Annotated in this window: 42 protein-coding genes (2 of these 42 only partly in view); 27 read left to right on the top strand and 15 right to left on the bottom strand. The window is 69.2% G+C overall.

Going from position 1 to position 57,671, the window contains the following annotated elements; all coding sequences use genetic code 11:
• On the bottom strand, positions 1 to 9,752 hold the 5' portion of the coding sequence (locus tag JOD27_RS23830) for a DNRLRE domain-containing protein (RefSeq protein ID WP_204764458.1). It extends 2,521 nt beyond the left edge of the window; only the first 9,752 of its 12,273 coding nucleotides appear in the window; its start codon is at positions 9,750 to 9,752; its stop codon lies off the left edge, out of view.
• Between the two features lie 231 nt (positions 9,753 to 9,983).
• Here JOD27_RS23830 and JOD27_RS46755 point away from each other — a divergent pair, with 231 nt between their 5' ends.
• On the top strand, positions 9,984 to 11,714 hold the full coding sequence (locus JOD27_RS46755) for a glycoside hydrolase family 99-like domain-containing protein (protein WP_204764459.1): 1,731 nt from the start codon (positions 9,984 to 9,986) through the stop codon (positions 11,712 to 11,714).
• A gap of 4 nt (positions 11,715 to 11,718) precedes the next feature.
• On the opposite strand, the gene JOD27_RS23840 is transcribed toward JOD27_RS46755, so the two are convergent.
• Positions 11,719 to 12,294, bottom strand: a complete 576-nt coding sequence (locus JOD27_RS23840; RefSeq protein ID WP_204764460.1) for a TetR/AcrR family transcriptional regulator — start codon at positions 12,292 to 12,294, stop codon at positions 11,719 to 11,721.
• A 95-nt stretch (positions 12,295 to 12,389) separates the two neighbouring features.
• Between JOD27_RS23840 and JOD27_RS23845 the strand changes: the two genes are divergently transcribed.
• The gene (locus JOD27_RS23845) at positions 12,390 to 13,136 is read left to right on the top strand and encodes an SDR family NAD(P)-dependent oxidoreductase (protein ID WP_204764461.1); all 747 of its coding nucleotides are present in this window, start codon (positions 12,390 to 12,392) and stop codon (positions 13,134 to 13,136) included.
• Between the two features lie 37 nt (positions 13,137 to 13,173).
• On the opposite strand, the gene JOD27_RS23850 is transcribed toward JOD27_RS23845, so the two are convergent.
• Complete coding sequence (locus tag JOD27_RS23850; protein ID WP_204764462.1) at positions 13,174 to 14,016, bottom strand: L,D-transpeptidase family protein; 843 nt, start codon at positions 14,014 to 14,016, stop codon at positions 13,174 to 13,176.
• Between the two features lie 52 nt (positions 14,017 to 14,068).
• Positions 14,069 to 14,530: a hypothetical protein gene (locus tag JOD27_RS23855; RefSeq protein WP_204764463.1), complete on the bottom strand. Its 462-nt coding sequence runs from the start codon at positions 14,528 to 14,530 to the stop codon at positions 14,069 to 14,071.
• A 1,295-nt stretch (positions 14,531 to 15,825) separates the two neighbouring features.
• Between JOD27_RS23855 and JOD27_RS23860 the strand changes: the two genes are divergently transcribed.
• The 4 genes from JOD27_RS23860 to JOD27_RS23875 all read left to right on the top strand — a co-directional run bounded on the left by JOD27_RS23860 (position 15,826) and on the right by JOD27_RS23875 (position 21,775).
• A complete protein-coding gene (locus JOD27_RS23860) occupies positions 15,826 to 16,659 on the top strand; it encodes a sporulation protein (protein ID WP_204764464.1) in 834 nt (277 codons plus the stop codon).
• A complete protein-coding gene (locus tag JOD27_RS23865; protein ID WP_204764465.1) occupies positions 16,656 to 17,954 on the top strand; it encodes an alpha/beta hydrolase in 1,299 nt (432 codons plus the stop codon). The genes JOD27_RS23860 and JOD27_RS23865 overlap by 4 nt, the downstream gene beginning before the upstream one ends.
• Positions 17,955 to 17,973: 19 nt before the next feature.
• The gene (locus JOD27_RS23870) at positions 17,974 to 20,409 is read left to right on the top strand and encodes a rhomboid family intramembrane serine protease (RefSeq protein WP_204764466.1); all 2,436 of its coding nucleotides are present in this window, start codon (positions 17,974 to 17,976) and stop codon (positions 20,407 to 20,409) included.
• Positions 20,410 to 20,512: 103 nt separating this feature from the next.
• Positions 20,513 to 21,775 (top strand): DUF418 domain-containing protein, encoded by a 1,263-nt coding sequence (locus JOD27_RS23875; RefSeq protein ID WP_204764467.1) that lies wholly within the window; start codon positions 20,513 to 20,515, stop codon positions 21,773 to 21,775.
• Positions 21,776 to 21,779: 4 nt separating this feature from the next.
• Here JOD27_RS23875 and JOD27_RS23880 read toward each other — a convergent pair whose 3' ends face one another.
• Positions 21,780 to 23,009, bottom strand: coding sequence for an MFS transporter (locus tag JOD27_RS23880; RefSeq protein ID WP_204764468.1), 1,230 nt, complete (start codon positions 23,007 to 23,009; stop codon positions 21,780 to 21,782).
• Positions 23,010 to 23,106: 97 nt separating this feature from the next.
• On the opposite strand from JOD27_RS23880, the gene JOD27_RS23885 reads away from it, so the two are divergent.
• Positions 23,107 to 24,192 carry a helix-turn-helix domain-containing protein gene (locus JOD27_RS23885; protein ID WP_239568303.1) on the top strand — a complete coding sequence of 362 codons (1,086 nt, stop codon included), beginning with the start codon at positions 23,107 to 23,109 and terminating at the stop codon, positions 24,190 to 24,192.
• 232 nt (positions 24,193 to 24,424) lie between these two features.
• Here JOD27_RS23885 and JOD27_RS23890 read toward each other — a convergent pair whose 3' ends face one another.
• Positions 24,425 to 24,877, bottom strand: a complete 453-nt coding sequence (locus JOD27_RS23890; protein WP_204764469.1) for a hypothetical protein — start codon at positions 24,875 to 24,877, stop codon at positions 24,425 to 24,427.
• 158 nt (positions 24,878 to 25,035) lie between these two features.
• Positions 25,036 to 27,522 carry an ATP-binding protein gene (locus JOD27_RS23895; RefSeq protein ID WP_204764470.1) on the bottom strand — a complete coding sequence of 829 codons (2,487 nt, stop codon included), beginning with the start codon at positions 27,520 to 27,522 and terminating at the stop codon, positions 25,036 to 25,038.
• A gap of 670 nt (positions 27,523 to 28,192) precedes the next feature.
• On the opposite strand from JOD27_RS23895, the gene JOD27_RS23900 reads away from it, so the two are divergent.
• The 4 genes from JOD27_RS23900 to JOD27_RS23915 are packed head-to-tail and all read left to right on the top strand — an operon-like array spanning position 28,193 to position 33,414.
• On the top strand, positions 28,193 to 30,259 hold the full coding sequence (locus JOD27_RS23900) for a molybdopterin oxidoreductase family protein (RefSeq protein WP_204764471.1): 2,067 nt from the start codon (positions 28,193 to 28,195) through the stop codon (positions 30,257 to 30,259).
• 14 nt (positions 30,260 to 30,273) lie between these two features.
• On the top strand, positions 30,274 to 30,621 hold the full coding sequence (locus JOD27_RS23905) for a molybdopterin oxidoreductase (RefSeq protein WP_204764472.1): 348 nt from the start codon (positions 30,274 to 30,276) through the stop codon (positions 30,619 to 30,621).
• A gap of 10 nt (positions 30,622 to 30,631) precedes the next feature.
• A complete protein-coding gene (gene nirB, locus JOD27_RS23910; RefSeq protein WP_204764473.1) occupies positions 30,632 to 33,100 on the top strand; it encodes a nitrite reductase large subunit NirB in 2,469 nt (822 codons plus the stop codon).
• Complete coding sequence (locus tag JOD27_RS23915; protein ID WP_204764474.1) at positions 33,097 to 33,414, top strand: Rieske (2Fe-2S) protein; 318 nt, start codon at positions 33,097 to 33,099, stop codon at positions 33,412 to 33,414. The genes nirB and JOD27_RS23915 overlap by 4 nt, the downstream gene beginning before the upstream one ends.
• Positions 33,415 to 33,525: 111 nt before the next feature.
• Here JOD27_RS23915 and JOD27_RS23920 read toward each other — a convergent pair whose 3' ends face one another.
• Positions 33,526 to 34,167, bottom strand: a complete 642-nt coding sequence (locus tag JOD27_RS23920; RefSeq protein WP_204764475.1) for a hypothetical protein — start codon at positions 34,165 to 34,167, stop codon at positions 33,526 to 33,528.
• A gap of 265 nt (positions 34,168 to 34,432) precedes the next feature.
• On the opposite strand from JOD27_RS23920, the gene JOD27_RS23925 reads away from it, so the two are divergent.
• Together JOD27_RS23925 and JOD27_RS23930 are read left to right on the top strand one after the other, a co-directional pair.
• Positions 34,433 to 35,116, top strand: coding sequence for a response regulator transcription factor (locus tag JOD27_RS23925; protein ID WP_307830298.1), 684 nt, complete (start codon positions 34,433 to 34,435; stop codon positions 35,114 to 35,116).
• Positions 35,116 to 36,387 (top strand): sensor histidine kinase, encoded by a 1,272-nt coding sequence (locus JOD27_RS23930; RefSeq protein WP_204764476.1) that lies wholly within the window; start codon positions 35,116 to 35,118, stop codon positions 36,385 to 36,387. Before JOD27_RS23925 ends, JOD27_RS23930 begins: the two co-directional genes overlap by 1 nt.
• Here JOD27_RS23930 and JOD27_RS23935 read toward each other — a convergent pair.
• Genes JOD27_RS23935 through JOD27_RS23945 form a run of 3 tightly spaced genes read right to left on the bottom strand, consistent with a single transcriptional unit; the run spans position 36,369 to position 39,464 of the window.
• Entirely contained in the window at positions 36,369 to 37,322 is a 954-nt protein-coding gene (locus tag JOD27_RS23935; protein WP_204764477.1) for a LysR family transcriptional regulator, read from the bottom strand. The two genes, JOD27_RS23930 and JOD27_RS23935, sit on opposite strands and share 19 nt — an antisense overlap.
• 7 nt (positions 37,323 to 37,329) lie before the next feature.
• Complete coding sequence (locus JOD27_RS23940; RefSeq protein ID WP_204764478.1) at positions 37,330 to 38,862, bottom strand: MFS transporter; 1,533 nt, start codon at positions 38,860 to 38,862, stop codon at positions 37,330 to 37,332.
• The gene (locus JOD27_RS23945) at positions 38,859 to 39,464 is read right to left on the bottom strand and encodes a flavodoxin family protein (RefSeq protein ID WP_239568306.1); all 606 of its coding nucleotides are present in this window, start codon (positions 39,462 to 39,464) and stop codon (positions 38,859 to 38,861) included. The genes JOD27_RS23940 and JOD27_RS23945 overlap by 4 nt, the downstream gene beginning before the upstream one ends.
• A gap of 287 nt (positions 39,465 to 39,751) precedes the next feature.
• Here JOD27_RS23945 and JOD27_RS23950 point away from each other — a divergent pair, with 287 nt between their 5' ends.
• The 13 genes from JOD27_RS23950 (at position 39,752) to JOD27_RS24010 (ending at position 53,329) form a co-directional block, all read left to right on the top strand.
• A complete protein-coding gene (locus JOD27_RS23950; RefSeq protein WP_204764479.1) occupies positions 39,752 to 40,561 on the top strand; it encodes a 2-amino-3,7-dideoxy-D-threo-hept-6-ulosonate synthase in 810 nt (269 codons plus the stop codon).
• Positions 40,562 to 40,643: 82 nt separating this feature from the next.
• Complete coding sequence (locus tag JOD27_RS23955; protein ID WP_204764480.1) at positions 40,644 to 41,735, top strand: 3-dehydroquinate synthase II family protein; 1,092 nt, start codon at positions 40,644 to 40,646, stop codon at positions 41,733 to 41,735.
• 1 nt (position 41,736) lies between these two features.
• The gene (locus JOD27_RS23960; RefSeq protein WP_204764481.1) at positions 41,737 to 43,143 is read left to right on the top strand and encodes a class I adenylate-forming enzyme family protein; all 1,407 of its coding nucleotides are present in this window, start codon (positions 41,737 to 41,739) and stop codon (positions 43,141 to 43,143) included.
• Positions 43,144 to 43,168: 25 nt separating this feature from the next.
• Positions 43,169 to 43,438, top strand: a complete 270-nt coding sequence (locus tag JOD27_RS23965) for an acyl carrier protein (RefSeq protein WP_204764482.1) — start codon at positions 43,169 to 43,171, stop codon at positions 43,436 to 43,438.
• Positions 43,435 to 43,701, top strand: a complete 267-nt coding sequence (locus tag JOD27_RS23970; RefSeq protein WP_204764483.1) for a hypothetical protein — start codon at positions 43,435 to 43,437, stop codon at positions 43,699 to 43,701. Before JOD27_RS23965 ends, JOD27_RS23970 begins: the two co-directional genes overlap by 4 nt.
• On the top strand, positions 43,694 to 44,839 hold the full coding sequence (locus JOD27_RS23975; RefSeq protein ID WP_204764484.1) for a beta-ketoacyl-[acyl-carrier-protein] synthase family protein: 1,146 nt from the start codon (positions 43,694 to 43,696) through the stop codon (positions 44,837 to 44,839). The genes JOD27_RS23970 and JOD27_RS23975 overlap by 8 nt, the downstream gene beginning before the upstream one ends.
• Positions 44,836 to 45,381, top strand: a complete 546-nt coding sequence (locus tag JOD27_RS23980; RefSeq protein WP_204764485.1) for a beta-ketoacyl synthase N-terminal-like domain-containing protein — start codon at positions 44,836 to 44,838, stop codon at positions 45,379 to 45,381. Before JOD27_RS23975 ends, JOD27_RS23980 begins: the two co-directional genes overlap by 4 nt.
• Positions 45,378 to 47,036 carry a 3-aminoavenalumate diazotase gene (gene avaA6 / locus JOD27_RS23985; RefSeq protein WP_204764486.1) on the top strand — a complete coding sequence of 553 codons (1,659 nt, stop codon included), beginning with the start codon at positions 45,378 to 45,380 and terminating at the stop codon, positions 47,034 to 47,036. The genes JOD27_RS23980 and avaA6 overlap by 4 nt, the downstream gene beginning before the upstream one ends.
• On the top strand, positions 47,033 to 47,560 hold the full coding sequence (locus JOD27_RS23990) for a hypothetical protein (RefSeq protein WP_239568311.1): 528 nt from the start codon (positions 47,033 to 47,035) through the stop codon (positions 47,558 to 47,560). The genes avaA6 and JOD27_RS23990 overlap by 4 nt, the downstream gene beginning before the upstream one ends.
• Positions 47,557 to 48,468, top strand: a complete 912-nt coding sequence (avaA7, locus tag JOD27_RS23995) for a 3-diazoavenalumate denitrifying reductase (protein ID WP_204764487.1) — start codon at positions 47,557 to 47,559, stop codon at positions 48,466 to 48,468. Before JOD27_RS23990 ends, avaA7 begins: the two co-directional genes overlap by 4 nt.
• On the top strand, positions 48,465 to 50,297 hold the full coding sequence (locus tag JOD27_RS24000) for an FAD/NAD(P)-binding protein (RefSeq protein WP_204764488.1): 1,833 nt from the start codon (positions 48,465 to 48,467) through the stop codon (positions 50,295 to 50,297). The genes avaA7 and JOD27_RS24000 overlap by 4 nt, the downstream gene beginning before the upstream one ends.
• Positions 50,294 to 51,667, top strand: coding sequence for a nitrosuccinate lyase (locus tag JOD27_RS24005; RefSeq protein WP_239568316.1), 1,374 nt, complete (start codon positions 50,294 to 50,296; stop codon positions 51,665 to 51,667). The genes JOD27_RS24000 and JOD27_RS24005 overlap by 4 nt, the downstream gene beginning before the upstream one ends.
• 27 nt (positions 51,668 to 51,694) lie before the next feature.
• Complete coding sequence (locus JOD27_RS24010) at positions 51,695 to 53,329, top strand: AMP-binding protein (RefSeq protein ID WP_204764489.1); 1,635 nt, start codon at positions 51,695 to 51,697, stop codon at positions 53,327 to 53,329.
• Positions 53,330 to 53,402: 73 nt separating this feature from the next.
• Here JOD27_RS24010 and JOD27_RS24015 read toward each other — a convergent pair whose 3' ends face one another.
• The 3 genes from JOD27_RS24015 to JOD27_RS45185 all read right to left on the bottom strand — a co-directional run bounded on the left by JOD27_RS24015 (position 53,403) and on the right by JOD27_RS45185 (position 56,590).
• Entirely contained in the window at positions 53,403 to 54,113 is a 711-nt protein-coding gene (locus JOD27_RS24015; RefSeq protein ID WP_204764490.1) for a methyltransferase domain-containing protein, read from the bottom strand.
• A gap of 684 nt (positions 54,114 to 54,797) precedes the next feature.
• A complete protein-coding gene (locus JOD27_RS24020) occupies positions 54,798 to 55,454 on the bottom strand; it encodes a response regulator (RefSeq protein WP_204764491.1) in 657 nt (218 codons plus the stop codon).
• Positions 55,451 to 56,590, bottom strand: coding sequence for a sensor histidine kinase (locus JOD27_RS45185; protein ID WP_204764492.1), 1,140 nt, complete (start codon positions 56,588 to 56,590; stop codon positions 55,451 to 55,453). The genes JOD27_RS24020 and JOD27_RS45185 overlap by 4 nt, the downstream gene beginning before the upstream one ends.
• Positions 56,591 to 56,751: 161 nt before the next feature.
• Between JOD27_RS45185 and JOD27_RS24030 the strand changes: the two genes are divergently transcribed.
• A complete protein-coding gene (locus JOD27_RS24030; protein ID WP_204764493.1) occupies positions 56,752 to 57,234 on the top strand; it encodes a DUF6326 family protein in 483 nt (160 codons plus the stop codon).
• A 389-nt stretch (positions 57,235 to 57,623) separates the two neighbouring features.
• On the opposite strand, the gene JOD27_RS47395 is transcribed toward JOD27_RS24030, so the two are convergent.
• Positions 57,624 to 57,671, bottom strand: the end of a protein-coding gene (locus JOD27_RS47395) for an RHS repeat-associated core domain-containing protein (protein WP_204764494.1). The gene runs 207 nt beyond the window's last position; only the last 48 of its 255 coding nucleotides appear in the window; its start codon lies beyond the right edge, outside the window; it ends in the stop codon at positions 57,624 to 57,626.

A 57,671-nucleotide genomic window follows, 5' to 3' on the forward strand; every position in this document is an offset into this window, starting at 1 on the left:
CCCCGCGGGTCGAGCTCGTAGACCGTGTCCTTGAGGTAGGTGTCGGTGTACTTGGTCAGCTCGGCGTGCGGCCCGTTGCGCTCCCACTTCTCGGTCCGCGCCTCGGCCGTACCCGCCAGCAGGGTCTTCTCCTTGACCTGGCCGTTGGCGTCGTAGACGTAGGTCGTCTTGCGCTGCAAGGCATCGGTGGTCGCCTTGAGGCGCACGCCGTCGGCCTCGTACTCGTTCGTGGTCGTCTGCGCCAGCGACGTGCCGAACGCCTTGGTGTCGGTCAGCACCGAGCCGCGGTCGTTGAAGGTGAACCGGCGCACGTGGTCCCTGGCGTCGGTGACCTTGGTCTCGACGATGGCGTCGCCGGACTCGACGTACTCGAACTTGGTGAGGCCTCCGTCGGCCGCGGTCTGCTGCTTGACCCTGCCCTTCGCGTCGTACTCGTTGAGCAGGAAGCGGATTTCCCTGGCGTCGGTGATGGTCTTGAGCAGACCGTTCTCCCACGTGTAGCGGGTGGTTCCGCCGCGGATGTCGGTGACGGTCTCCAGGTGGCCTGTCGCGTCGTAGGTGTACGAGACGCGCCTGCCGATGTTGTCCTCAATGGACCGGACGCGCGGCGGGTTCGCCGTGTCGTAGGTGAACTTCACCCAACGGCCGCTGGGCGAGGTGATCTGCGTGACCGGGCCGTTGGCGCGGACCTTGCCGTCGGTGCCCGGTGGTGCCGTGGCTCGGGTGAGCGTGGTCGTGTTGCCGTACTTGTCGCGGATCTGTTGCAGCGGCGCCTCTTCGCCGATCGTCATCACGGAGCCGTCGCGCAGGAGCACGTCCCAGCCGCTGTCGATCCAGCGGACCACCGAGCCGTCGAACTTCGTCGGCGTCGGGTCGGCCTTGAAGACCGCGCCCGCGTAGTCCTTGCCCGGCGAGGTTCTCCGGTAGTGGATCTTGCTGCCGTCCGCCTGGACCAGGTCGAACTCCTGGAAGTCGAACTGACCGATGACGCCGGGCGACCACGGGTAGAGCCCGTAGTTGAAGCTGGTGCCGACGCCGAAGGTGCGGATGTCGGGGTCGCCCTGCTGGTAGGTGCGCTTGATCTCGATCGGCGCGATGTCGTCGACGACCATGTCGACGGTCTCGTCGACCAGCAGGCCGGTCGACGGGTCGACCGGGTCGCCGACCCTGGCACCGTTCGCGCGCGGGGCGATGCGCGGCGGGTTCATGCCGGGGACCGCGGTCATCGCGCCGGTCAGCCGGTAGAACTTGACGCTCGCGTCCGGCACGATCTGCTTGCCGTCCGGCGAAACCGTGCCGTAGCCGTAGATGTGCCAGCCCTTGCCGTCCGGATCGTAGTTCCAGAACTGGGTGCGGGTGCCCGGCGCTTCCTTGGTGTAGTTGGGGTAGATGATCGTGGCGCCCTCGGGGAAGAGGTAGCCACCACCCGGCTGGACCGTGAAGTACACCGGGACCTTGGTGGGCGGCAACGGGAACGGCGGCCGGTCGATCGGGATCGGCGTCAGCGACAGCTCGGTCGCCACGTTGCCGTCCGCGTCACGCACGACGGTGCCCGCGGGCAGGCGCACCTCCAGGCCGGGGATCGACTTGGTGGTGAGCACGGTCTCGCCCTTGGTCGGGCTCGGGACGTGCACGATCGCGGCGGTGTCGATCTCCGGCAGGAACACCGTGTACGGCAGGACGAGCACCTGTCCGCCCTTGACGTCCACGCCGATGTCGAACGAGCCGAACCTGCGGCCGGGCATGTTCGTCGCGGTACCGCCGTCGACCCGCAGGACGACGTGGCCGTCCGGCAGTCCGGTCAGCGCGAACTTGCCCTTGGCGTCGGTGACGACCGGCCGGTGGCCCGCCACGCTGACGGTGACGCCGGCCAGGTCCTGGCCCGCCGTCGACTGGATCTTGCCGACCACGCCGGTGAACCCCATGGCGAACTGCAGCGGCCGGTCCCTCGTCGGCTGCGGGTCGTAACGGGTGTTCCAGTCGGTGCCGTTGAGGTTGGCGCTGTCCGGCTGCCAGCCCGACGCACCACCCGCCGGTGCGCACGAGTCCGCTTTGGACGCGGGCGGGAGCTGCGGTTCCTCAGGCTGGCGCGACCCCTCCGGCGCCGGCGAACCCTTGAAGGGTTCCGGGGCAGGTTCCACGGGAACGCACTTCGGGCTCGCGGGCGGCTTCGGCGGATCGAGCCGCTCCCCCTGCATTTCCTGTGCCGCAACGGTCGCCGGCTTGCTGACCTTGACGGTCATCGTGCCGGTCCCGTACGTGGCGGGATCGAAGACCAGCGTGTACGTGCCGGTCAACCGCAGCGCGGTGAGCTTGAACTGGTCCCTCGACATGAACGAGTGCCGCGGCGAGATCGTGCCGTCCGGCGCGATCAGGCTGTAGTAGGCACCCGAGTTGTGCGGGAACGTGCGCGTGATGTCGAGCTGCAGCACGTCGTTGGCCGTGCCGTCGAACGTCACCTTGCCGTTCTGCCCGATGCGGGTGAACGTGAGCGTCTTGGCCGCACCGCCGATGTCGGCCTTGCCGCCGTCGACCTCACCGGACAACGCGATCTCGAGGTCGCCGACCGCGGGACCGCCGCTGTCCTCCAGCGGTTCGAGCTCGATCTTGTACTCGCCCGCCGCCGGCAAGGCCTGCAGGTCGAACCCGAACGGCACGCTCAGGGCGGTGTACCCGTCGAGCACCGCACCGTCCGGCTTGCGGACCGTCGGCTTGACGAACGGGATGTTCGGCGAGCTGTAGCCGAGGCTCAGCCGCTGCCCCGCCTGGCCGGAGAACCTGGCCACGACCGTCTGCCCCGGAATGGTGATCCTGGGCTTCAGCAACGGCCCGTCGACCGGGATCACGCCGGCGTCGAACGGCTCGGACAGTGCGAGCGTGAGCTCACCCGTGGTGGCGAAGGTCGGGTCGAGCTGGAGCCGGTACTTCCCGGTCTCCGGCAGCGCAGGAACATCGATCTTGTTGTCGACCGGTATCCCGATCAGCTTGTTGTCGGTCGGCTGGTAGAGCCGGGCGTTCATCAGGCCCGGCAGGCTCTTGTCGCGGATCAGGATCTTGAGCGGCTTGTCCTTGACCCCGTCGATGTCGACCCAGACCTCGCGGCCCGGCCGGTCGAAGGTGATCTTGGTCTGCGCGTTGACCGGTGCCTTGCCCGCTTCGGCCTTGGTCGACAGCCAGCCCTTCGCGGTGCCGACCGCCTGCCAGCCGCTCATGAACAGGTTGTGCTCACCGTTCTTCTTGATGGGCACGTTCTTGAGGTCGGCGGTTCCGGTGCGGATCTCGACCTGGTTGTCGTCCGGCTCGACCAGGATTCCTGCCGCCTGGCCCGCCCTTCCGTTCTCCCGCAACGTGTTGTCGGTGATGGCGAACCGCAGCGGCTGGTCCTTCACGCCGGTGAACGGCATGCGCACCGACTGTCCGGGCCGGTTGATCTTCATCAGCGTGCTCGGCCCGTCGACCACGAGCCGGTTCGCGTCGATCACGCCGGACAGCCAGATCTTCCCGGCGCCGAGCTCGTTCGGGCCGAACGTCACACCGAGCTTGAAGGTGCCGGTCCTGCGCGCCTTGAACACCATCGTCGGCCGGTAGTTGTCGAGATCGGCCTTCCAGGTGTTGGTGTAGCCGTCGGGGTGGGTGACGGTGACGTTGAAGATGTTGTTGGGCATGCTGATGTCGGTGACGCCGACGCTCAGCCACTCGCCTTCCGTTGCGGTGAAAGGCATCTCGGACCGCTGCTCGGCCACCGAGACGGTGAACGGCACACCGGTGCCGTCCCTGGTCAGCTTGTCCCCGGTCAGGTCGTGCGAACCGGTGATCCGCACCTTGCCGGCCGCGTTGTCGTCAGGTGCGACGACGATCGTGTAGGTGCCGTTGGCGCCGAACATCGGGATGTCCTGGCGCAGCGTGCTTCCCGCCCACAGGTCGAGCGGGTCGCCCATGGTGCGGCGCGCGAAGTCGCCGCCGTGCGGTGTGAACATCCACATCGCCGAGCGGACCGGGACCGTGTTGTTCTCCAGGTCGAGGTGCACCCGCTCGCCGACCGTGCCGTCGATCAGCACGACCGCGTACTTGCCGGCGGGGATGTCGAGCTCGAGCGGCGTGCCGAGCTGGACCCGGCCGCCGTAGACGAGCTTGTCGACGACGAACCCGCGCGGCGCGATCAGGAAGTCGGACGTGCTGGTGGCCGTGCCACCCGGCGTGCGTACCGAGATCTTCCCGGACGAGGCCGCGGCGGGCACCTCGACGACCAGGCCGGCCGGGCTCGCCTGCTTCACCCGTGCCGTGGTCTGGTGGAACAGCACCACGTTGCGCGCGGGATCCGGGTCGAATCCGGTGCCGGTGATGGTGACGGTGTCGCCGGAGTTGGCGCGGTTCGCCGAGACGGTCGTGATGGCGGGAGCGGGAATGCCCCTGGTGACCACGAACGGGTTGCGGCTGTCCGCGGTCTTGCCACCGGCGACGACCTTCACCGCGCCCGCGCCGGTGCCCGCGGGGACGACGACCGTGAGCCGGTTCGCCGAGGCCGCGGTGACCTGCGCGGTGATGCCGTCGAAGGTCACCCTGTTGTCGGCGGGCTGGACGGCGAAGCCCGTTCCGCTGATCTCGACGGTGCTGCCGATCGGGCCGCGTTGCGGAACCACGGCGAAGATCGACGCCACGTCGGTGCGGTAGCGGTCGGTCGCCTCCAGGTTCCCGGCCGCGTCGTAGCGGTAGGCGGCTGCCTCACCGGAGTTGTTGGTGACGCCCGCCAACTGCCCTGCGGCGTCGTAGAAGTAGTCACGCGGGCCGGCGGGCGCGCCGACCGCGAAGACGTACTTCGCCGGCGCCGACAGCACTCCGCTCGACGTGACCTTCGCCCAGACCGTCAGCGTGCGCTGACCGGAGCGGACCGGGGTGATGTTGATCGTCGCGGTGCCGGTGCCCGCGGGCACCTCGGACGGCGCGGCGTCGGTGTCGAGCTGGTAGCGGAACGCGTCGGCGGTGACGGAACCCTGCGACCGCAACGTGAACGCGCCCTGCTGGCCGAGGCTGCCGTGCAGTTGACCGTCCGCGGGGTAGTCGGTGGACGACACCAGCGGCGTGGACGGCGTCGGTGCCGCACCGGCGACGACGAACGTGTAGGTCGTAGGCGTGGAAGCACTGCCGGAGCTGCCGAGCGCCCACACGACGAGGGTGTGCGTGCCACCGGTCGGCGGAGTGATCTTCACCGAGACTTCACCGGTGCCCGGCACGTCGGTGGTCGCGCCGTCGTCCAGCTTCCAGCGGTAGCCGGTGACGGCGATCGTCCCGGTCGGCCGGAAGGTGAACGTGCCCTCCCGGCCGGCGTCACCGTGCGGCTGCCCGTCGGCCGGATAGTCCACAGAGGACACCAACGGCGCGCCGGGCGCCGGGAGCTGCGCCACCTCGAACACGTAGTTCGTCGGTGCCGAGACCGCGCCCGTGCTGGTGAACGTCCGCACGGTGAGCGTCTGCGTGCCCGCCGTGACCGGGGTGATCTTGACCGCCACCTTGCCGGTGCCGGCGACGTCGGACGTCGGGCCGCCGCCCAGCTGCCAGCGGTAGCCCGCGATCGCCATCGATCCGGTCGGGCGGAAGGTGAACGTCCCCTCCTGGCCGGGCGCGCCGTGCGGGGCGCCACCGCTCGGGTAGTCGAACGAGATCACCTGGGGCGCACCGGGTCCGGCCGGTGGGTCGGCCACGATGAACGTGTGCGTGGTCGCGGGCGACACGGTGTTCTCCGCACCGAGCGCGCGCACGGTCAGCGTGTGCTGGCCCGGCGTCGCGGGCGTCGCCCTGATCTGGACCTCGCCCGTGCCGGAGACGTCGGTGGAGCCGCCGTCGTCCAGCTGCCACCGGTACCCGGTGACCGGGACCGAGTTGCCGGGCTTCAGGGTGAACACGCCTTCCCTGCCGGGCGCGCCGTGCGGCTGTCCGTCGGCCGGGTAGTCGGTGGACGACACCGTGGGCGCGACCGGCGCCTGGACCGGCTGGGCCACCACGAAGGTGTAGGTGGCCGGGGCGGAGGCGAGACCGCCCGCGGTGAACGAACGCACCGTCAGCGTCCGCGTTCCTGCCGAACCCGGAGTCAGGTTGACCGAGATCTCACCGGTCGCGGGCTTCTCGGTCGGTTGTGTGTCGGTGTCGAGCTGGTAGACGAACTTCGCGATGGGCACGGCATCGCCGGGCTTCAGCACGAACGCGCCTGGCCTGCCGGCACCACCGTGCGGCTGACCGTCAGCCGGATAGTCAGGAGAGGACACCAGCGGTACCGCGGGCGGCACCGGTGCCGGTGTGCCGGGACCGGCGGCGAACAGGCTGGGCCTCGGAACCTCGGCTCCGGCGGCGAAGTGGTCGTGCCACTTCGCACTGGCGCCGAAGCGAGCGCCGTCGGAAGCGGCGACGAAGGCGTCCGCCGCGGTGCCACGGGTGAAGCCGACGATGTCGAACTTGCCGTCACCGGTGAAGTCACCGACGCCGGGAAGCTCGTCACCGGGCGCGAAACCCGCGTGCCACTGGCGGGACGCGCCGAACGCTGTTCCGGTCGAGTTCGCGACCGTCACCTGGCCGTTCGAGAACGACAGGACGTCGTCCTTGCCGTCACCGTCGACGTCGCCGACAGCTCCCTTGGCCGCGTCGGGCGCGAAGTTGTCGTGCCACTTCGCAGCAGACCCGAACTGCGTGCCGTCGGACAGCGACACGAACACGTCAGCCGCCTCGCCGCCGGTGAAGTAGACGATGTCGTCCTTGTCATCGCCGTTCACGTCGCCGACAGCGGGCATCTCCGTGCCATGCGCGAAGGAGCTGTGCCACTTGACCGGGGTCGGCGCGAACTTCGTGCCGTCCGAGAGCGCGACCCACACGGCGCCGTCGGTGCCACGGGTGAAGGCGGCGATGTCGTCCCTGCCGTCACCGTTGAAGTCGCCGACCAGCGGGATCTCGGCGTCGGACACGAAGTGGTCCTGCCACTTCGCGGCAGTGCCGAACTTCGTGCCGTCGGACAACGCGACCCAGACACGGGCGTCCGTACCACGGGTGAACGTGGCGACGTCGGCCTTGCCGTCGCCATCGAAGTCACCGGTCAGCGGGATCTCGTTCTGCACCGCGAAATGGTCGTGCCACTTCCAGCCGTCCTGGACGAACTTGGTGCCATCGGACAGCGACACGTACACGGCGGCACCGTCGCCGCGGGTGAACGTGACGACGTCGTCCTTGCCGTCACCGTTGAAGTCGGTCTTGACCTTCTTGTGCCGTGGCGCCTCGGCGACGACGAAGCTGTACGTCGTGGTCGCGGACGCGATTCCACTCGCGTTCAGCGCGCGGACCGTCAGCGTCCTGGTGCCGGAGGCCGCGGGTGTCAGGTTCACCGAGATCTGGCCGGTGGCGGCCACCTCGGTCGGCTGCGCGTCGGAGTCGAGCTGGTAGACGAACTTGGCGATCGGCACCGAGTTGCCGGGCGTCAGCACGAACGCGCCGGGCTTTCCGGCACCGCCGTGCGGCTGACCGTCGGCCGGATAGTCGGGAGAGGACACCAGCGGCGCGGCGGGCGGCGCGGGCGGCGAACCGAGGTAGGACACGGCGAGGGTGGGACGCAGCATCGGTTCCGCGGCCTCGTCGGACAGGAACAGCACGCGCTGCTGCGCACCGGCCTCGTCGCGGAGCTTGACCTCGAAACCGTTGTTGGAGGACGGGGTGTCGACCCAGCCCTGGACCATGGCGGCGTTTTCCCAGATGTGCCAGGTCGGCCTGTCGGTCACGCCGGAGATGAAGTCGGCTCTCGCCGCGATGTCACCACCCGGCGTGGTCCACGCCGTCGTGGTGGACGCCCTGTTCCAGGTGGCCTGGTTCTCCACGAACGGCCTGGTGAGCGGGTGCCCGTCGAAGGTCGCACCCGTTCCGTTGGAGTAGAGCGCCCACAGCGACAGGTCGGCGTCGGTGATCGTGGTGCCCGGCGGGATCGCGTTGAGGCCGTCGAACTTCACCAACGCGCGCGTTTTCCCATAGGTGGCGCCGTTGTTGCCGACCTGCAGCCACGGCGAGCCGGCGAGCACGTCGAGGTTCGCGTTCGGCTGGAGGGCCGAGAGCGTGGTGTCGGCGCCACCGCGGAAGATCTGCCGCACCTGGCCGGCCTTGGGCGTGCGGGTCTGCTGCGTGGCACTCGGGATGAGCTGGCCGTCGCGGGTCTTCGCGACGATCATGTAGTAGTAGAGGTTCCAGTCGAGGTCACCGGCGGAGTCCGGGGTCGGTGTCGCCGTGGTGTCCACGAACCGGGTCGCCTGCGGGGCCACCGAAGTGACCAAAGTGGACGCTGACGGCGTGTACACCTGCGAGATCGACCGGTGCACCTGGTACTCGACGAGGTCGGTGCCCGCGTAGGGAGTCCACGCCAGCTCGGCGCCGTTGGCGTAGGTCTTGGTGATCGGCTGCAGCACGGCACCGGCGCTGCCGTAGGTAAGGATCAGCTTCGGGAAAGTCGCGGTGTCACCGTTGAAGGCGAACTCCGCGGCGTGGTGGATCGCGCCACCGCGGTTGAGCGTCTCGTCGGTCGCCTTGACCATGAAGCCGTGGTTCTGCGCGGAACCGGAGACCCAGGACTGGGCGATGTTGCGGACGTCCCACTCGTTCCAGACCTGGGTGACGTTGGCGCGCTTGACCGCGGTCGACAGACCGGCTTCTGCGAAGGCCGTGTTCGAGCTGTTCCAGGTGACCGTGCTCTCGGCCCACGCGGCGGTGACGCGGCGCGCCTCCATGGTGACGTCGTTGGTGCCGACGTGCAGCTCGTTGTCGTAGTACATCCGCAGCTTCGCGGAGGTCAGGTTCGTTCCGGCAGGCACCACGGACATGTCGAACTTGACCAGGCTGCGCGCGATGCCGGTGTTGTCGGTGCCGACGGACAGCCGGTAGTCGGCGCCGTCGTTGCGGGTGGGGGTGTCCGACCAGATCTGCGCGTCCTGGCCGGAGTTCGACGTCGGCTCGACCGAGATCGTGGGATCGATGACCACCGGGTACTTCCGCTCCGGCGCGGCGAGCCACTCCTGGTCCGCGCGGACGGTCACGGTGATCTTCGGCCCGTGCTGCTCGAACGTCTGCGAAACCTTGTCGCTGTAGGACTTCGCGCTGGAGTCGAACATGAACGGCTTCGGCATCACGTACAGCGGCGGAGCGTCCGCGTTCGCACGGAAGAACGCGATCGACCCGTCGGGCTGCGCCTGCGCGACGACACCGGCGAGGTCCAGCGAGAACCGGTAGGTGGCGTCCTTCGGCGGTGCCGCGAGGGTGATCTTCTCCTTGAGGGAGCCGCGGGTGACCTGGTAGCTGAAGTCCGCTCCGTCCCAGGCACCCCGGTAGGTGACCGAGTCGCGCTCCACCTTCGGGTCGAGTTTCCTGGACTCGCCGTCGAGTCCCAGCCCGACCTGCGTGCCGCTGAACGAGAACTTGGCAACCCGGTCGGTCCTGTCGCCGAACGCGCTGACGAACGCGTTGGTGTCGTTGCCGAACAGGTAGCCGTCACGGGCCTGCTCGCGCACGGTCGTGTCGACCGGCTGCCACTCCCCGCCGGAGTCCTGGAAGTGTTGCGGCGCAGCGGAGATCTCCGCTTCGAGCTGCCCGTTGGACAGCTCGAACACCCGCATCGACGGTGTGCGCCGCTCGGGCAGCTCCCGCACGCGCTTGGGCGGTCCGGACGCCTGCACGTCGCCCTTGCCGTTCAGGGAAGGCAACGAGGAAGGCAGCCCCACGGCCACCAGCACGAACACCAAGGCCAGTGCGAAGAATCTGATGAGCGCGGCAGAACGACGTGGCAGGTGCACTGATCCCCCCAGATCATGCGAGCGCGTGTCAGAACCCCCAGTTGTCGCTGACACTGCGCAGCCCGTGCAGAACAGCACGCTAGCCACGGTCCACCGGGCGACAACAGGGCCGAACAGCCGATCCTCCGCCGCCGCAGTTGACCACCGTCCGGCTCCGGTTGCGGCAAAATCCGGGCCGTGCGGGTACATGTCTCCTTGTTGGCGGCCGTCGCCGTGGCCGCCTCGCTCATCACGATGAGCTCGAGCGGTCAGCCGACCGCCACGGCCGCCACGAGCGCGGAGAGCAAGGTCACCGACCCGGTGCCGCTGCTCGAACTCTCGACCGCGGGCGAGGGGGGCACGTTCTGGACGTTGTCCCAGGCGGAGATGCAGTCGGCGGTCGGCCAGCACGGCATGCGGCTGCGCACCGACGCACGGGTGGGTTACCTGCGCCGCCAGCCCTTCGCCGGTTCCCAGCCGGTCTTCCGGCTGCGCAAACAGGGTCAGAGCGTCTATCTGCTCACCGCGTCGACGGCCGAACGCGACCAGCTCACCACCGGGACGAATCCGCCGTTCCTCGACGAAGGCGTGGTGGGGCATGCCTTCGCGTCCCCGCAGCCGGGCACGGAGATCCTCTACCGCGTGCGCAAGGAGGGTCTCGCCAACTCGTGGCGCCCGGTGCTCGCCTCACGGCTGGAGCAGATGCGCGCGCTCGGCTGGGACAAGATCGACGGCCCGCTCGGCCACGTGTACCCGCGGTGGATCCGAGCCGGGGCAATCTACTTCGGCACGTTCGACGCTGACGGCAACCGGGCCATGATGGACCGCATCGAGCAGTACTACGGCCCGGAAGCCAAGGACGACTGGTGGGGTGGTGTCCGGCACGCCCACGACGGCCACCCCAAGGCGGTCGGCCACTGGCCCGGTGAGGACTTCTCCCACCTGAAGCCCTCGATCGGCTACTACGACGACTCGAAGCCGGAGACGCTGGAACGCCAGATCACCCAGGCGTCCGGCGCCGGCCTCGACCACTTCGCCTTCTACTGGTACTGGAACCCCGGCACCGCCACCGAGCAGTACGCCGCGGGCCTCCGCGCGTTCCTCGCCGCACGCAACCGCGCCAACCTGAAGTTCACGGTGCTGCCGTGCATCCACCCGTGGAACGGCGGCGCGGGTGGCACGCTGCGCATGCCCTCGGGGCAGATCGGCCAGGCAGCCGACCTCCTCGTGAACGACTACCTCAGCCAGCCGAACATCCTGCGCGCCAACGACGGCCGCCCGCTGCTGGAGCTGTGCGACGTGCGCGGCATCGGCAAACCCGACGGCGGTCCCGCGGACAACACGATCAACGCCGAGGCGGTCCGCCAGTTCTCCGACGCGATCAGGGACCGGGCCCGCACGAGGCTCGGCGAGGAAGTCATGATCGTGCTGACCACCGACAACGGAATCCCCAAGCCGGAACTGGGCCTCAACGGGAGCTACTGCCCCGGCCGGTGGGACTACGCCACCGGCTCGTACGAGAACTACGTGACCGCGGAACGCCGTTGGTTCGCGACCATCCCGGACAACCTGATCCGGTGCGCCACCTCGGACTTCGACGAACGCCCGCGCATCGGCATCAGCATCGCCGACCCGGTGCGAGCGGAGGACAGTCCCGAGGAGGCCAAGCGCAAGCTGCACAACAGCTTCAGGTGGTACGAGGATCAGTCTCCGGCCGCCTACACCAGGCTGCTCGGTGACGTCAGGGCCGACATCGACGCCTCCACCCGGCCATCCACTGTGGACAACCTCGTGCTGCTCTACGCCTGGAACGAATGGCACGAAGGCGGCGTGATCGAACCGAACGAACGCGACGGCTGCGCGTACCTCGACGCCGTCCGCGCCGAGCTGCGGCTCCGCAACGGCACCGGGTGCGTGCCCGTGCCGTGAGCCGTCAGAGCTGCTGGTGGTGGTCCAGGACCGCCGTCACCAGAGCGCGGGTGCTGACAGGCGGGCCGTCCGCGCCCATGGCCTGCGCGGTGCTGTTCGTGCCCTCCCAGATGATCGACAGCTGGTCGGCGAGCACCTCGGGTTCCTTGACGCGCAACCGTTCCGCGAGTTCGCCGAACCTGGCGCGCACCCACGTCTTCGCACCGACCGCCCCGCGGTGGGCCGGCAACGTCTCGTCGGGGAACTCGGCGAGCGTCATCATGCACGCGCACCCCCGGAACACCTCGGGACGGATGTCCTCGGCGAGCGCGTCGAACATGGCGAGGATGCCCGCACGCGCATCTTCGCCCGCCGCGGCGACGGCGGCGTCGAAGCGTGCCTGCGCCTGCTCCACCGACCTGGCGACGTAAGCGGCGACCAGGTCGTCCTTCGTCGCGAACGCGCGGTACAGCACGTTGGTCGAGACACCGGCCTCCGCCGCGATCTTGTCCACGCCCGTCGCGCGGATGCCCTGCCAGTAGAACAGGCGGGTCGCGACGTCGAGGACGAGCTCCCTGGTCTCCGCCGCCGTACGGCGCATCGTGGTTCTCCCCTCTTGCTCGCTGCCGTGTCGCACGCTAGCGTACCCCGCTTGTAAGGGAACGTTCCCTTACATCTACTCTGGGGAGACTGACGATGACTGACAAGACAGCGCTCGTGACCGGAGCTTCGCGGGGCATCGGCCGCGCCATCGCCGAACGCCTCGCCGCCGACGGCGCGCTCGTGGCCGTGCACTACGGCTCCAACAAGGCCGCCGCCCTGGAGACCGTCAACGCCATCGAGACGGCCGGCGGTCAGGCGTTCGCGGTGGAGGCCGACCTGGCGCGGAACGACGGCGTCGACCAGCTGATCGAAGGCCTGGGCGGACGGCGGCTGGACGTGCTGGTCAACAACGCGGCGGTGTTCGGCCCCGGCATCGACGCGACCGAGGAAGAATTCGACCGGGTGTTCCAGGTGAACGTGCGCGCACCGTTCTTCCTCATCCAGAAGGCGTTGCCGCTGATGCGGGACGGCAGCCGGATCATCAACATCTCGTCCGGCGTCACCTGGTTCGCGATCCCCGAGACGGTCTACGCCATGACGAAGGGCGCGCTGAACGCACTCGGCCGGTCACTCGCGAACACGTTGGGAGAGCGCGGAATCACCGTGAACACGATCGCGCCCGGCATCACCCGCAGCGACATGAACACGTGGCTGGACGAGCTGCCGGGCGCGAAGGAGGGCGTCTCGGGGATCACCGCACTCGGCAGGCCGGGCCAGCCTGCCGACATCGCGGACGCGGTCGCGTTCTTCGCTGCACCGGACAGCAGGTGGGTCACCGGACAGGTCCTCGACGTCAACGGCGGCCTCTACCTCGGCCCCAGGGCCCCGCTGCACCACTGATCCGATGTGGACAGTCCGGGCACGGTGATCTCCCGTTTCAGCGCGGCGACAGCGCGATCACCGTGCCCGGACGAACCCACCGCATGATCGAGACGAGCGTGCTCGCCGGAATCGCCACACAACCGGCGGTCGCAGCACCGTTCGTCACGTGCACGAAGAACGCGCTGCCCGCACCGGGAACGCGCTGCGAGTTCACGCCCATCACCAGGGCGTAGTCGTACACGGCGCCGTGCTCGAGCAGGTTCTCCGACGTGCTCTCGTTGAACGGGCACGTGCCACGAGCACACCGCTGATGCGTGTTGTAGTCAGGACTGTTGACGTCACTGACCCACCAGTCCGAGCTGTCGAGCTGGAAGTACGACACCCCGGTACCGGGATCGGCCTGCCTGCCGAACGCACCGGTGATCGCGAAAACCCCGGCCGGCGTGGCGGACGACGACTCCCCGTAGGAGCTGGAAATACCGGGCGAGCCGACTTTCGCCGCGGTCGCGCCTACCACCTGCGTCCAGTCGCTCCCGGACTTCTGCCACGTCGACAACGTGGCGTTCGAACCGCCCGCGCCCACGACCGAGATCACCTGCGTCGCACCGGCCACCCGGCTCGCGAACCACGGCGGCTCCGCACTTCGCGCCGTGGGCACGGGCGCCACCACAGCGGCAGGCTTCGGCGCCGAAGAGCTGGTGGACTTGGCCGCGCTGCTGACCGTCGTCGTGGTGGGGACGGCGCTGGAGCTCGACTCCGCAACCGAACTGACGGTCGTCAACTCGGCGGACGTCGTCCGCTGCACGCCCGACTCAGCGACAGGAGAAACCTGCGGCGACTCGGTGGCGGACACCACCACGAGTGCCGCGACGGCCACCACCGCTACCGCGGGACACAAGACTCTGACCGCAAGGGGAAGCTTCGCGAGACGCCGAAACATACCGATCTCTCTAGTTGACGTGTTCTCTTCGATGCAGATCGAGCGCGGCCTGCAAAGCATCCGCCTTTGCCTGAGTTCTCTTCGGAACAGAAGAGGATAAGTTGTAAACCGCCAGCGAGGTAAGCCAGTCCTCTTCGCCCGACTTGAGCACGAGGACAATATCGGCCTGTCTCACGAAAACAAGGATGTCGCCATGAGTGCATCGAACCTCAATCACTTCCACATCGTCCCAGGAAATGCGCCTGGTGCGTTCGAGATTGCACACTTCAATACCATCCGGCGAATACTTCACGCCAGCAATCACGCTGCGCCACGCGCCGTACCCACCCAATGCCGTCGCAAATACACCGACCACGAGACCAAAAATCAGGACCCCGACATCATCGGTTCTCGCATTCGTAATGGTCACAACGCCAACCAGAACGAACCCCAGCGACAACAGCAGCAAGAAATACCGCCACGGCGATCTCATGCGCCCACTACCCAACGAGACCAAAGTTCGCCGCACCCTCAGAGTTCACCGTGCGCCACATTTCAACGGCGGCCTGTTCATTACCTGCGTCCAGTGCCCACTCAAGCACTCCGGTTGGGGTTGCAACTCGCACTATTCGAGAGGTTGGATTGACGGCCACGGCTTCAGCGCCGCTTACACCTCGACTATCGCTGTCCACCGTCTCGACTTCGATGGAGATCGGCCGCCGCTTGAGGAAGCGGACACCTCCGAAGGTGCCAGTGAACGTTACCCTCCCCGGAGTAATCGGGGCAGAGCCATGTCGCCAGCGCCGGCCAAGTCCAGCCTGGATACCTTCAAGGAGACGAAAAGAACACTCGACTCGCACGCTGACACCTCCATGACAAAGGAGGTGGTCACGTCCTCCTTGCGTGCGATTTTATCTCACCGAACCTGCACGACCGCACCAGGTGGCACTTCCGCTAATTTCGGCGATCTCGCCGCCTGTCGAAATATTGCCGAACGGCCACAACGAGCAGTCCGACCGCGAGAGAAAGCCCTGCAAACACGCCGGCAAGGAGAACCGTGATGATCGGATGATCGAACCCGACAGGAAGAGTAACGAGCAGAGTACCCGCGAAGATGATCCCATAGATCCGAACATAACCCATGACACCTCTTGCAGATCCAGCCATGAAACCTCCTGTCTTCAGGCACGAACGGTGGCTGTTCCTGCCGACACGACAGGAACAGCCACCATTACTCATCGTCTAAATATGCCACATCCGCCGAGTGAACAGCAGAGCCTTACTGGTCCTGCGTAGTAGCGTCTCGCCTGCGACACACTCAAGCGCGGGACCACCTTCTTGTACTTGTAGACACCGACAGCTGCGCCGATCCCTTTCAGTCCGACTCCAGCGAGCGCATCGCTCGTCGCACCGCCAACCATTGAGCCGAGTGTCGACTTGATGACTTTTCGGTTCGTGATGCGCTCACCCATGAGTCGCGCGGCCCCCATGTGTGCGAGACCACCGGCACCAGCGCCGATCAAGGCTCCGGCGATCGCCATGCAGCCCAAGCCCGCGGCCGGTCACGTCCACAGAGGACTCGTTCCGTCACGGCAGAAGCAGACACGGTGTCTGGCCGACCGGCGGGGTGGAATCCAGCCGGATGGCGGGTTGTTCCGGACGCCCGGCAGCTGGGAGCGACGCGGAGAACCCACGACACTCAGGACACGGTACTCGGTGAGCACCTGAACGACGCGTGCACAACGCCGCGCCAGCCTGGTTGCGTCCGTCCAAAGAGGAGGCCCGCTCATGTTCGATCGAATGCTGAGCGCCTTCGGCATCGGCGGCCCGTCTGTCGACACCGTGCTGGACTCGCCGCACGCCGTGCCGGGCCGGCCGATCACCGGGCAGGTTCGCATCGAGGGCGGCAGCTCCGACACCGAGATCAGCGAGGTCGTGCTGTCCCTCGTCACCCAGGCCGAGCACGACGACGTCACGGAGTTCTTGCGGCTGGTCGTGCAGCAGGGGCTGCGGGTGCCGGCGGGTCAGCTGGTCTCCATCCCGTTCCAGCTCCCGCTGCCGTGGGAGACACCGATCACCGCGGTCGACGGCACGGCCCTGCCCGGTTCGATCGTGGGTGTGCGCACCGAGCTGATCGTCGCGGGCGCGCCCGACACGAGCGATCTCGACTCGGTGCTCGTCGATCCGCTGCCCTCGCAGAACAAGGTCCTCGACGCGTTCGGGCAGCTCGGGTTCTCGTTCCGCGGCACCGGCGTCGAGGCAGGACGCCAGGAGCTCGAGTTCCTCCCGCCCGCCCAGTTCGCGGGCAGGGTGAGCCAGGTCGAGCTGGCCTTCGTGGCCGACCAGCACGAGCTGCACGTGATCCTGCAGGCCGACGGGCGCCGCGGCGGAGGCACGACCGGCCACCTCCGGCTCTCCCATCAGGAGGCTCTCGTCACCGACTGGGTCGCGGCCGTCAGCGGCTGGCTCTGCCAGGTCGCCGAACGCGGCCGCGATGACCACGACCAGCAAGGTCAGCGGCGCGGGCCGGGCATGCTCGCCGCCGGTGCGGCCGGAGGCGTGCTCGGTGGCCTGGCACTCAGCGGAGTGGCCGACGAGCTCTTCGGCGACGACGAGGGATGACCTTGCTCAACCCACTGGATCTGTCGGTGATCAACGGACCGATCCCCGTCGCGGCGACCGTTGCCGGTGTGCTGGCACTGGTCGCTTTGACGATCCGGAAGAACCGTTCGTGGTGGACCCGAGTCGTGCCGGCTGTGGTGCTGGCGTCCGTGGTGTCGGTGGCCGCGCTGAAGTTCGTGGTCGACCACGTGTGGAAGCCCTGGCCTGAACCACTTCCCGTGATCCTCACCGTGTGGGCGGGCGCGGCGCTGCTCGCGGTGTGTCTTGCGGTGGCGCGGCTGCGGGCCGGGCGGTGGTACTCGCGGGCGCTGAGCGTGGTGCTGGTGCTGGTCGTGGCGGCGAGTGCGATGACGGCGGCGAACGCGTACTTCGGTTTCTACCCCACGTCGCGTGCTGTGCTTGAGCTGTTCACGAACAACCGGGTCGACCTGGACGAGGCCGCGAAGCCTGCCTCCAGCGTGCTGCCCGCCGGAAGCAGGCTCGCCGACGTGTGGCGCAAGCCCGTCGATCTGCCGGAGAAGGGCACGGTGTCGGAGGCGGACATCCCCGGGGTGTTCAAGGCGCGCCCGGCGTGGATCTACCTGCCGCCCGCCTACGCCGCGACACCCCGCCCGCGGTTGCCCGTCGTCGTGTTGCTTCCAGGACAACCGGGGTCGCCGCGCGACTGGTTCGATGCGGGCAGGCTCACCGAGCGGCTCGACGAGTTCGCGCGTGAGCACGACGGTCTCGCGCCGATCGTGGTCGTGGCCGACCAGCTCGGTGCGCGGATGGCGAACCCGCTCTGCCTGGACTCGAAGCTGGGACAGTCGGAAACCTACCTCGCCCGCGAGGTGCCCGCGTGGATCAAACAGCGGCTCACGGTCGACGAGCGCCGCGAGGCCTGGACCATCGCGGGTTTCTCGCAAGGTGGCACATGCGCTGTGCAACTCGCGGTGCGCGCTCCGGACGTGTACGGGAACTTCATCTACCTCACCGGCCAACGCGAGCCTTCGCTCAGCTCCCGCGCCGAGACGATCAAGGCGGCGTTCGGCGGCGACGAAGCGGCGTTCACCCGCGTCAACCCCATGGACATCCTGGCCCGCCAACGGTTTCCGCAAATCGCAGGTGTGATCGTCGCGGGACAGCACGACGTGCTCTACCGCCAGGCGAACGCCGAGGTGTTCGAGGCCTGCCGCAGGGCCGGGATGGACGTGCAGTGGAAGGAACTGCCGGGAGCGCACGACTGGAACGTGTGGCGACCAGGCCTCTACGACACGTTGCCGTGGCTCGCCACCCGAACAGGCTTGAGCAGATGACCATCAGGAAACGAGAGGCATGAGCACACAAATGGACCGGATCACGAGGCTGATCGGCCGGCTGTTCCGGACTGCCCCGCTCACGTGCGGCTTCCTCATCGCGTTCTGGACCGTCGGCGCGCTGATCGGCCGGGACGACGAGGTGCTCGCCCGCATCGGCTTCGGCACCGACAGTCCGTTGTGGACGGTACTCTCCTCCGCGCTGTGGGCCATGGATCTCCCGGGCTACGTGGCGACCACCGCCCTGCTGCTCGTCTTCGGAACGCTGGCCGAACGCAAGCTCGGCACCCTCCGCACCGCGGCGATCTTCCTCGCCTCCCACGTGATCGGTGTGTTCCTCGGCTACGGCGTGGTGCGGCTCGGCAGCGCCCTGGGCTGGTCCTGGCTCGAGTCGCTCACGGGCGCGGTCGCGGCCGGGCCGTCGATCGGTGGGGCGGGACTCGCGCTGGCGCTGACGTTCCGGATGCCGGTGCTGTGGCGGCGCCGCGTCCGGCTCATGACAGCCCTCACGCTGCTCGTGCTCACGTTGTACTCCGGATGGCTGGAGGACCTGCTGAGGCTGACCGGCGGCGTGGCCGGACTGCTGATCGGCGCGTTCTTCCTCCGCCGCGACAAAACCCGCGAGCCGGGAACGCTGACGGAGAAACGGGTTCTGGTCGGTCTTCTGGTGGCGGCGTCGGCGCTCGGACCGGTGGTGGCGATGATGTCGCCGTCCCCGAACGGCCCGCTGTCGTGGTTCTCCGAGATCGTGGCCGTCGCCCAGCCCGCACAGGACGACGTGGACCTCGCGTGCGCCACGGACGCGGTCGAACAGTGCCGAACGATGCTGATCCAGCTGTCCTACGGACGGTTCCCCGCGCTGGTGATGTCCTTGCTGCCGGCGTTGCTGCTGCTGGTGCTCGCGGAGGGCCTGCGCCGCGGGCGGCGGTTCGCCTGGTGGGCGGCGCTGGGTTCCACCGCGGTGTACGCGGCGGTCACCGGGTGGTACGTCGCGGAAGCCGTCCGGTTCCCGGACAACGGTCAGCTGGAGGTCGGCTTCTCCTACAGCGTGCCCATCGTGGCACCGCTCGTCATCACCATCGTGTTGCTGCTGACCCGCAAGTACTTCACCGTGCGGCTCCCCCGGCACGCGATCCGCAAGTTCTGGCGGTTCACCCTGGGCAGCATCGGCGTGTTGTCCGCGCTGTACGTGTTCGGCGGCTACCTGGTGCGCGACCAGTTCACGCCGGAGCCGGGTTTCGTCGGGCTGCTCGCGGACCTGCCGACGCGGTTCCTGCCGCCGGGCTACCTCGGCCTGATGCCGTTGCAGTTCAAGGCGAACGGGCTCGCCGGCACGCTGCTGTTCGAGTACACCGGCGTGGTGTTCTGGCTGATCGTGCTGGCGGGCTTGCTGATGGCCTCGTGGCGCGCGTGGCCGTCGTCGTCGGAGGAAGAGGCGGCCCGCGCCCGCGAACTGATGCGCCGGCACGGCGGTTCGTCGCTGGCGTACATGACGACGTGGCGCGGCAACGAGTACTGGTTCACCCCGGACGGCGAGACGGTGATCGCGTACCGGGTGGTCGCCACGATCGCGCTGACCGTCGGTGACCCGATCGGACCGGCACGGATCGACGCGGTCCGCGGCTTCGCCGAGTTCTGCCAGCAAAACGGCTGGACACCATGCCTTTACAGCATCAGCGCCGAAACCCGGCACGAGGTCGCCGCGCTGGACTGGCCGGCGGTGCAGGTCGCCGAGGACACCGTGATCGAGCTCGACACGCTGGCCTTCACCGGCAAGAAGTGGCAGGACGTGCGCACCGCCCTGAACAAGGCGGCCAAGGAAGGCATCACCGCCGAGTGGTGCACCTACACCGAGGCGCCGTTCGCCATCACCGACCAGATTCGCTCGATCTCCACGGAATGGGTGGCGGACAAGGGTCTGCCCGAGATGGGCTTCACCCTCGGCGGCCTGGAGGAGCTGAGCGGCGAGGGCGTGCGGTGCCTGCTCGCCATCGACACCGACCGCACCGTGCACGGCATCACGAGCTGGCTACCGGTCTACGCCGACGGCGAGGTAGTCGGCTACACGCTCGACTTCATGCGCCGCCGCGCCAACGGTTTCCGCGGCACGATGGAGTTCCTGATCGCCTCGGCCGCACTCGAGCTGAAGAACGAGGGCGCCCGTTTCCTGAGCCTGTCCGGCGCACCACTGGCCCGGTTGGACCGCGGTGAACGCCCCCGGCTGCTGCAGCGGGTGCTGGACGTCACCGGCCAGGTGATGGAACCGGTCTACGGTTTCCGCTCGCTGTTCGCGTTCAAGGCGAAGTTCCAGCCGACCTACCGGCCGATGTACATGGCCTACCCGGACGCGGCCGCACTGCCCCGCATCGCGAACGCGGTCAGCCGCGCCTACCTGCCCCACGTCAGCCCGCGCCAAGCCTTCCGCCTGGCCACTAAGATGATCAGTCGCTCCTGACCAGCCACAGTGGACAGACCCGGTCGGCTCCGGCCAGTCGGCGGGGTCTGTCCAGCGACCTGACGGATGGCCCGTCATCTGCCGCCACCGCGACAGTGTCAGCATGACAACGCAGCCACCACCGCAGGACACCTCAGCTGCGCAGGAAACCTCGACGGACGAGTCCCAGACGCCTTCGATGGGGCGCCTGGTCGGAGTTGACCTGGCCCGCGCGCTGGCCGTGTTCGGCATGTACGTCGTGCACCTCGGCCCCTCCGCGACCAACGCGGAGGGCGTCGGCGCCTGGGTGCACCACGTGGCGGAAGGCCGTTCATCGGCCCTGTTCGCGACCCTCGCCGGGTTCTCCCTGATGCTGATCGCCGGCCGCCTGGAACCGAAGACCGGCCTGGCAGGCCGACAGGCCAAGGCCCGCATCGCAATCCGGGCCGTGATCCTCCTGGCGCTGGGCACCGTGATGGCGATGGCCTACGGCGGCGTGGTGATCCTCGCCTTCTACGGCCTCTACTTCCTGCTGGCCCTGCCACTGGTGCGCCTGAGCGCCAAGGCTCTCGCGATCACCGCGGCGGGCCTCGCCGTCGGCATGCCGCTGCTGGCCTTCACCCTCAGGTCGCTGCTCACCGAGGACGTCAGCGCTGCCCTCAAGGCCTACGACCCCCTCGACCACATCGGCGGCATCGGCGTCCTGGATCTCCTGCTCACCGGCTTCTACCCGGCGATCCCCTGGATGGCGTTCGTCGTCTCCGGCATGGCCTTGGGCAGGCTGGACCTGTCCTCCAGCACCGTGCGGCGCAAGCTGGCCGTGTTCGGCCCCGTCCTGGCCGTGTTCGCCTACGGCACCTCCTGGCTGTTGTCCCAGCTGATCGACGGCGTCCGCGAAGCCGCAGAGATGCAGAGCGCCGCAGGCCCCGGCTCAGGCCCGAAGGACATCGGCTCCGTCGGCGACATGATGCCGCCCAACGCCATCGGATCAGCCTGGTCGTTGCTGACGTCAGGGCCACACAGCGGAATGCCGTTCGACATCATCGGCTGCGTCGGAGTCGCGATCACCGTGATCGTGGGCGCGATGGCGGCCCTCGACCGCCTGCCAGTGCTGCGCCGCCTGGCCGCACCGATGATCGCCGTGGGCACCATGTCCCTGACCGCCTACGTCGGCCACTTCGTGCTGTCGTCCCAGATGTCCGGGCCCTCCGGCTCCTCAGAGGCCACCGTGACCGCAGGCTCCGAGTCCCAGGCGTCCTGGCTGCCGGTGATCGTGTTCGTGCTCGGCGCCATGGCGTTCGCCTGGATCTGGTCCCGCTTCTTCCGCAGGGGGCCGCTGGAGCACCTGCTCAACCTCGCCACCAAGCCGGCGAAGTTCATCCGCTGAGCGGTCAACGACGAAGCGCTCCAAGAGCCCGCCGCGGCGCTTGGTCCTTCTCGGTGGCGACGGCGGAGGCGGAGAGAAGCGTCGCGGCGGCGAGGCTGCCCCAGAGGGTGGCCGGGCCGCGGGAGGCGAGAGCGGTGATGACCGCCGGGGAGACGGCGAGGCCGAAGCCCGTGGAGAGCTGGAAGCGGGCGAGGGCGCGTCCCAGGACGTGGGCCGGGGCGAGGGCGGTGACGAGTGCGGTGGCGCTGCCGGCATAGATGATCTCGCCGAGGGTGCAGACCACGGACACCGCGGCGACGGCGGCGGCACCCCAGCCGTGCCCCAGCGAGGTGGCCGCGAGGAAGCCGAGGTAGGACGCGGCGAGTACCACGCCGGCGAGAGCCAGGACGGTCCGCCGGGAGAAGCGGGACAGCAGGACGGTGACCGGCACCTGCAGGGTGACCACCAGCACCGTGTTGGCCACGAAGATGGCTGCCGACCACACCGGGGATGCGTGCAACTGGGTCACCAGGACCAGAGGGAGCGCGATTTCGGGGACGTTGAGGCAGAAGACGTAGATCACGTTGGCGGCCAGTAGTGCGCGCATCCGGGGTGCGGGCTGGTCGTCCCCGGCCTCGGCCGGGGTAGCGGCCGGATGGGCACGGAGGCGTACCGACCACGCCAAGGCGGCCGCAGCGAGATAGGCGAGGCCGGTGATGGCTGCCAACGCCTGCAATGCGGTGCTGCCGCCCGCCAGGAACGCGGTGGCGAGGAGCGCGCCCACGCCGAGGCCGGCGTTGCGCAGGGCGCGGCCTGCGGCGAGTGCGGCGTCGCGTTCGCGGCCGTGGGCCACCGTGGCCACGAGAGCGGCGTGGGCGGCCGGCCACGCCTGGTTGCCGATGCCGAGGAAGAGCGCCGCTGCCGCGAACAGCCAGACGTGCCCGGTCGGCGTGGCCAGCAGCAGCGCCACGCCCAGCACCCGCACCAGCATCGACGCTGCCACGACCGTGCTGCGTGCGCCCCTGTCCAGCCATCGGCCCACGGCGGGCATGCACACCAGACCCGCGACGATCCCGGCTGTCATGGCGACGCCGGTCACCGGCGCGGACAGCCTCAGCACCATCACCCCGTAGAGCAGCAGAAAGGGCCGCAGCAAACCGGTGCCGAGTGCGTCCACGGCCAGTGCGACGGCATAGCGGGGACCGCCGGAAGCCCTGACGAGCGCGCGGGGCTGGATCTTGGTGATGGTTGCCATGCGTCAACGGTGCGCGCGGCCGCCGCGCCGGCCACGTCGATTGACGAACACCGTCAACCGGCGCGTCATCGGCCATCCGACCAGCGATGATCAGGGGATGGCGCTGAGGATCGACATCACCGGCCTGCCGGCCGAGCGACTGCGGTTCGCCGCTTCACCGCTGGCCGAGCTGACCGCGATGCTGCACGTGCTGGCCGAACCCGGGCATCACCCGCAGCTCGCCTGCTGGGCCGGCGACGTCTGGGCCGGGCTGACGCCTGCGCTGGCCGAGAGGCTCACGGAGGCGGAGTTCCTCTGGCGTTCCTCACGAGCCGACTTCCTCGTCCCCGCTCGTCCCCGGCCGAGCCTCGCCGAGGAGTTGGACGACGTGGACCGGATCGACGATGAAACCTATGTGACCGCCGCGCTCATCACCACGTGCGGCAGCAACCGAGTCCACTTCGCCGCGCCGTCACCGCTCGCGGACGCGACGGCGCGCGAGCGGGCCCTGGACCTCGCCCAGGCCCGCGGCGCGCGCCAAGAGGCGTTCGCGGAACGGTTGCTCGCGGACCCCGCGGCTGTCCGGGCACGGGTGCGTCACACGCTCGAACAGTGCGCCGAGGCCTTCTTCGACGCCGCCTGGACGAGTGTCGCCGGGCAACTCACCGCCGACCTGCGCCTGAAGAACGACCTGCTCAAGCGCCAGGGCGTCGGGGCGGCACTCGCGTCGGTCTCCAGCGCCGTCACCCTGACGCCGGACGGCAACCGCATCGTCGTGGACAAGCTGCAGGACAACGCGACCGCCGCCCACGACTCCGGAGTCACGTTCCTCCCCAGCGTCTTCGGCCGCCCGCATTTGGTGGCGGTCCACGCATCGGGGTGGCACCCGGTGGTGCAATACCCCGTGGCCGAGGCGAGTTCGGCGGAGCCGGTGTCACTGGAAACGGTCACGCTACGGCTGGAGGCACTCGCGCATCCGGTACGGCTACGCCTGCTGCGCACCCTGGCCCGCGGCCCGCACACCACCGGCGAGCTGGCCCACGCCTGGGAACTCACGCCCCCGGAGGTGTCCCGCCACCTCGCTGTCCTGCGCCGCGCGGGCCTGCTCACGACCCAGCGGCAGGGCCGCTACGTCCGCTACACCGTCAATCTGTCCGACCTGACGGCGCTGGGGACCGACCTGCTGGCGGCTGTTCTGCGCTGAGCAGCCTCAATTCCGGGAACGAGCGGCGGAGAGATCGAGCCCGTCGACCCCAACAGCCGACATCAAGTCCAGCGCGAAAGTCACCTGTGGAACAGGAAGTTTCTGTGTGAAGTTCGTCTGGGATTGCGCTACCCGGTGCGCGGCGGCTGGCCGCGGTGGCGGGGCGGATCGACACGATGGTGGCCGGGGCAGCACCCGCCATGACGGAGCGGTGTGCTGCCCCACCTCCACCTCAGTACTCGAAAGCTGCGAACGCCTGAGCGGAGCACTTGTCCGCGGCGTTGTTCCGGTCCTCGCACACCTTGATCAGCGCGCGCGCCTTGCTGGAACTGGGCTTCAGCCGAGTAGACAGGTTCGCGGGCACGTACTTCATGCGTGAGGTACGACCGGTCTGCTGCTTGCTCACGTCCAACCACATTTCGGGGGCGCCGATGAACGGGCGCGTCCAGAACTGGAACTGGACTTCCACGTAGACAGGGTTGCCGTTGTTGGACATGTCGACCATGTTGATGCCCGCCGTCGCGTACACCCCGCCGTTGTTGGCGAAGTCGCCATAAGCCTTGGCGATCGGCGTGGACCCGTTGTAGGCGGTGACCGCCCACGGCGTGCCGGCCGCTTGAGCCTGTGCCGGCAGGAGCAGCCCTGCCGCGGCAAAGGCGGTCATGGCGGCCGCCGTCACTTTCACCAAGCGACCTTTGAAGGTCTCGGCATTTCCCCTCAGCCGAATCCGAGCCATCTGTGTTTCCCTCTCGCCATTCCTTGTTCGAATGTGTGGCCACTACTTCAGCAGCGGCCACCCTGCCGAACGCGCGATCCTGGACATGGCTGGACGAACCTGGACAGTCAGAGTTCCGCAAGAGCGGTGCGCAGCCGTTCCGCATGCGCGACGCCCATGGCCTCGTACCGTTCGAGCGCCTTCCGCCAGTGCCGTTTGGCGCTCTCGATCGCACCGGTGGCTCGTGCGACTCCGCCGAGCCCTTCCTGTGCTCTGGCCTCCTCCAGCCGGTACCCGTGTTCGCAGGCGAGCGCAAGCGCGTCGTGATGCGCCTGCCTGGCGGCGACCTGGTCACCGGTCCGACACCGGGCGAAGCCGAGGTGGTTGAGCAACTCGGCTTGCAGATTCAGGTCGCCGACCTCCGTGGCGATGACCAACGCCTCCTCGTAGCGGTCGATCGCCAGGTGGTGCTCGCCCTTTGCCGCGTGCACCGAGCCGAGGAACTTGACCACGAACGTCTCACCGACGCGGCTGTCCAGCTCGCGGTAGCCGGTCAGTGCCTCTTCGAGCAGCGACACCGCCTCGCTGTGCTCGCCCAGCTGGTTGAGCACGTTGGCGACGTTGGTCGACGCGTGCGCCACGCCGAGATCGTCGCCGAGCATCTGGAACGTGCGCAGCGCCTCGCGGTGGTTGGCGAGCGATCTGTCGAGCTCGCCGCGCTGTTCCAGCGTGGTGCCGAGGTTCATCCGGTTGATCGCGACGTTGTGCTTGTTGCCTGCTTCCTCGGACAACGCGATGGACTTCTCCAGTGTCTCAACCGCCTCGTCGAACCGGCCCAGCTCACCGAGCGTGATCCCGATGCTGTTCAAGACCGCCGACTGACGCTCTGGGTCACCCACCACCCGCCAGATGTCCGCGCTGCGCCGCAACCAGCCGAGCGCGTCGAGCTGGGCACCCATCGCCTCGGCGGCCACACCGAGGCCCCGCAGGGCTTCCGCCTCACCGACCAGGTCACCGTCGGCCTGGGCCGAACTCAATGCCGTGCGTTGCATGCGCATCGCCTGCGCGGTGCGAGAAGTCGTCTCCAGGTGCCGCTTGGCAATCTCGGCGAGCCGACGTGCCGTCGCGCCGAGCCCGACGTCGACGGCGAGTTGCACGACCTCGACCACGTTGTCCGCCTCCGCGGTCAACCACGCACGTGGGTCGGCGAGCCACGCCAGATCCACTTGTCCGCCTCTGTGGAACTGCGGATAGACCTGCGTGAAGGCCGCGGTCAGAGTCTCGACGTAGTGGTCGATCAGCCTCACCTTGGCGGGACCGGTGACGGCTTCCGGCTGTGATGTGACGAGCTCACGGCTGTATTCGCGCAGCAGGTCGTGCATCTCGTACCGGCCGTTGCCCTGCACGAGATTCGCTCTGACCAGCAAACCGATCCGCAGTGCGGCGTCGGCCAGGTCGCCGCCGATGAGCGCCGCGGCGGCGGGCACGTCGAAGTCGCGGCCCGGATGACATCCGAGCAACCGGAAGAGCTCGGCCGCTTCCGGGCTGAGTCGCCGGTAGGACCACGAGAACACCGCCCGCACCATGCTCCGCGGATCACCACTGCTGTCGAGAAGATCGAGTCGCTCGGCTTCGAGGTGTCCGACGACGTCCTTGAGCGGCTCCAGGCGTGCGAGTTCGGCCACGATCCTGATCGCGAGCGGCAACCGGGCGCACAGCTCGGCGAGTTCGGCCGCTGCCTCGCGCTCGTAGTCGACACGTTGGCCGAGCAGGCTCTTGAGCAGCAGCAGTGCCTCGTCCGTCGTCAGCACGTCGAGGTCCAGCCGGTGCGCACCTTCGATGACCGACAGCCCGGTCAACGTGTCGCGGCTGGTCACCACGGTGAAGCAGGACGGCGTGGCCGGCAGCAGGGGCCGCACCTGTTCGGCGCTGCCCGCGTTGTCGAACACCACCAGCATCCGTTTGCCGGCCAACGCCGACCGCAGCGAACCAACGCGTTCGTCCAGCCCGTGCGGAACCTCCTTGATTCCCAACGCGTGCAGCAGCGTCAACGCCGCATCGGCTGCGGACACCGGCGCACCGGGGTCGTATCCACGCAGGTTCAGGTAGAGCTGCCCGTCCGGGAACCGCTGCGCGACCCGATGGCCCCAGTGCACTGCCAGCGCGGTCTTCCCGACACCGGGCGTGCCCGCGATGGCCGACAGCACCACGGTCCGGTTCGGATGGCCCAGCAACCGGTCGAGCTCCTCGAGTTCGGCCGCGCGCCCGGTGAACGACGTGACGTCCGCCGGCAACTGCCGGGGCACCACCACGACCGCTGCCTGCTTGAAGGTGTGCTCGTGCGCCGCAACACGGTCCCAGGCGTCGGCCCACCGCGCGTGATCCTCTGGCCCGCCGTCCAACGCGATGACGATCCGGTCGAGCACCTCAGCGGGCAACAGAGTCTGCCCGGTCAGATAGGTGTGGACGGTCGAGCGCGGCACGTCGATCCTCTTGGCCAGCTCGGCCAGCGACACCCTGGTCCGCCCACTGCCCCGCGCCGCGTTGCCGCGCAACAACTCCAGCTCACGAACCAGATCGGCCCGCGTCCGGATCCGACTTGGATCAGCGCCCACAACCCCTCCACGCGGTGACCCACCGCAGCCCGACCACGACACAAGGTAGCCGACTCGACCTCCGGTTACGGCCGAGACGCCGAAGCATCGAGTGCTTCGAGCAATCACGAACCAAGTGCAGCCTCAGCCTAGCTATACCGGCCTGCGATCAAACTGCCGACGGCATACCCGACAGCCTCACGGCCAACCGAACCCCACATGTCCAGACCGCTTGCCGCGTAACAAAAGCCATGCCCCTCACACCGTTGGTGAGAGGGGCACGACGATCACCCATTCCAGTGACCAGCACACCGGTCACGCCGAAGAAGCGCGAACCCTGACCCTCATACCGCCAGTTGAGTCCACAAAGGATCGTCACCAGCACAAACAATGGCACACTTGACAACGACGGAATCGCTGAGGAATCCGTGTGCCAAAGCCGGCGGGTCGGATCCGCCGCGGTCGCGGCCGGCGCAGCTGTCGGGACTCCGGCCGTGCAGGCACATCCCCAGCCCGGAAGCAGGCAGAAGCCCACGGTGGTGCTCGTGCACGGTGCGTTCGCCGACGCCTCCGGCTGCTACGGCGTTGCCGCGCAGGGCAGCGACTTCGGGGACAACTCGAACTCCGGCTCCTCAACGACCCGTAACGTGGCTACAACGGTTCAGAAACGTGGGCCACGGACGCTGTCCGTATGGGTCGGCCGGTTCCTACCGCCACGCACTGCCCGTACTGCTCGTTTCAGTGCGGGATCCGTGTGGTGGCCGGAAACCGTCCTGCGGTGCTCACCCCCTGGGAGGACTTCCCCACGAACCGGGGCGGGTTGTGCGGGAAAGGCTGGCGCGCCGCGGAACTGCTCGACCACCCCGAACGGATCCTGGTGCCACTGGTGCGGTCGCACCGGGATGCCCCTCTGCGGCCGACGTCCTGGGACGACGCGCTGGACCGCATCGTGGTCGCGGTGCGGCGCAGTCAGCTGAGGTACGGCCCGGACAGCGTGGGGTGCTTCGGTGGCGGGGGTCTGACCAACGAGAAGGCCTACCAGCTCGGCAAGTTCGCCAGGGTGGCGTTGCGGTCGGCGTCGATCGACTACAACGGGCGGTTCTGCATGTCGTCGGCGGCCGCGGCCGCCAACAAGGCGTTCGGGATCGATCGCGGCATGCCGTTCCCGGTGCAGGACATCGCCAAGGCCGATGTGATCATGCTCGTGGGGAGCAACCCGGCCGAGACCATGCCACCGGTCATGCAGTGGTTCGACGAGGGGCGCGCGGCCGGTGCCCGCCACATCGTCGTCGATCCGCGTGCCACCCCGACGGCCCTCGGTTCCGCACTGCACCTGCAACCGGTGCCCGGCACCGATCTCGCGCTGGCCAACGGGCTGCTGCACCTGGCCGTCCGCGAAGGCCTCGTCGACGAGGAGTACGTCGCGACGCGCACCGCCGGTTTCGAGGCGGTGCGCAGGACGGTGCGGGCGTACTGGCCGGACCGGGTGGAGCGCATCACCGGGGTGCCGACCGCCGCGATGCGGGAAGCGGTGCGGCTGCTGGGTGAGGCGTCCTCGGCGATGGTGCTGACCGCCCGCGGCGCCGAGCAGCACAGCAACGGCACCGACACCGTGCTCGCGTTCGTCAACCTCGCACTGGCCCTCGGTCTGCCGGGGCGTCCGCACTCCGGGTACGCCACGGTCACCGGTCAGGGCAACGGCCAGGGCGGGCGTGAGCACGGGCAGAAGGCCGACCAACTGCCTGGGTACCGCGGGCTCGACGACCCGGCCGCGCGTGCCCACGTCGCCGCGGTGTGGGGTGTCGACCCCGGCGAACTGCCAGGGCCGGGTCGCTCGGCGTACGAGATGCTCGACCGGCTCGGCGTCGACGTGCGGGTGCTGCTGGTCATGGCGTCCAACATCGCCGTGTCCGCACCGCGCAGCGACCACGTCGGGAAGCGCCTGGGGGCACTGGACTTTCTCGTCGTGTCCGACTTCTTCCTGTCCGAGACCGCGGCGCGCGCCGACGTGGTGCTGCCGACCGCGCAGTGGGCCGAGGAGGACGGCACCGTCACCAACTTCGAGGGCCGGGTGCTGCGGCGGCGGCGCGCGTTGCCGCCGCCGGACGGAGTGTGGACCGATCTGGAGATACTGCGTGCCCTCGCCGACCGGCTCGGCCGTGGCCGGTACTTCGCCGACGATCCACGCACGGTCTTCGACGAGCTGCGCCGGGCCAGTGCCGGAGGTCCCGCGGACTACGCCGGCATCACCTACGAGCGCATCGACGCCGAACAGGGCGTCTTCTGGCCGTGCCCGGCGGAGGACCATCCGGGGACGCCCCGGCTGTTCACTGAGCGGTTCGCGACACCGGACGGCCGGGCCCGCTTCCATCCGGTCGAGCACAAGGAGCCGCGGGAGGTGCCCGACCACGAGTTCCCCTACCGGCTGACCACGGGCCGGTCGCTCCAGCATTACCAGTCGGGTGCGCAGACCCGGCGGGTGCCCGCGCTGATGGCAATCGAGCCGGACGCCTACGTGGAGCTGCATCCGACCGTCGCTCGCCGGGTCGGCGTCAGCGCGAACGAACTGGTGCGGCTGCGCACGCGCCGCGGCACGGCGGTGTTCCGGGCGCGCATCACCGAGAACATCCGGCCGGACACCGTCTTCGTGCCGTTCCACTGGGTGGGCGCCAATGCGCTGACCAACCCCGAGCTCGACCCGCGCTCACGAATGCCGGAGTTCAAGGCCTGCGCGGTCTCGGTGTCCAGGATCGACTGAGAGGAGCCCTCCAAGTGCATTCCACACCACGATTCCTGCAGGGCGTCCGCGCCTTCGAGGGTCAGGGGCTGGAGAAACCGTTCCTGCTCGATCCCGCGCTGGCCTATGTGGTCCCGCTCGGGAGCACAGCGCAGCCACTGTACTTCCGGGGCGGGAACAGCACCGGGGAGCTGGTGTACGTGGTGCTCATGCGCGACGGGCAGCCCATGCGCTACTTCCCCATCGGGGCGAGGGAATCCACGCACGTCGCACTACGGGTCGTCGAGGATCTGCTCAGCGACACCCGTGTCGAACTCCATGCGGCGGCACCAGAGGGGCTGTCCGGAACACTGGTGGTCGATTTCGGCATGGTCGAGATCTGAGGGGGAAGCTGTGACGAACCCGCAGCGGCTGGTGGTCGTGGGCAACGGCATGGCCGGCGCCAGGGCGGTGGAGGAGATTCTCCACCGCGGCGGTGACCGGATGTTCTCGATCACGATGTTCGGGGACGAACCGTACGGCAACTACAACCGCATCCTGTTGTCCGGTCTGCTGGCCGGCACCGACGACGCGGAGGAGATCTTCCTCAACCCCGTGGAGTGGTACCGGGACAACGGGATCACGCTGCACGCCGGGGTCCGTGTCGTGCGGATCGACCGGTTCGCCAAGCTGGTGCTGGCCGACGACGGCTCGGTCACGCCGTACGACAAGCTGATCATCGCAACCGGCAGCCGGCCGTTCTACCCGCCCGTCGAGGGAATGTGGCGTGACAACAAGACACTCACCCCGGGCGTGTTCGGCTTCCGCACGCTCGACGACTGCGCCGCGATGGTTCACCACGCCCGCGAGCACCGGCGAGCCGTGGTGATCGGCGGCGGTCTGCTCGGCCTGGAGGCCGCGCACGGCCTGCGCGCGAACGGACTCGAGGTGCACGTCGTCCAGTCGGCGCCGCTGCTGATGAACCAGCAACTCGACACCCAGGCCGGACACGTGCTCCGCCGTTCGGTGGACAAGCTCGGCATCACCGTCCACACCGGACAGCGGCTGACCGCCATCCGGCACGAGAACATCGTGACCGGAGTGGTCTTCGCCGACGGGTCGACCATCGACTGCGACATGGTCGTCGTCACCGCGGGGATCCGCCCCAACGTCGGGCTCGGCATCGTCTCCGGACTCACGGTGGAACGGGGAATCGTCGTCGACGACCAGCTGCGCTCGATCGACGACGACGACATCTACGCGGTCGGGGAGTGCGCGCAACACCGCGGCGAGGTCTACGGCCTGGTCGCGCCGCTGTGGGAGCAGGCCGTGGTGCTCGCCGAGCACGTCACCGGCCACAACCCGCACTCCGCCTACCACGGGTCACGGACGGCGACGAAGCTCAAGGTCGCCGGGATCGACGTGGCGACGATGGGCCTCAAGCAGCCGGAGCGGGAGGACGACGAGTTCGTGCAGTTCTCCGAGCCGAGGCACGGCGTGTACAAGACCGTGATCATCCGCGACGACCGGCTCGTCGGGGCGACCCTGATGGGCGACGTGAGCAAGGTCGCCTTTCTCATGCAGGCCTTCGACCGCGGGCTGCCCCTGCCCGAGGAACGCATCCAGCTCCTGTTCGACATCGGCACACCGGCTCCGTCCGTCGGCGCGGCCGAACTGGACGACGACGCCCAGGTCTGCAACTGCAACGGGGTGAGCAAGGCCGATCTCGTCACCCGCGTACGGGCGGGGGAACGCACGCTGTCCGGGGTCATGAACGCCACCAGGGCGGGCAAGGGCTGCGGCTCGTGCAAGGGCCTGGTCGCCGACATCGTCGAATGGGCCGCGGGCGGGAAGATCGAGGACGATCCCGCGGCGAACTGGTACGTGCCGTGCATCCCGATGGACAAACCGGAGCTCATGGCCGAGATCCGGTCGCGGGGGCTGCGGTCGGTCTCCGCGGTGTTCGCCGAACTCACCCGCGACGGGCGGCCGGACGCGGCGAGCAAGATGGCGCTGACCTCGTTGCTGCGCATGATGTGGGGCACGGAGTTCGTCGACGAGCGGGACGCCCGCTTCGTCAACGACCGGGTGCACGCGAACATCCAGAAGGACGGCACGTTCTCCGTCGTCCCGCAGATCAAGGGCGGGGTGACCACCCCTGCGGAGCTGCGCCGGATCGCCGAGGTCGCAGAGCGCTACGACGTGCCGCTGGTGAAGCTCACCGGTGGACAGCGCATCGACCTGCTCGGCGTGCGCAAGGAGGACCTGCCCAAGGTATGGGCCGATCTCGGCATGCCGTCCGGCCACGCCTACGGCAAGAGCTTCCGCACCGTGAAGACCTGTGTCGGCTCCGACTTCTGCCGGTACGGGCTCGGTGACTCCACCGCGCTGGGCATCGCCATCGAGGAACGCTTCAAAGGCCTGGAGAGCCCGGGCAAGCTGAAGCTGGCCGTCGCCGGCTGTCCGCGCAACTGCTCGGAGGCACTGGTCAAGGACCTGGGCGTGGTCGCCGTCGAGGGCGGTCGCTGGGAGATCTACGTCGGCGGCGCGGCGGGCGCGCACGTCCGCAAGGGCGACCTTCTGACCACAGTGGACAGTCCCGACGAGGTCATCACCATCACCGGGCGGTTCCTGCAGTACTACCGGGAGAACGCCCGGTGGCTGGAGCGGACGTACGCCTTCGTGCCCCGCATCGGCATCGACCGGGTCCGCGCCGTCGTGGTGTCCGACAGCGAAGGCATCGCCGCCCGGCTGGACGCGGCGATGCAGGCATCCGTGGCGGCCTACCGTGATCCGTGGCTGGAAGGGGAGAAACCCGTCACCCCCGGTCAGTTCCGCACCGCGCTCCCGCTGATCGACCTGCCACAGGTGCCGGTGCGATGAGCGCGGAGCACCCGGTAGCCCGGGCCGACGACATCCCGGTGGGCGAAGGCCGCGCCCACGTCGTCGCCGGTCAGCAGATCGCCGTGTTCCGGTTGCGGGACGGCCGGATCCGCGCCGTCCAGGCAACCTGCCCGCACGCGGGCGGCCCTCTGGCCGACGGCCTGGTCGACGACACCGTCGTCATCTGCCCGCTGCACAACCACACCTTCGACCTCGCCACGGGCTGCTCGACCACCGGCCAGCCAGCGGTCCGCACGTACCCCGCACACGTCGACGACAACGGCAACATCATCGTGTCCGTGCCACAACCATGACATCGGCAGGTCATGCGGCCTCGGCCAGTTCGCCCCATCGCCGCCAGGTGGCGAGGAGCGGTCCGGCGAACCCGTCCGCCAGCGTCTCGAACGTCGAACCGGCCGTGCTGCCTACTCCCCGCCGGGCGGAACCGACTTCCTGACGTCCACGAGAATGTCGATCACGTCGCACGCCATGGCCACCACGTCGTCGAGCTGCTCGGCGAGGTCCATGTCGGTGAAGGTGAAGCACGCTGTGCCGTCGACGACGTCCACAGCCGGTGGCTGATACGACTCCAGCTGGGCGAACACCTTCTTCGCGGTCTCTCCCGCCACGAGAGGCGCCAGGCTGCCCAGGACCCCGTAACGCCGGGCGCCCTGGATGGGGTTCAGCTGGAGGTCTCCCGTCAGTTCCGGCGCGTCCACGGCCACCACCAGGCCCGGGACGACGGCCCACCTGACCGGGACGCCCTGCCAGGTTCCCGCGCGCACCGACGAGGCGAAGACGGCGACCCGCATCGCCCGCCCGTTCCGGGTTCCCGCCAGCGCCACGTGCCGCGTCCGTTCGGAAGCCCCCATCCGCCCCGCGGGCACGTCCTCATCGTCGGGGACCTGCCGCCACAGGGGCTCGCGCGCCTGGCGCCGGAGTGCACCGGTGGCGACCGAGAGGGAGCGGGCCTGGGCGTTCTCCTGCCCGACGTTGACGATCGACACCACGGCGATAATGATCAACAGGAGGACCCCGATCACCATCAGGACCTGCAGCAGACCCATGCGCCCTCCGAGGAGCGTTGTGCGGCATGGCTCCCCGGTCGCGGGAGGCCCCTCATTGGACTACGCGGCCGGCTCCGCTTCACTCCTTTCCGGGCGGAGTCACCTTCTTGACGTAGAGCAGCTGGTCGCCCGGCTCGATCGCATCTCGTGGCCGTCTTCGACCCACCGAAGATCGCCCGTCCGATCGTCGCGGTCCGTGTCTCCGTTGCGACACCAAGTGAGAACGGGGATGTAAAGCTCGGCTCGAAACTGACAAAGTATCCGCGTGCCAAATCCTGCACCGGCGCCGGAGCCGGTCCGACTGCTCCTCGTCGAGGACGATCAGGAAACGGCGGCCATGCTGGCCGAGCTGTTCGCGGACGAGGGCTACGAGGTCGACGTGGCCCTGGACGGGCAACAGGGACTGCACCTCGCGCTGAGCCGCAAACCGGGCGTCATCGTGCTCGACCGGGGACTACCCGCGATCGACGGGCTGGAGCTCATGGTCCGGCTGCGGCGGGTGGGAGTGACCGCGAAGATCCTGATGTTGACCGGCCACGGTGACGTCTCCGAACGGGTGCGAGGGCTGAACGCCGGCGCTGACGACTACGTCAGCAAGCCGTTCGACCTGGACGAGCTGATCGCCAGGGTCCGGGCCCTGCACCGCCGGCACCTGGAACACACCGATCTGCTCCCTCTCGGCCAGGGGTACCTCGACCCCCGCCAACGCGAGGTGCTGACCTCGAAGAGAGGCCTGGTCCAGCTGTCCGCTCGCGAATGCGACTTGCTTCGCACCCTCGCCGTCGCTCCCGACGTCATCCGCCGGCGTTCGGACCTCCGCACCCAGGTATTCCCGGAAGCCACCTCGGAGTCCATCGTGGACACATATGTGCACTACCTGCGCCGCAAGCTGGGGCGCGAGGCCATCCACACCGTGCACGGTCTCGGTTACCGCGCCGGGGTGGTGTGATGACCGCGCTCACCCGCACCCGCTGGTCGATCACCGCACGGCTGACGCTGCTGGCCACGGGGATCGTGCTGTTCATCGAGTGCCTCATCTACCTCATCACGGCGCACATGCGCGAGAACGACACCCGCCACGACCTGATGTGGGCGATGGAGCACTCGTCGATCTCCGTGCCACCCGCGTGCACGTGGCTCGTCGTCGAACGCGATGGCGTGGTCACCGGAACCCCCGGACTGCCCGCGGGCTTCCCGTTGTCCGAGAGCCTGCGCCACGCCGGCGCGCCGCGGTTCGAGCAGATCGAGCTCGACGGGCAGAGCTATCGCGTCCTCACGCAGCGGCGCGGCGACGAGGCTGTGCAGGTCGTCCTGGACGAGCGGTTCCACTTGCTGGAGCGGCAGAACCTGCTGTTCGCGTTCAGCGTGGCGCTGCTGCTGTCCGCGCTGACCGTGGTCGTCGTCGTCCCCGCCGGGAGCCGTTTCCTCTTCAACCAGGCGATAAAGCCACTCAACGAAGCCCTGGCGCGGCAACAGCGGTTCGTCGCCGACGCGAGCCACGAGCTGCGCGCACCCCTGACCCAGCTGCACACCAGGGCACAGCTGCTGGCGCGCAAGGTGGACAGGATGAAGTGTCCGGAAGCCCTGGCCGAGGAGATGAGACGGCTGGTCAACGGCACCCGCCAACTCGGTGACGTGGTCGACGACATCCTCCGCTCCGCGATCTCCGCCGAACAGCCGCGCTCCGCCCTGGTGGACCTGGCGGAACTGGCGAACGAGGTGGTCGCGGCAGAGGACGCGCGAGCCTCCGAAACGGGACTGGTGCTGGAGGTACGGCAGGCACCGGGCCAGTTTCTGGTGCCAGGAGAAGCGTCCGCGTTGCGCCGGGTGGTCATCGCGTTGGTGGACAACGCGATCGGCCACACGCCGGCGGACGGCACCGTCGTCGTCACCCTGGAGACGCCGACCCAGACCACGGTCCGGTTGTCGGTGCGCGACAACGGAATCGGCTTCGACCAGGCGGACGAGAGGTCGCTGTTCGAGCGCTTCAGCTGCGGCACGGCGGGACAGGGCCAGCGGTTCGGCATCGGGCTGTCGCTCGTCCGCGAGATCGTGGAAGCCCACCACGGCACGGTGTCAGCCGAGGGCAGGCCGGGCGTCGGCGCGGTGTTCACCGTGGACCTGCCGGCCGCGACGCCGGCGATCACGTGGCCCTCCACGGCGCCGGTCTCGGTGACGCCGCGGGCCAGGTCCACGGGAGTTCACATCGCACGGCGGTAGTCAGCCGGATCGGGTTCCACGACGAGGAACGGCTTGCGGGTGCGGAAGCGCTCGTCGGAGGCCATGGTGACGACGTCGGTCGCGACGGAGGCCAGCGGCGAGCCGGGCCGCCAGACCAGCATGGTGCGGCACCAGAGCGGTTCCTCGGCGAGGGGGCGGAGCACCACGTCGGGCACGGGCGGCGAGCTCATCGGGAACAGGCCGACGGTGGTGCCGGAGCCGACGATGGTGGCCGCGGTGCCGTGGTCGGCACCGAAATGCCGGAACCGCGGCACGAACCCGGCACGCTCACACGCGGTGCGCAGACTCTGCCGCAGGCCGCCCGCCTTGTCCGCTGGTGCGATCCAGTCGTACTCGGCGAGGTGGGCCAGTCTGATCCTGTCGCGGCCGGCCTCGGGGTGGTCGACGTGCAGGCCGACCAGCAACGGCTCGACCCCGAGGTCGCGGAAGATCAGCCCGTGCGGTTTCGGCGCCGGTGCGTCAGGGTGCTCGGTGATCACCGCGAGGTCGAGCCGCGAGGTGCGCACCAGGTCCACGACCTCCCCGGAGTCGTCCTCCACGTAGGTGATCTGCTCGTGGTCCGGCCGCAGGCCGCGCAACGCCGCGGCGACGGTGGAGATCCACGGGCTGTCCACGCCTCCCAGCCGGATCGTCGCGGCTCCGCCGCCCTGCGCACGGGTGCGGGCCGTGGCGATCAGGTCGTCGAACTGACCGATCACCAACCGCGCGCCGTGCAGCACGTGGGTGCCCAGGTCGGTCGGCTCGACCCCGTGCGGACGGCGGAGGAACAGCGGCGCACCGAACTCCCGCTCGATCCGGCCGAGCTGCGCGGTGAGCCCGGACTGAGCGATCCGCAACGAGGCCGCGGCCCTGCTGATGCTGCCCGCCTCGGCCACCGCCACGACGACCTGAAGATGCCGAAGTCCCAACTCCATGACGCCCTCACCTGTCCGGCCGGAAACAACTGATCACGAACGCGACCCCGATCACGGACAGCAGCGTGGCCCAGATCGAGGAGGTGTACATCGCCTGCAGGAACGCGTGGTTCGCGGCGTCGGCCAGCCACGGCTCGCGCAGGGCGGCGGCCACGGTCCTGGCGCCCTGCGCCGATTCCGCCGCCAGGTCGCGAACGGCTTCCGGCAGCCGCGGCAGCGACGGCGCGATGTGCCGGTGGTAGTTCGCGGTCAGCAGGGAGCCGAGCACCGCGGTGCCGAGCGCGCCGCCGACCTGCCGCACGGCGCTGTTGATCGCCGCACCCGCGCCGCTCACCTGCGGTGGCAGCACGGCCATCATCGCGGTGGTGATCGGCGCGCTGATCAGGCCCATGCCGAAGCCCTGCACCACCAGCATCGCCGGCAGCACCGGAATCGGCGTCTCCTGGTCGAACGCCAGGTAGCTCGCGAACGTCGCGATGGCCAGCGACATCCCGCCGACCACCGTCCAGCGGACGCTCAGGTGAACGGTGACCCGCGGTGACACCAGGTTGCCGGCCACGATGCCGACTGCCGCGGCCACCATCACCAGGCCCGCTCCCAGTGGCGTGAGCCCCCGAACGCCCTGCAGGTAGAACGCCGTGGCGAACAGGATCCCGGTGAGGCCGAAGAACGTGAACAGCAGAGCGATGCTTCCGCCCGCGAACTGCCGCACCGCGAACAGCTTCACGTCGAAACTCGGGTGTTCGGCGAATCGCTGCACCAGCGCGAACCACGTCAGCAGCAGGACGCCGAGCACCAGCGGAACGATCACACCGGCGCCCAGCCAGTCCGCGCGCTGCCCGCCCTCGATGACCGCGTAGACGAGGAAACCCAGCCCCAGCACCGAGAGCACCAGGCCGAGCGGGTCGAGCGGACGCCGGCCCGCGAAGCGCAGCCGTGGCACGAACGCGACGGCGCCGACGAGGCAGACCAGCACGATCGGCACGTTGATCAGGAACACCGAGCCCCACCAGAACCGGGCCAGCAGCGCGCCGCCCAGCATCGGCCCCACCGCGACGCCGAGGCCGCTGGCCGCCGCCCACAGCGCGATCGCCCTGGGCCGCTGGGCGTCCGTCGTGGCGCGGACGATGATCGACAGGGTGGCCGGCATGAGCAACGCGCTGCCCAGGCCCATCAGTCCGCGCATCACGATCAACTGCAGCGCGCTCGCGCTGAACGCGGCGAACGCCGACGCCGCAGAGAACACGATCAGGCCGGTGAACAGGGTGGCGCGCGGTCCGTAACGATCACCGAGCGCGCCGCCCGCGAACATCGCCGCGCCGAGCACCAGCGAGTACGAACTGCTCGCCCAGGCCAGTTCGCCCGCGTTGGCGCCGAGGCCGCGCACCGGATCGGCGAGGGTCTCCAGGGCGATGTTGAGGATGGAGTTGTCCAGCCCGAGCAGTGTCTGTGCCGCGACCGCGACGGCGACGACCGCCCACGTCCCCACCTTCCGCCGGTTTCCCCCACCGGCTTCCGGCAGCTCGGAAACCTTTTTCACAGTGCCAGCGCCCTCTTGCCCGCGGCGATGACCCGCGCGTACGTGGCGACCCTTCTGCCCAGGTATTCAGCGGTCTCCAGATCCGCCTTGTGCATCAGTGCGGGTTCTTCGTCGACGTTGGACTGCGCGGCGGCGCCGTGCGAGAAGCCCAGCCGGTTCAGGTCGTACTCGCTGCCATTGGCAGAGCACCAGCCGGAACGCAGACCCAGATTGATCCATACCATTCCGTGCTGGGCGGCGAGCGTCGTGAAGTACGCGAGCGTCCCTGACTTGTCACCGGCCTTCGCACCCGAGTTCGTGAAGCCCGCGGCCAGCTTGTCCTGCCAGCGCCGAGTCAGCCAACGGCGGCTGCTGGCCTCCGCGAACTGGTGGAACGCGGCCGACGCGGAGCCCATGTACGTCGGCGCGCCGAAGATCACGGCGTCCGCCTCGTCCAGCTGGAACCACTGCTCAGGGGTGATCTTGTCCACCTCGACGGCCACGACATCGGTGCCGGTCACGTCCTGGGCTCCCTGCCGCACCGCCGCGGCGAGCCTGCCCGTGTGGCCGCGCCCGCCATGGCATGCCACCACCAGGCGCACCGGATCCATCAGCTCGTTCAAGAAGGCCTCCTGCTCTTCAACGAAGCACGGGACACCCCACAATTTGTCAGAAAAAAATGAGAAACTTCTTAGAGCTCCGACATGTGCACGACCCGTCCGAATGGGCGGAACGATACGTCCACACAGTCCAAACCAACAAGTTTCAATTGCCCTGAACCGGCATAACTCCCGAGTTATCGGCAAGAGTTATTTGTTCGGCACCAGCGGCCGTGACTAGCCTTCCGACATCAGCGTCACCCATTTACTTCCTTCGCTGAACCAAGTTTCAAAAAGGAGGTTCAGACGGCATGACGAATACCGGAAAGCTATTCAGGATGCGCCGGTTGTCCTCGGCGCACGACGGGAGACACCTCTTCGTCCCGCTGGACCACAGCGTGTCCGACGGTCCGGTCGTGCCGCACGACCGGTGGCACGACCTGCTCCGAAGCCTGGTGGAGGGAGGAGCGGACGCGCTGATCGTCCACAAAGGACGTGCACGGCTGGTGCCGCCGGAGATCCTGGCGTCCTGCGCTCTCGTGGTGCATCTCAGTGCGGGCACCGCCCACGCCGCCGACACCAACACCAAGGTTCTCGTCGGCATGGCCGAGGACGCGCTGCGGCTGGGCGCCGACGCGGTCAGCGTGCACGTGAACATCGGTTCCGACACCGAGGAGCGGCAACTCGCCGACCTCGGCGCGGTCGCAACGGCGTGTGAGGCCTGGGGCCTGCCGCTGATCGCGATGATCTACCCGCGCGGACCGCGGATCGCCGACCCGCAGGACCCGGCGTTGCTCGCCCACGTCGTCAACATCGCCGCCGATCTCGGCGCGGACCTGGTGAAGACCTCGGTCACCCTGCCCGTGCGGCGGATGGCGGAGGTCGTGGTGAACGCGCCGATCCCGGTACTCGCCGCGGGCGGACCGGTCGACGGCTCCGACCTGATCGCCTACGCCACCGAGGTGATGACGGCGGGCTGCGCGGGCCTCGCGGTGGGCCGCAAGGTCTTCACCTCCTCCCATCCGGCATCGCTGGTGGCCCGGCTGGCCGCCGTGGTGCACCCCCCGGAGCACCCGGCCGATCTGGCACGAATCCCCACGATGACCACAGGCGCCGTGTGACCCCGAGTTCCCCCTGCAGACCGAGAGAGGAGCAGGCGCGCCGCCCTCGCCCCGAAGGCGGGACGCTCGCGCCGACACCCGCATGACGCTCGCTTGGATCGACCTACGGACCGTGGCCCCGCAGCACGTCGAAGGCGTCGTCGATGCCGCCATCCACGCCCGGTTGCACGGCATCGTGTCCGACGACCCCGCCGTACTGGCCACCCTGCCCCCGACCATCGCGAGCGTGCTGGTGGGCGCGGACGAGGGCAACACCTGCATCACCACGACCGTCGTCGCGGACCAGGCCGAACTGGACGCGCTCGTGCTGACGGCAGGCGACCGCGAGAACGTCGCTGCGTGGGTGGACGTGCACGACGACCGCACGCTCAAGCTGGCCTGCGCCGCCGCCGTCGCATTGCCCTACAGCGTGGTGCGGTTCACCGACCCGACGAAGATCCCGCTGGAGATCGTGCTGGCCTCCGCCGACCGCGCTCCCGGCAAGCTGTTCACGGTCTGCGGCGACCTCGAGGAGGCGTCGATCGTGGTCGACGTGCTGGAGCGCGGCTCCGAGGGCGTGCTGCTCGCGCCGAAGGACGCGACCGAGGTCTTCGCGCTGAGCCGGATGCTGGAGACGACCAGCCCGAAGCTGGAACTGGCGACGCTCGTCGTCGACCGCATCGAGCACCACGGCCTCGGCGACCGGGTGTGCGTCGACACCTGCACGCACTTCGAGGAGGACGAAGGCATCCTGGTCGGCTCGTTCTCGACCGGATTCCTGTTGAGCTGCAGCGAAACCCACCCGCTGCCCTACATGCCGACCCGGCCGTTCCGGGTCAACGCGGGCGCACTGCACTCCTACGTGCTCGGCCCGGACAACCGGACCAACTACCTGAGCGAACTGCGTTCCGGCAGCACGGTCCTCGCGGTGAACTCCGAGGGCCGTACCCGCCGGGTCGTGGTCGGCCGGTCCAAGCTGGAATCCCGCCCGCTGCTCAGCATCACCGCCCACTCCGTCGACGGCGTCGAGATCAGCCTGACCGTGCAGGACGACTGGCACGTCCGGCTGCTCGGCCCCGGCGGCAAGGTCCGCAACGTCACCGAGCTCCAGCAGGGCGACGAGCTGCTCGGCTACCTGGCGACCGACCAGCGGCACGTGGGCATCCCGATCGGCGAATTCTGCAAGGAGCGCTGAGATGCGGGGCCTACTCGAAGAGCTGTTCGACGCTCATCCCGGCGAACTGCCCTACCTGGTGCACGACGGACAGGTCGTGTCCCGCGCCGAGGTCCGCTCGGCCGTCGCCGAAGAAGCCAAGGTGTTCGGCGGTTTCGGCATCGGGGACGGCTCGACTGTCCTGGTGCAGGTGCCGCCGAGCCGCACCCAGGTCGAGGTGGTGTTCGCGCTGTGGTCGCTGGGCGCGCAGGTGATGCTGGTGGACCACCGGCTGGCACCAGCCGAAGTCGACGCGCTGCGCTCGTTGTGCCGTCCGGAGTTCACCGTCCGAGCCATGGCCGGTGGGCGGTTCGCGATGGCGTTCCAGCCCGCCTACGAGGTGGTCACCAAGCACCACCGCGACGGTGAGCGGGCGACGACCGAGCACCGGCTGATCCAGTTCAGCTCGGGCTCGACCGGGCAACCGAAGGTGATCGGCCGGACACCGGTGTCGCTGGCCGCGGAGGTCGAGAGGTTCGCCCGGATCGACGGGATGCCCAGGGTGGGCGAACGGCTGCTGTTGCTCAGCTCGACCGCGCACAGCTTCGGGCTGATCGCCGGTCTGTTGCACTCGCTCGTGGCGGGCGTGGCCGTGGTGTTCACCCGACGGCTGTCCGCCAGGGACGTCCTCACCACCGCCGAGGAACACGACGTGCACGTCATCTTCGGCACACCCTTCCACTACGAACTGCTGACCACGGCGAAGTCCGTGCCCGCCCTGCCCTCCCTGCGGGCGGCGGTGTCCGGTGGCGAGCTGATGAGCGACGGGCTCGCCGAGGCGTTCCTGGAACGCTTCGGCTTCCGCCTCGGCGACTCCTACGGCACCACCGAGACCGGCGTGATCGCGATGGACGTCAGCGGAACGTCCCGGCCGGCGGTCGGTCCGGCCGCGCCCGGCATCGTGGTGCGGGTCAACCACGGTGAGCTGGAGGTGGAGCTGCCCGACGGCACCCCCTACCTTTTCGAATCCAAGAGCCGGGGGGCTGTGTCCGATCATTTGGTGGCGGACAGATACTCCGCCGGTTGGCTGCGAACCTACGACCGGGCCGAGCAGGACGAGCACGGCGCCATCCGGCTGCTGGGTCGCAGCGACTCGCTGGTGGTGATCGGCGGGCTGAAGGTCGACCTGATCGAGGTCGAGTCCGTGCTGCGCCAGCATCCCCGGATCACCGACGTGGTGGTGATCCACGCCGAGTCCATCGAGGCGTACGTGGCCGCGGCGGAGGACGGCCCCGCCGCAGGGGAACTGGCGGGCTGGTGCCGCGACCGGCTGGCCGCCTACAAGGTCCCGAGGCTGATCCGGGTGCTGCCGGAACTGCCCCGCACCTCCAACGGGAAGTTGATCCGGCGCACGCAGGCCCTGCGCGAAGCCGTTTCCCAACCGTCCTGATTTCCCAACGCAGAAGGGTTGGCCCATGCCGACGCTGGAGAAAGAGATCCGCGACTTCATCCTCACCACGGTCGTGGAGGAGATGAACCACCCGATCGAGCCCGACCAGATGACCAGCGAGAGCCCTCTGGGCAGCGGTGGGATCGACCTGGACTCGCTGAGCCTGATCGAGCTGACCATGCGCCTGGAACGCCGGTTCAACGTGCAGTTCCCGGAGACCGACATCGAGCCGCTCAGTGCGATGACGCTGGGCGAGCTGGCCGCCGTCACCGTGGAGCGGGGCGCCACGGCATGACCACGCGCGTGGAGATCACGACCGCGGTCGTGCGGGAACTGCTCTCCGACCCCAAGATCTTCCCCGAACTGCCGGCGGACCTCGACGAGGACGCCGAGCTGGCGCTGGACTCGTTGGCGCTGGTGTGGTTCCTGCACCAGCTCGGCACCAGGTACGACCTGGTGGTCGAGCCGACGGACGAACACCTCACCGAGTTCGGATCGCTGCGCGGCATCACCGAGTACCTCAGCCGGGTGCAGGCGGGTGAATCCGGCGATGAGTGAGGTGGTGGTGACCGGGTTCGGGGTGCGGACGGCGTTCGGCCAGGGTGCGGACGCCCTCCGCCGCGGCGTTTTCGGTGGTGTGCCGGCGTTCGCGCCCACCACGCGGTTCGACACCGGCCCGTACCGGACGCCGTTCGCCGCCACCACCGGGACCGACAAACCCGACCTGATGCGGGACGTGCTCGGCGAGTGCACCGACGAAGCCGTGGAGATGGCCGGGTTCACCGCGCGCGACGACACTGCCGTGCTGGTCGGGACGTCGGGTGACTTCGCGGGGCTGACCCGGTTCTGGCGCGGCGAGGCCGGCGTCGAGGCGGCCGACACGGTCCCCGCGTGGCAGGCCGACCTGCTCGCCGCGCGGATCGGCGCCTCCTCCGGGCGACGGCTGGCGTTCACCAACGCGTGCGTCGCCTCGGCGGCGGCGATCATCCACGCCTGCGGGCTGATCGCGTCCGGCAGGGTGGAGTCGGCCGTCTGCGCCGGGGCCTACCTCGTGGAGGAGGAGGTCTTCGCCAAGTTCGACTCGGGCAGGGCCATGTCGCGCGACGGCTTCGTCCGGCCGTTCAGCGCGGACCGCGGCGGAATGCTGCTGGGCGACGGTGTCGCGACCGTCGTGCTGGAGTCGGCGGAGGCGGTGCGACGCCGGGGTGGACGGCCGCTCGCCGCGGTCGTGGGCTGGGGCGCGGGCTCCGACGCGTATCACGTCTCGCGGCCGCACCCGGACGGCGCCGGACTGGCCGCCGCGGCCCAGCGGGCACTGCGCCGCGCGGACGACCCTGACGGGCTGCGGATCGACTACGTGAACGCGCACGGCACCGCCACCAAGTTCAACGATCCCGCGGAGACCCGTGGCCTGCGCCGGGTGTTCGGCACGCGAGCCGACCACGTACCGGTCAGCTCCACGAAGAGCACGACCGGGCACATGCTGGAGGCCGCCGGGGTCGTGGAGTTCGTGATCACCCTTCTGGCGCTCACCGACGGCGTGCTGCCGCCGACGGCGAACTTCACCGAGGCCGACCCGGACTGCGACCTCGACTACGTGCCCAACGTGGCCCGCGACGCCGACGTGCGCCGCGCGTTGAACGTCAACGCGGCGTTCGGCGGGGTCAACACCGCACTCGTGCTGGAGCGCCGATGATCACCGCCAACCGCGCGGACCCCGTACCGGGGTTCGTGGAGTCCCCGTTCAACCCGCTGATCCACGAGGTCGCACGGCGCTGCCTGACCGAACGGCCGGGCGACGGCACGCGGACCGCGCTGCTGGTGGGCAGCACGGTCGGCGACTCGGGCACGACGGACCTGGCGAGCAGGTTGCTGATCAGCGGGCAGGTGAGCAACCCGCTGCTGTTCATGCAGGCCACCGCGAACGCGATCCTCGGCTACGTGAGCAAGGAGTTCGGGATCACCGGGCCGCTGATCGCGATGTCCGCGCTGACCGACCTCGGTTCCGCACTGCTCGACACCGCGCACGTCCTGCTGGACGACGAGGAACTGGACAGGGTTCTGGTCGTCGGCGTCGAACTGGCCGGGAGCGACCGCACCGCCGCGTTCTGCCGGGAGCTGGGGCTTCCGCAACCCACCGAGGACTTCGCGGTCGCGCTGCTGGTCGACCGGGACACCTCGTTCGAAGACTCCGGCGGGTACGACCTCCGACGACTGCATGAAGGACTGACTCCATGATCAGCAAAGCGGAACGCGCACAGGTGCTGGCCGACGTGACGATCGGCGCGGGCAACGTGATCCACCGGTTGAAGGCCTACGGCCGGCCGTTGGACGAGGAGGTCCTGCGGACCGACGGCACGTGGCAGGCGCCCGACGGCAGCCACCCGGCGGCGCTGACGCTCGGCGACCTGCACGCCGCCGTCGAGGTCTACGCGTCGTGGTTCCACGCCCAGGGGGTGAAACCACGTGACATCGTGGCCGTCCAGACCCGGTCCAGCACCGAGTTCGCGGTCAACTACCTGGCGCTGACGTCGCTGGGCGCGATCCCGTCGTTCGTCAACGGCAACCTGCGCCCCGAGATCGCCCGCGAGTACATCCGCCGCCAGCGCGTGGTCGGCGCGGTGGCCGACGACGAGCACGCGAGGACCCTGGCCGACGACGACCTGAAGCTCGGGTTCCTGGTCACCGCGGCGGACATCGCCGAGGCGGGGCCGCTGCCGGAGAACTACCCGTACCGGCACCACTCCACCGACCCGATCATCATCTCGCACTCGTCCGGCACGACGGGGATGCCGAAAGCCGTGCCGCACACCCACGAAACCCTGCTGTACGCCCAGCTGTACCGGCTGAAGCTCTCGGTCGGCGACGCGATGGGCAGGCTGCTCGTGGCGCTGCCCGGCTCGCACAACGCGGCGGTGTCGGTGATGCTGTTCGGCTTCCTGCTGCGCTCGCCGGTGTTGTTGCTGTCGAGTCAGCGCGGCACCGACGTGCTGGACGCGATCGAGGAGTTCCGGCCCACGACCGTCTTCGCGTTCGCCGGGACGTACGGCGAGATCGTCGCCGAGGACCTGGCCGAGCGCGACCTGGAGAGCGTGGAAGCCTGGTACAACACCGGGGACGCGATCCACGAGGCGTACGTGCGCGAACTGGTCACGCGGGGCAGCCACGTGACCGTGAACGAGGACTTCCAGCGCGTACGGGTACCCGGCTCGGTGTTCACCGACGGCCTCGGCTCGTCGGAGGCCGGCTACTCGATCTTCCACATCGGACACAGGGCGGGCAGTGCCACCTACGGCCGCTGTATCGGCAAGGCGATCGGCTTCGCCGAGGCCGCCGTGCTGTCCGAGGACGGTCAGCCGCTGCCCGCCGGGGTCGTCGGCAGGCTCGGGGTGCGCTCCCCCACGCTGACACCGGGCTACTGGAACGACTCGCTGACGTTCTACCAGCTGCGGCTCGGCGGCTACTGGCTGACCGGTGACCTGGCCGTTCGGGATGAGGAGGGCAACTTCTACCACCTCGACCGCGTGCCGGACGCGATCCGGACGAGTGAGGGCATCGTCTTCAGCACCTGTACCGAAGAGCTGCTGCTGGCCGAACTCCCCGAGCTGGCCGACTGCACGGTGGTCGGCGTGGCGCCGGAGGGTGTGCGTGCGGACTGGGAGGGCGACGGCGTGGCGGACGCGTACGCGCTCCTTCAAGTCGCCGACGGTGGCCCGGACGATGCCAAGTGGACGGAGCTGGTCAACGATGCGTTGCGCGCCAAGGGTTTCCCACCCGTCACGCGAGCACTGCGGATGGACGCGGCCGACGTGATCAAGGGAGCGACCGGAAAGGTGCTCAAGCGGCTCATGCGCGAGCGGTTCTCCGAACAGCTCGCCGGAGGTCGCGGATGACCACGATCAACGACCCGGACACGACGACCCGCGCGGAGCTGATGGACGTCTACCGCTCGTGGTGGCTGCATGACGCCCGCTGGTACCAGGGAGTGGTGAAGCGGTTCGGACCGGCCGTCGCGAACGAGATCAACGCGGAGGCGCTGCGGTTCGTGGCGACGAGTATCGGCCGGAAGGTCGCTCGCCAGTTCGGCGGAAACCCCGCGCGGGACATGGAGGAACTGCGGCAGCGCTACGAGATGTGCGCCGACAGGACGTTCCCGCGCGAGCTGCGGGACCTCCAGGCGGTGGTGCTCGACGACGACGTGATCGAGGTCGTCATGCGGCAGAACTTCGCGGTCACCATGGTCCGGATGGCGGGTTCGCTTGAGGGCTACGAGTGCCCGTGCACCGAGGTGCACGCCGGGTGGTCGGACGGGCTGGGCGTGCCGCTCGCGGAGAACTGCTCGACCGGATGCCTGCGCTTCGGCGACCCGGCGTGCCGAATGCTGATCCGTGTCAAGCCAGAAGGAGTCCAGTCGTGAGAGTCGTCGTCGCCGGTGCCACCGGGCTCATCGGGACCGCGCTGCTCCCGTTGCTGCGGACCAGGGGGCACCACGTGACCGCGCTGGTGCGGGACGAGTCGAAAGCCGTGGCCGCCGACACCGCCGACACTGTTGTCGCGGACGCGCTGGACCCGGTGGCCGTACGCGGCGCGCTGCTCGCGTCCCGGCCGGACGTCGTGGTGCACCAGCTGACCGCGCTGCGGCAGATGAGCGCGGAAGCGTTCGAGACCACGGCGCGGCTGCGTACCGAGGGCACCGCGAACCTGATCATGGCGGCCAGGGAGGCCGGGGCCGCGAAGCTGGTGGTGCAGAGCATTTCCTTCGCCACGGCCCCACTCGGCGACCCTGTCCTGTCCGAGGACGCGCCGCTGTACCTGAACGCGCCGGACGCGTCGTGGTCGAGGACCGTGCAGGCCGTGGCCGAGATGGAACGACTGGTGCTGGGCACACCCGACATCGCGGGCACGATCCTGCGCTACGGCACGCTGTTCGGCGCGCGGACCCAGTACGACCCCGCCGGCCCGTTCGGTGCCGTGATCCGCAGGGGCCAGCTGCCGATCCCGGAGACCGCCGCGGGAGTCACCTCGTTCCTGCACGTGCGGGACGCCGCGCTGGCCGCTCTGTCCGCTGTGGACAGTGACGTCGCCGGCGTGTTCAACATCGCCGACGACGAACCGGCGGAGGGTGCGACGTGGCTGCCCGAGTACGCGCGGCAGCTCGGCGGTCCACCACCGCGCCCGATTCCGTCCGACGTGGCCGAGAAGGTGTTGGGGTGGTTCGCGAACTACCAGCTCACCGCCATGCGCGGCGCGCGAACGGACCGGGCGCGCTCGGAACTGGGCTGGAAGCCGACGGTGTCCTGGCGCCACGGCCTGACCTCCGGATGAGCGCTCTGCGGATCTGCCTGGTCGGGGCCGGGCCGCGGGGAACCTCCGTGCTGGAACGGATCTGCGCCAACGCCGACGGCCGCGCGGTCGAGGTGCACGTCGTGGATCCGTTCCCGCCGGGACCGGGCGGGGTGTGGCGCACCGGGCAGTCCGGTCATCTGCTGATGAACACGGTCGCCTCACAGATCAGCCTGTTCACCGACGACAGCGTGCCGTGCGAGGGGCCCGTGGTGCCGGGACCCAGCCTGTACGAGTGGGCGCGGACGGCCGGCAGCGCGCTTGGTCCGGACGACTACCCGACCAGGGCGTTCTACGGCCATTACCTGCGCTGGGTGTTCCACGGGCTGGTCACCACCGCGCCGGAGTCGATCACCGTCGTCGTGCACACCGGCACTGCTGTCGCCCTGGACGACGCTGGCGGGCAGCAAACCGTCACGCTGCTCGACGGCACCTGCCTGATCGGCATGGACGCGGTCGTGCTGGCACTCGGCCACGGTCCGCTCGCGCGCAGCCGCGAGCAGGACGAGCACCGCCGGTTCGCGTTGCGGCACAAGCTCTGCCACGTCGAGCCGGCCAACCCGGCCGATGTCGACCTGAGCCCGATCGCGCCGGGCATGGCAGTAGCGGTCCAAGGCGTCGGACTGAACTTCTTCGACTACCTCGCACTGCTCACAACTGGCCGCGGTGGCACGTTCGAAAAGGCCGAGGGAGGTCTGCGCTACCTCCCGTCCGGCCGGGAACCGGTGCTGTACGCGGGTTCTCGCCGCGGCATGCCGTATCACGCACGCGGCGAGAACCAGAAGGGCGCGCACGGCAGGCACCACCCGTACTTCCTCACCGAGACGGTCATCGCGGGACTGCGCAAGCGCGCGGAGTCCGGCGAGCCGGTCAGCTTTCGCGAAGCCGTGTGGCCGCTGGTGGACCGGGAGGTCCGCGCCGTCTACTACAGCGTGATGGTCGGGTCCGAGCGCGGCGACGCGGAGGCGCGGGCGTTCCTCGAGTCCTTCGTGCAGGGCATCCCGGCCGACGACGACCGCCTGCTGGACCAGTACGGGGTCACCGAGCGGTGGAACTGGGACCGCATCGAGCGGCCACAGGGCGACCGGGTGTTCACCGACCGCGCCGAGTTCCGCGGCTGGCTGCTCGACCACCTGCGCGACGACGTACGGGAGGCGCGGCTGGGCAACCTGTCCAGCCCGCTCAAGTCGGCGCTGGACGTGCTGCGGGACCTGCGCAACGAGATCCGGCTCGTGGTGGACCACAGCGGGATCAGCGGAGACTCCTACCGCGACGAACTGGAGGGTTGGTACAACCCGCTCAACGCGTTCACCTCGATCGGCCCACCGGTGCGGCGGATCGAGGAGATGATCGCGCTGGTCGAGGCGGGCGTGCTGCACGTGGTCGGCCCGCGGATCCGGATCCGCCGCCACACCGCCGACGGCGTGTTCCTGGTGGATTCCGAGGCGGTCCCCGGCCCGCCCGTGCGCTGCCGCTGCCTCATCGAGGCCCGGTTGCCGGACATCGACCTGCGACGCAGCGCCAACCCGTTGCTGCGCTACCTGCTCACCACCGGCCAGTCCCAGCCCTACCGCGTCGGCGGCTACGAGAGCGGTGGCCTGGCCGTGACCGAACGCCCGTACCGGCTGATCGACCGCGCGGGTCTGGCGCACCCGGCCAGGTTCGCGTTCGGCGTGCCCACCGAGGGCGTGCACTGGGTGACGGCGGCGGGGATCCGTCCCGGCGTCGGCTCGGTGACGCTGGAGGACTCCGACGCCATCGCCAGAGCAGTGCTGACCGTCCCCACCCAGCACAGGAGCGTGAACGCTTGAGCCGCACCGATTCCGGCCTGCTCGCCCCGACGTGGGCCGGCACGCCGGCCGAAGCCGCCACGTGCGACGAGGCGTGGCTGAGCGCGATGCTGGAGGTGGAGGCGGCGCTGGCCCGAAGCCAGGCCCGGCTGTGCCTGATTCCCGCCGCGCACGCCCTGGTGATCACCAAAGCGGCAGAGGCGGGCGGCCTCGACGTCGTCGCGCTGGCCAGGGCCGCCCGCGCGGCCGCGAACCCCGTGGTGGCGCTGGTCCCCGCGTTCACCGCGCTGGTGGCCGCCGTGGACCCGGAGGCCGCCGAGTACGTGCACCGCGGCTCCACCAGCCAGGACGTGCTCGACTCCGCCGCGATGCTGATCGCCCGCCGCGTGCTGGCCCAGATCGACGGCGACCTGAGCCGGGTCGCCGCGGCGCTGGCCGCGACGGCCGAGGAGCACCGCGACACCCTCGTGGCCGGCCGGACGCTGGCCCAGCACGCCGTGCCCACGACGTTCGGCCTGAAAGCGGCGACCTGGCTGCAGCTGGTGCTGGACGCACTGGCGAAGGTCCGGTCCGTGGCGTGCGCGGGCCTGCCCGCCTCGCTGGGAGGCGCGGCGGGAACCCTGGCCGCGTACGGCGAGTTCGCCAGGCAGGCAGGCCACCCGGATCTGGACGGGTGTGAGTTGATCGCCCCCTTCGCCGAGGAACTGGGCCTGGCCGAACCCGTTCTGCCCTGGCACACCGTGCGCACCCCGATCGCGGATCTGGGCGCGGTGCTCAGCTTCGTCACCGGGGCACTGGGCAAGTTCGCGGTGGACGTGCAGACGCTCTCCCGCACCGAGATCGGCGAGGTCACCGAACCCGCGGCCGACGGCAGGGGCGCCTCATCCGCCATGCCGCAGAAGCGAAACCCGGTCCTGGCCACGCTCATCCTGTCCGCCGGCCGACAGGTCCCCGCCCTCTCACTGGTACTGGCGCAGTCGATGATCGCCGAGGACGAGCGTCCGGCCGGCGCGTGGCACACCGAGTGGCAGGCACTGCGCGAGGCCCTGCGCCTGGCGGGCGGAGCGGCGTTCACCGCGGCGGAACTGGCGGAAGGCCTGGAAGTCCACCCTGACCGGATGCGGGCGAACATCGAACTGACCCACGGCGCCGTCGTCGCCGAACGGCTGGCGGTGGCCCTGACCCCCGAGCTGGGCAAGGCCCAGGCCAAGGCGTTGCTCACCAAGGCGTCCACGACACCGGGGTCGACGTTCAGCGAGGTCCTGCGCACCCTGCCGGAGCTGGCGGGCCTCGACCTGGACGACCTGCTCGACCCGGCCCGCTACACCGGCGCCGCGGGCCCGCTGGTGGACCGGGCGCTGCTCCGCTACCGCAGTTACACAGGTCTGTGAACGACAACTCAGAACAGGCGGAAGACCGTGAACCCGATCACCACCTTGCGCCCCGACGCCACCACCTTGGAGCAGTACCGCGAGGAGGGCCACTGGCGCCCCGGCACCATCCTGGACGACCTGGCGCGGTGGCGTGCCGAGACCCCCGACGCCCCCGCCCTTCTCGTGTCGGAGGCCGGGCGGGGCATCCTGGAGCTGAGCTACGCGCAGTACGCCGAGTACGTGGACCGCTTCGCCGGCGCGCTGCACGCGCTGGGGGTGCGCAGCGGTCAGGTCGTCGCGATGCAGTTGCCGAACGTCTGGCAGGTCGGACCGCTGGTGCTGGCCTGCGCCCGGCTCGGGGCCGTCGCCGCGCCGATCATGTGCGCGTTCCGTCCCCGTGAGCTGGAGCGGATGCTCCGCCGGCTGGATGCCGTCGTCTGCGTGACCGTCGATCGGTGGGACAACTTCGACCACGCGGCGGCGCTGGCCGAGATGGCACCCAGGCTCCCCGCACTGCGCCACCGTGTGGTGCTCGGCGAGCGGACCACGGACGGCGAACTCGACTTCCGCGAGTACTTCGAGCAGACGGAACACGACACCCTGCCGGATCCGTCCATTGTGGACCCGGACCGGGTCTCCCTGGTGCTGTTCACCTCCGGTACCTCCGGCGCGCCGAAGGCCGTCCTGCACACCCTCAACACCTCGTACGCGTGGTACGCCCCCGTGGCAGCCGCCGACGGCATCGGCCCTGACAGCCGCGTCTACTCACCGAACGCGGCGACACACATCGTCGGCCTCAACCTGGGCATCTTCATGCCGCTGCACCGCGGAGCCTGCGCGGTCGTGACGGACCGCTGGGAACCGGAGGCCGTCCTCCCGTTCCTGGCCCAGGCCCAGGTCAGCTGGATGGTCATCGTCCCGGTCTTCCTCTCCGTCCTGATCGACGCGATGGAACGCACGTCGCAGCGACTGCCCACGGTGCGGATCATCCGCGCGGGAGGCACCATCGTTCCGCAGCCACTGTTCAGGCGAGTGACCGAGACCTTCGGAATCCCGCTGGACGTGGGCTGGGGCATGACGGAGGGCGCCACCACCTTCACCCGCACCGGAGAGCACCCGGAGCTGGCCGGCCGCACCGTCGGGCGCGGGGCCCCAGGCCACGAGATCGACCTGCGGGCCGACCACCCGATCAGCGACGAGCGACCTGGGCGGCTCTACGTCCGCAGCCCTTCGCTGTGCCTGGCCACCTGGGGCCGCGACGACGGCCGGCTGACCGTGCTCACCGAGCACGACGACGGCTGGTACGACACCGGTGACCTGGCGGCGCCGGACGGCCACGGCGGCATCCGGCTGCACGGCCGCGCCGAGGACCGGATCGGCGTCATCATGATCCCGGTCAGCGACGTCGAGTCGGTGCTGCTGGACCACCCCGACGTACGGGACGTCGCCCTGGTCGGCTACCCGGACGGCCACGGCGGCGAACTCGCCTGCGCGGTCGTCGTACCGGGAGAGGGGACGCCCACCCTCGACGGCCTGCGCGACTGGCTCGACGGGCTCGGCATGAGCGAATGGTGCCAGCCGTCCCGCCTGGAACTCCTGCCCCAACTGCCGCGCAACGAGACCGGCAAGGTGCGCAAGAACGTGCTCCGTGAACGGCTTCTGGCGCGCTCAGCCGACTGAGGATGATCGGGTCGCACAGGGGGCTCACTCGTCCCCAGGCGGCCCGACCACCAGGCTCCTACGACCTATTGACCTACGACGCGAGGCGGGCTGTGGTGACGAAGAAGGTCGCCGTCGCGGTGAAGGCGTTCCGGCGGGAAAGATCGCCCAGGTCGTCCTTCCACCGCGCCGCCTCCTCCTCGCTGACGGCGCCCTGGGTGAGCGCCGCCGTCAGGGCCGGCTCCAGCACCACGCCGAACGCGGACGCATGGTCGTTCAGGCTCGCCATGATCGGAACGACGGAGATGTCGGTGAAGCCGGCGTCGGCGAGGTGGTAGGCGTTGTGGGTGCCGGCGTGGGGATTCGGGACGGCCGAGCAGAACGCGTCCTTGACCACGTCGGTCGTCTCCGGGATCCGCGAGCTCACCACCATCGACGCGAGATCGGGGTCCGCGAGCACGATCGTCCCGCCCGGCTTCAACACCCTGCGGGCCTCGGACAGCGCCTCGGCGGGATCGGCGAAGTGAAGGAAGGTCCGCTCGGACCGGTACCACGACAGTTCAGCGTCCTCGAACGGCAACTCGAAGGCGCTGCCCCTGACAACGTGACAGTGCGGGAACCGGGCCAGGGCCGCGTCGACCATGGCCTGACTGCTGTCGACCCCCACGGCGTCCTTCCCGAGCCGGACGAGATCCGCGACGGCGCGTCCGGCGCCGCACCCGATGTCCGCTCCCCTGCTCTCGGCGGCCTCCACGGCGCGATAGGTGGCCTCCCGCACCGCGCGGCCGCTCTCGCTCTCCTCCATCTTCCGCAGATAGGCGATGAAGTCCTCAGGGACGGCGGAGGAATCGACGTCATGAAAGCGTGCGGCAATGCTTTCGGCGGTGCGTGGTCCGGTGGTTTCCACGTGCTGCTGTCTCCCGTCAGGAGGGTGCCTGATGCTCAGTGCTACGAGGTTTCGCAAAGATTTACCGACGGCCCCCAACTTAGCGTATTTGTACGGGAGTTGATAGTGATTCGAGAGGGACGGACGGGTTCGGGAACACGCGAACGAAACGGGCACCTCCTGATCCCATACGCCCCTGATGAATTCGGGCCAGCTCGGCCGTGAGACACCCCCGTGTGAGTACACAGGGTTCCCAACTAGGGACGGGACCGGAGATCCTTGTGTACGTAGATCGAGTTGGAGAAACCGATTGGCGCTGGACGTCATGGGAAAAGCGCACGCACTCTTGGATGAACTCTCCGAGAGTGCGGACGACAACGAGCCGCCGACCACATCCTGACGACCACGTTTACCGAACCGCGGGAGCCGCATCACGGTACAGAAATTCTGCGCACTGAGCGGAATCCCGGGCCACCTATTATCGGCGGATCACCCCGTCAGCCCACACCGTCGCCGAATGGGTCACCACCTGGGTCTGGGCGACCCCGACCGAGGTCCTGCGCATCGCCGAACAGGCCGCCGCACTCGGCGGCGACACCGCCGCTAATTGGCTCTCACGCGTCTGGTGTCGTATGCCCACATCGCGATCTCGACGCGGTTACGGGCGCCGAGCTTGGTCATCAACGAGGCGACGTGGAACTTCACCGTGCTCAGGCCGACGAAGAGCTCGGTGGCGATCTCGGCGTTGGTCCGGCCCCGTGCCACCAGCGCGAGCACCTCCTCCTCGCGCTCGGTGAGCGGGTCGATGGGCTGGACCGGTACCGCCGGCGCCTGGTCGGCGAAGCTCGCCAGCAGTCGGCGGGTGACGTTGGGAGCGATCAGCGCGTCCCCGTTGGCCGCAGCGTGGATCGCCTGCACGAGGAGCTCCGGCCCGGCGTCTTTGAGCAGGAAACCCCGGGCACCGGCGCGTAGGGCGCCGAGGACGTACTCATCGAGGTCGAACGTGGTGATCACGACGACCGCCATCGGGTCCGTCACGTCAGGCCCGGCCAGGCGCCGCGTCACCTCGACGCCGTCGAGCCCAGGCATCCGGATGTCGACGAGGAGGACATCGGGACGCAGTCGGGTCGCCAGGTCGAGCGCTGCGAGCCCGTCAGTCGCCTCCCCGACGACCTCGAGGTCGGGTTGCGCGCCGAGGATCATCACCAACCCGGTCCGGACCAAGTCCTGGTCGTCGGCCACGACAACACGGATGCTCATCCCAGCGCCTCCACCGGCAGCACGGCCTCGACCACCCAACCACCCTCGGGCCCCGGCCCGGCGGAGAGCGATCCGCCGAGGAGCTGGGCGCGTTCGGCCATGCCCAGCAGCCCGAACCCGAGCTCCGGGGCCGGCCCTGGCTCGGTCTGTCCATCGTCGCTGACCCGCAGCCTGACGGCGTCTCCCTCCCGGCGTAGGTCGATCCCGACGCGGGTCGCGCTGCGGGCGTGCCGTACGGCGTTGGTCAGCGACTCCTGCGCGAGCCGGTACAGCGCGGCGTCCACTGGTCGTGCCAGCCGGGTCAACGAACCGTCCAGCGAGACTTCGACGGTCGGCGTCCCGTCGGCGCGCGCCAGAGCAGGCAGGTCCGCCACACCCAGCTGCGGTGAGTAGGCGACGGCTTCCTTCTCTCGCAGCACCCGCACCATGGATCTCATCTCCGCCAGGGTCTGCGACGCTTCAGACTCGATCGCGGCCAAGACCTCGGCAGCCTTCTCAGGCTGGATGCCGGCGATCACGCCACCGGCCTGCGCCTGCACCGCGATGGCCGACACATGGTGGGCCACCATGTCGTGCAGTTCTCGCGCCAGCGCCACCCGCTCCTGATTGCGGATCTCGCGCTGTTGGCGATGCCAGAGGTCCGCGCGGTAGCGGAACACCGCCGCGAGGGCGACGAACAACAGCAAGAGGACGCTCCCGCCGAAAGCGTCGGCCCAGCCCGCGGAGGACGCGCACATCCCCAGCGCGACGACGACTGTCACGAACGCCGTCCCCAAGACCATCTCCCGTCCCGAGCCCCACCGCACCAGGGAGTAGAGCAGGATCAGGACGGCCGCCATGGAGTAGAGGCCGAGGTCCCCGGACTGCGCGGTCAGCTGGAGGACCGAGAGCAGCCCGGCGACGCCCCACCCGATCAGGGCGGCCATCAGAGGGCGGCCCCGCCGCCAGAGCAGGGCAGGCGTCAGCGCCAGGGCGAGCACCGTCACAAGGGGTTGCCAGGCCAAGCCCGGCCGAGCGATGCCCTCGACCAGGGCGGCGGCCGCGAACACGCCCACCAGCAGCCAGTCGAGCCGACCAATGGGTGGGGCGTCAGCAGGCCGCGCCTCATGCCAGAGGGAGCGCCGGAAAGTGACCACGGCTCCAGCCTAGGGATCGGCGCGCCTCGGCGTACCCGCCTAAAGAACAGGCGACAGACCATGCCATCGGCCAGGCGAACCCCGGCTTCCGGGCCGGGGCGCCCGCCGCCGGGCTCGGCGATCATCGACCTACCGATCCTCACCACACAACGGAGCCGATGATGAGAACACTTCAACCCACCACCGCCACACTGGAAGACCAGCGGATCCCGGTGAGAGCCAAACTCGCCGCAACGTGGACAAGCTTCATGTTCCTGTACGCCTACGTGGACATTCTCAACTTCTTCACGCCCGGCGTCATCCAAGACATCCTCGCCGGCAAGGTCTTCAAGTTCGACCTCTCCCAGACCTTTTCGACCACGGCGCTGACCCTCGTGGCCATCCCGATCCTCATGGTCGTGCTGTCGATGACGCTGCCCGCCCAGGCGAACCGCGTCACCAACCTCACCGTCGCCTCGCTCTACATCCCCGTCACGGCATTCAACGTCGTCGGCGAGTCCTGGCTGTACTTCTACGGCCTTGGCATCGTGCTGGAATTGATCCTTCTCGCCCTCATCGTGCGGTATGCCTGGACCTGGCCCCGCACCGCACCGTCGGCGACCAGCCTGGACGATGAAACCGTTCGCGCCCAACAGCAAGCGTGACCCCAAGCGCGGCAACGTCGTCGCCCGCGTCCCTGGCACCCGCCACGGACGAGGGCAACCTCACCTCGCCGGCTCGCGCATCGGGACCTACCCCATCCGGCCCGGCCTGACCTTCCACGGCCGCAGGCACAGCCGCAAAACCTGGCTCATGGCCAGCCGTACCCGAAATCGACCAATGCCGACGACTCGGCCACAGGTCTACCAAGTACCCGCCACACCGTGGACCCTCGTAGACCCGATGGAGGTCCAAGACCTACCAAGACCCCAAGCCCGCGCTCGACTACGGCCCCGGCGCACCCCGCCACGACGTCCGCGGCTACATGCGCCGCACACCTCGACCGAGCCCGTGGAGACCGGCCGTCAGCCGGTGATCACGCGATGGCGGCTGTTCATGTTCTCCCCGGTCGGCCCGCGCGACAGCTCGAGTGGCGCGGCCG

The sequence above is a fragment of the Lentzea nigeriaca genome (assembly GCF_016907955.1).
GTDB lineage: Bacteria > Actinomycetota > Actinomycetes > Mycobacteriales > Pseudonocardiaceae > Lentzea > Lentzea nigeriaca.

Excerpts from the sequence above, each read along its gene's own strand:
- JOD27_RS24030 (WP_204764493.1), top strand. The coding sequence starts at position 56,752 with ATGAGAACACTTCAACCCACCACCGCCACACTGGAAGACCAGCGGATC.
- JOD27_RS23930 (WP_204764476.1), top strand. The coding sequence starts at position 35,116 with ATGACCGCGCTCACCCGCACCCGCTGGTCGATCACCGCACGGCTGACG.
- JOD27_RS23870 (WP_204764466.1), top strand. The coding sequence starts at position 17,974 with ATGAGCACACAAATGGACCGGATCACGAGGCTGATCGGCCGGCTGTTC.
- JOD27_RS23855 (WP_204764463.1), bottom strand. The coding sequence starts at position 14,530 with ATGAGATCGCCGTGGCGGTATTTCTTGCTGCTGTTGTCGCTGGGGTTC.
- JOD27_RS24015 (WP_204764490.1), bottom strand. The coding sequence starts at position 54,113 with ATGGAGGAGAGCGAGAGCGGCCGCGCGGTGCGGGAGGCCACCTATCGC.
- JOD27_RS23920 (WP_204764475.1), bottom strand. The coding sequence starts at position 34,167 with ATGGGTCTGCTGCAGGTCCTGATGGTGATCGGGGTCCTCCTGTTGATC.
- JOD27_RS23950 (WP_204764479.1), top strand. The coding sequence starts at position 39,752 with ATGACGAATACCGGAAAGCTATTCAGGATGCGCCGGTTGTCCTCGGCG.
- avaA6 (WP_204764486.1), top strand. The coding sequence starts at position 45,378 with ATGATCAGCAAAGCGGAACGCGCACAGGTGCTGGCCGACGTGACGATC.
- JOD27_RS23990 (WP_239568311.1), top strand. The coding sequence starts at position 47,033 with ATGACCACGATCAACGACCCGGACACGACGACCCGCGCGGAGCTGATG.
- JOD27_RS23900 (WP_204764471.1), top strand. The coding sequence starts at position 28,193 with ATGGGTCGGCCGGTTCCTACCGCCACGCACTGCCCGTACTGCTCGTTT.
- JOD27_RS23860 (WP_204764464.1), top strand. The coding sequence starts at position 15,826 with ATGTTCGATCGAATGCTGAGCGCCTTCGGCATCGGCGGCCCGTCTGTC.
- JOD27_RS23935 (WP_204764477.1), bottom strand. The coding sequence starts at position 37,322 with ATGGAGTTGGGACTTCGGCATCTTCAGGTCGTCGTGGCGGTGGCCGAG.
- JOD27_RS23840 (WP_204764460.1), bottom strand. The coding sequence starts at position 12,294 with ATGCGCCGTACGGCGGCGGAGACCAGGGAGCTCGTCCTCGACGTCGCG.
- JOD27_RS23875 (WP_204764467.1), top strand. The coding sequence starts at position 20,513 with ATGACAACGCAGCCACCACCGCAGGACACCTCAGCTGCGCAGGAAACC.
- JOD27_RS23865 (WP_204764465.1), top strand. The coding sequence starts at position 16,656 with ATGACCTTGCTCAACCCACTGGATCTGTCGGTGATCAACGGACCGATC.
- JOD27_RS23915 (WP_204764474.1), top strand. The coding sequence starts at position 33,097 with ATGAGCGCGGAGCACCCGGTAGCCCGGGCCGACGACATCCCGGTGGGC.
- JOD27_RS23880 (WP_204764468.1), bottom strand. The coding sequence starts at position 23,009 with ATGGCAACCATCACCAAGATCCAGCCCCGCGCGCTCGTCAGGGCTTCC.
- JOD27_RS24020 (WP_204764491.1), bottom strand. The coding sequence starts at position 55,454 with ATGAGCATCCGTGTTGTCGTGGCCGACGACCAGGACTTGGTCCGGACC.
- JOD27_RS23980 (WP_204764485.1), top strand. The coding sequence starts at position 44,836 with ATGATCACCGCCAACCGCGCGGACCCCGTACCGGGGTTCGTGGAGTCC.
- JOD27_RS23965 (WP_204764482.1), top strand. The coding sequence starts at position 43,169 with ATGCCGACGCTGGAGAAAGAGATCCGCGACTTCATCCTCACCACGGTC.
- JOD27_RS23845 (WP_204764461.1), top strand. The coding sequence starts at position 12,390 with ATGACTGACAAGACAGCGCTCGTGACCGGAGCTTCGCGGGGCATCGGC.
- JOD27_RS23955 (WP_204764480.1), top strand. The coding sequence starts at position 40,644 with ATGACGCTCGCTTGGATCGACCTACGGACCGTGGCCCCGCAGCACGTC.
- JOD27_RS23960 (WP_204764481.1), top strand. The coding sequence starts at position 41,737 with ATGCGGGGCCTACTCGAAGAGCTGTTCGACGCTCATCCCGGCGAACTG.
- JOD27_RS24000 (WP_204764488.1), top strand. The coding sequence starts at position 48,465 with ATGAGCGCTCTGCGGATCTGCCTGGTCGGGGCCGGGCCGCGGGGAACC.
- JOD27_RS23885 (WP_239568303.1), top strand. The coding sequence starts at position 23,107 with ATGGCGCTGAGGATCGACATCACCGGCCTGCCGGCCGAGCGACTGCGG.
- JOD27_RS23970 (WP_204764483.1), top strand. The coding sequence starts at position 43,435 with ATGACCACGCGCGTGGAGATCACGACCGCGGTCGTGCGGGAACTGCTC.
- JOD27_RS23975 (WP_204764484.1), top strand. The coding sequence starts at position 43,694 with ATGAGTGAGGTGGTGGTGACCGGGTTCGGGGTGCGGACGGCGTTCGGC.